The organism is Burkholderia sp. BKH01 (assembly GCF_025685725.1).
Lineage (GTDB): Bacteria > Pseudomonadota > Gammaproteobacteria > Burkholderiales > Burkholderiaceae > Burkholderia > Burkholderia pyrrocinia_C.
On sequence record NZ_JAOTQT010000014.1, the window covers coordinates 111,444 to 169,114 of the forward strand.

At 67.6% G+C, this 57,671-nt stretch carries 44 protein-coding genes (2 of these 44 cut by a window edge); 20 read left to right on the top strand and 24 right to left on the bottom strand.

Annotated features, from left to right (window positions below; all coding sequences use genetic code 11):
- A protein-coding gene (locus OEJ37_RS20845; RefSeq protein WP_263345300.1) for an FUSC family protein crosses the window boundary here: on the top strand, nt 1-1,785 show its 3' portion. It extends 264 nt beyond the left edge of the window; only the last 1,785 of its 2,049 coding nucleotides appear in the window; its start codon lies beyond the left edge, outside the window; it ends in the stop codon at nt 1,783-1,785.
- Between the two features lie 22 nt (nt 1,786-1,807).
- On the opposite strand, the gene OEJ37_RS20850 is transcribed toward OEJ37_RS20845, so the two are convergent.
- Nucleotides 1,808-2,728 (bottom strand): bestrophin family protein, encoded by a 921-nt coding sequence (locus tag OEJ37_RS20850; RefSeq protein ID WP_263345301.1) that lies wholly within the window; start codon nt 2,726-2,728, stop codon nt 1,808-1,810.
- A 12-nt stretch (nt 2,729-2,740) separates the two neighbouring features.
- Nucleotides 2,741-5,065 carry an FdhF/YdeP family oxidoreductase gene (locus tag OEJ37_RS20855; RefSeq protein ID WP_263345302.1) on the bottom strand — a complete coding sequence of 775 codons (2,325 nt, stop codon included), beginning with the start codon at nt 5,063-5,065 and terminating at the stop codon, nt 2,741-2,743.
- A 155-nt stretch (nt 5,066-5,220) separates the two neighbouring features.
- On the opposite strand from OEJ37_RS20855, the gene OEJ37_RS20860 reads away from it, so the two are divergent.
- A complete protein-coding gene (locus OEJ37_RS20860; protein WP_175918123.1) occupies nt 5,221-6,642 on the top strand; it encodes a PLP-dependent aminotransferase family protein in 1,422 nt (473 codons plus the stop codon).
- A gap of 55 nt (nt 6,643-6,697) precedes the next feature.
- Here the strand turns inward: OEJ37_RS20860 and OEJ37_RS20865 are convergent, their stop codons facing one another.
- Entirely contained in the window at nt 6,698-7,939 is a 1,242-nt protein-coding gene (locus OEJ37_RS20865; protein ID WP_263345303.1) for a mechanosensitive ion channel family protein, read from the bottom strand.
- 501 nt (nt 7,940-8,440) lie between these two features.
- Here OEJ37_RS20865 and OEJ37_RS20870 point away from each other — a divergent pair.
- Both OEJ37_RS20870 and OEJ37_RS20875 read left to right on the top strand, forming a co-directional pair.
- Nucleotides 8,441-10,159 (top strand): SulP family inorganic anion transporter, encoded by a 1,719-nt coding sequence (locus tag OEJ37_RS20870; RefSeq protein WP_263345304.1) that lies wholly within the window; start codon nt 8,441-8,443, stop codon nt 10,157-10,159.
- A gap of 106 nt (nt 10,160-10,265) precedes the next feature.
- On the top strand, nt 10,266-10,433 hold the full coding sequence (locus OEJ37_RS20875) for a hypothetical protein (RefSeq protein WP_411859274.1): 168 nt from the start codon (nt 10,266-10,268) through the stop codon (nt 10,431-10,433).
- 36 nt (nt 10,434-10,469) lie between these two features.
- On the opposite strand, the gene OEJ37_RS20880 is transcribed toward OEJ37_RS20875, so the two are convergent.
- From OEJ37_RS20880 to OEJ37_RS20905, 6 genes are all read right to left on the bottom strand, one after another.
- The gene (locus tag OEJ37_RS20880) at nt 10,470-11,924 is read right to left on the bottom strand and encodes a DHA2 family efflux MFS transporter permease subunit (RefSeq protein WP_263345305.1); all 1,455 of its coding nucleotides are present in this window, start codon (nt 11,922-11,924) and stop codon (nt 10,470-10,472) included.
- Entirely contained in the window at nt 11,921-12,484 is a 564-nt protein-coding gene (locus OEJ37_RS20885) for an isochorismatase family protein (protein ID WP_263345306.1), read from the bottom strand. The genes OEJ37_RS20880 and OEJ37_RS20885 overlap by 4 nt, the downstream gene beginning before the upstream one ends.
- A 67-nt stretch (nt 12,485-12,551) precedes the next feature.
- The gene (locus tag OEJ37_RS20890) at nt 12,552-13,007 is read right to left on the bottom strand and encodes a MarR family winged helix-turn-helix transcriptional regulator (RefSeq protein WP_411859275.1); all 456 of its coding nucleotides are present in this window, start codon (nt 13,005-13,007) and stop codon (nt 12,552-12,554) included.
- A gap of 183 nt (nt 13,008-13,190) precedes the next feature.
- A complete protein-coding gene (locus OEJ37_RS20895) occupies nt 13,191-13,427 on the bottom strand; it encodes a hypothetical protein (RefSeq protein ID WP_152857112.1) in 237 nt (78 codons plus the stop codon).
- A 44-nt stretch (nt 13,428-13,471) separates the two neighbouring features.
- Nucleotides 13,472-14,554, bottom strand: a complete 1,083-nt coding sequence (locus tag OEJ37_RS20900; RefSeq protein ID WP_263345307.1) for a serine hydrolase — start codon at nt 14,552-14,554, stop codon at nt 13,472-13,474.
- A 230-nt stretch (nt 14,555-14,784) separates the two neighbouring features.
- Nucleotides 14,785-15,063, bottom strand: coding sequence for a hypothetical protein (locus OEJ37_RS20905; protein ID WP_263345308.1), 279 nt, complete (start codon nt 15,061-15,063; stop codon nt 14,785-14,787).
- A 51-nt stretch (nt 15,064-15,114) separates the two neighbouring features.
- Here OEJ37_RS20905 and OEJ37_RS20910 point away from each other — a divergent pair, with 51 nt between their 5' ends.
- Together OEJ37_RS20910 and OEJ37_RS20915 are read left to right on the top strand one after the other, a co-directional pair.
- Nucleotides 15,115-15,990 carry a LysR family transcriptional regulator gene (locus tag OEJ37_RS20910; protein ID WP_263345309.1) on the top strand — a complete coding sequence of 292 codons (876 nt, stop codon included), beginning with the start codon at nt 15,115-15,117 and terminating at the stop codon, nt 15,988-15,990.
- 75 nt (nt 15,991-16,065) lie between these two features.
- Entirely contained in the window at nt 16,066-16,350 is a 285-nt protein-coding gene (locus OEJ37_RS20915; protein WP_175918116.1) for a transcriptional regulator, read from the top strand.
- A gap of 78 nt (nt 16,351-16,428) precedes the next feature.
- Here the strand turns inward: OEJ37_RS20915 and OEJ37_RS20920 are convergent, their stop codons facing one another.
- The 4 genes from OEJ37_RS20920 to OEJ37_RS20935 all read right to left on the bottom strand — a co-directional run bounded on the left by OEJ37_RS20920 (nt 16,429) and on the right by OEJ37_RS20935 (nt 22,369).
- A complete protein-coding gene (locus OEJ37_RS20920) occupies nt 16,429-17,172 on the bottom strand; it encodes a transporter (protein WP_263345310.1) in 744 nt (247 codons plus the stop codon).
- 76 nt (nt 17,173-17,248) lie between these two features.
- On the bottom strand, nt 17,249-20,011 hold the full coding sequence (mgtA, locus tag OEJ37_RS20925) for a magnesium-translocating P-type ATPase (RefSeq protein ID WP_263345311.1): 2,763 nt from the start codon (nt 20,009-20,011) through the stop codon (nt 17,249-17,251).
- A 47-nt stretch (nt 20,012-20,058) separates the two neighbouring features.
- Complete coding sequence (locus OEJ37_RS20930; RefSeq protein ID WP_175747622.1) at nt 20,059-20,217, bottom strand: hypothetical protein; 159 nt, start codon at nt 20,215-20,217, stop codon at nt 20,059-20,061.
- 514 nt (nt 20,218-20,731) lie between these two features.
- Entirely contained in the window at nt 20,732-22,369 is a 1,638-nt protein-coding gene (locus OEJ37_RS20935) for a S8 family peptidase (protein ID WP_263345312.1), read from the bottom strand.
- A 414-nt stretch (nt 22,370-22,783) separates the two neighbouring features.
- On the opposite strand from OEJ37_RS20935, the gene OEJ37_RS20940 reads away from it, so the two are divergent.
- On the top strand, nt 22,784-23,680 hold the full coding sequence (locus tag OEJ37_RS20940) for a glutamate/aspartate ABC transporter substrate-binding protein (RefSeq protein ID WP_152857104.1): 897 nt from the start codon (nt 22,784-22,786) through the stop codon (nt 23,678-23,680).
- Between the two features lie 347 nt (nt 23,681-24,027).
- Nucleotides 24,028-25,275 carry a multidrug effflux MFS transporter gene (locus OEJ37_RS20945; RefSeq protein WP_175918106.1) on the top strand — a complete coding sequence of 416 codons (1,248 nt, stop codon included), beginning with the start codon at nt 24,028-24,030 and terminating at the stop codon, nt 25,273-25,275.
- A 74-nt stretch (nt 25,276-25,349) separates the two neighbouring features.
- Here OEJ37_RS20945 and OEJ37_RS20950 read toward each other — a convergent pair whose 3' ends face one another.
- The 3 genes from OEJ37_RS20950 to OEJ37_RS20960 form a co-directional block, all read right to left on the bottom strand.
- The gene (locus tag OEJ37_RS20950; RefSeq protein WP_263345313.1) at nt 25,350-26,039 is read right to left on the bottom strand and encodes a hypothetical protein; all 690 of its coding nucleotides are present in this window, start codon (nt 26,037-26,039) and stop codon (nt 25,350-25,352) included.
- A 239-nt stretch (nt 26,040-26,278) separates the two neighbouring features.
- Nucleotides 26,279-28,516, bottom strand: coding sequence for a penicillin-binding protein 1C (gene pbpC, locus OEJ37_RS20955; protein WP_263345314.1), 2,238 nt, complete (start codon nt 28,514-28,516; stop codon nt 26,279-26,281).
- 7 nt (nt 28,517-28,523) lie between these two features.
- Complete coding sequence (locus OEJ37_RS20960; protein ID WP_263345315.1) at nt 28,524-34,559, bottom strand: alpha-2-macroglobulin family protein; 6,036 nt, start codon at nt 34,557-34,559, stop codon at nt 28,524-28,526.
- 310 nt (nt 34,560-34,869) lie between these two features.
- On the opposite strand from OEJ37_RS20960, the gene OEJ37_RS20965 reads away from it, so the two are divergent.
- From OEJ37_RS20965 to OEJ37_RS20985, 5 genes are all read left to right on the top strand, one after another.
- Entirely contained in the window at nt 34,870-35,376 is a 507-nt protein-coding gene (locus tag OEJ37_RS20965; protein WP_072438784.1) for a sugar dehydrogenase complex small subunit, read from the top strand.
- The gene (locus tag OEJ37_RS20970; protein ID WP_072438782.1) at nt 35,376-36,995 is read left to right on the top strand and encodes a GMC family oxidoreductase; all 1,620 of its coding nucleotides are present in this window, start codon (nt 35,376-35,378) and stop codon (nt 36,993-36,995) included. The genes OEJ37_RS20965 and OEJ37_RS20970 overlap by 1 nt, the downstream gene beginning before the upstream one ends.
- 2 nt (nt 36,996-36,997) lie before the next feature.
- Nucleotides 36,998-38,275, top strand: a complete 1,278-nt coding sequence (locus tag OEJ37_RS20975; protein WP_263345316.1) for a cytochrome c — start codon at nt 36,998-37,000, stop codon at nt 38,273-38,275.
- A 193-nt stretch (nt 38,276-38,468) separates the two neighbouring features.
- Entirely contained in the window at nt 38,469-38,888 is a 420-nt protein-coding gene (locus tag OEJ37_RS20980; protein ID WP_174418679.1) for a DoxX family protein, read from the top strand.
- Between the two features lie 56 nt (nt 38,889-38,944).
- Entirely contained in the window at nt 38,945-40,048 is a 1,104-nt protein-coding gene (locus OEJ37_RS20985; protein ID WP_174418678.1) for a porin, read from the top strand.
- Nucleotides 40,049-40,125: 77 nt separating this feature from the next.
- Here the strand turns inward: OEJ37_RS20985 and OEJ37_RS20990 are convergent, their stop codons facing one another.
- The 3 genes from OEJ37_RS20990 to OEJ37_RS21000 form a co-directional block, all read right to left on the bottom strand.
- Complete coding sequence (locus tag OEJ37_RS20990; RefSeq protein WP_175918100.1) at nt 40,126-40,668, bottom strand: cysteine hydrolase family protein; 543 nt, start codon at nt 40,666-40,668, stop codon at nt 40,126-40,128.
- 232 nt (nt 40,669-40,900) lie between these two features.
- Nucleotides 40,901-42,220, bottom strand: coding sequence for an MFS transporter (locus OEJ37_RS20995; RefSeq protein ID WP_263345330.1), 1,320 nt, complete (start codon nt 42,218-42,220; stop codon nt 40,901-40,903).
- Between the two features lie 42 nt (nt 42,221-42,262).
- The gene (locus tag OEJ37_RS21000) at nt 42,263-43,447 is read right to left on the bottom strand and encodes a M20 aminoacylase family protein (RefSeq protein ID WP_263345332.1); all 1,185 of its coding nucleotides are present in this window, start codon (nt 43,445-43,447) and stop codon (nt 42,263-42,265) included.
- A gap of 182 nt (nt 43,448-43,629) precedes the next feature.
- On the opposite strand from OEJ37_RS21000, the gene OEJ37_RS21005 reads away from it, so the two are divergent.
- Together OEJ37_RS21005 and OEJ37_RS21010 are read left to right on the top strand one after the other, a co-directional pair.
- Complete coding sequence (locus OEJ37_RS21005; protein ID WP_263345334.1) at nt 43,630-44,532, top strand: LysR substrate-binding domain-containing protein; 903 nt, start codon at nt 43,630-43,632, stop codon at nt 44,530-44,532.
- Nucleotides 44,533-44,741: 209 nt separating this feature from the next.
- Nucleotides 44,742-45,062: a pyrimidine/purine nucleoside phosphorylase gene (locus OEJ37_RS21010; protein WP_006478890.1), complete on the top strand. Its 321-nt coding sequence runs from the start codon at nt 44,742-44,744 to the stop codon at nt 45,060-45,062.
- 87 nt (nt 45,063-45,149) lie between these two features.
- Here OEJ37_RS21010 and OEJ37_RS21015 read toward each other — a convergent pair whose 3' ends face one another.
- The 4 genes from OEJ37_RS21015 to OEJ37_RS21030 form a co-directional block, all read right to left on the bottom strand.
- Nucleotides 45,150-45,485 carry a hypothetical protein gene (locus OEJ37_RS21015; RefSeq protein ID WP_174418674.1) on the bottom strand — a complete coding sequence of 112 codons (336 nt, stop codon included), beginning with the start codon at nt 45,483-45,485 and terminating at the stop codon, nt 45,150-45,152.
- A 502-nt stretch (nt 45,486-45,987) separates the two neighbouring features.
- Nucleotides 45,988-47,775 carry a chloride channel protein gene (locus OEJ37_RS21020; protein WP_263345338.1) on the bottom strand — a complete coding sequence of 596 codons (1,788 nt, stop codon included), beginning with the start codon at nt 47,773-47,775 and terminating at the stop codon, nt 45,988-45,990.
- A gap of 20 nt (nt 47,776-47,795) precedes the next feature.
- A complete protein-coding gene (locus OEJ37_RS21025; protein ID WP_034180240.1) occupies nt 47,796-48,209 on the bottom strand; it encodes a MarR family winged helix-turn-helix transcriptional regulator in 414 nt (137 codons plus the stop codon).
- A gap of 115 nt (nt 48,210-48,324) precedes the next feature.
- Complete coding sequence (locus OEJ37_RS21030; protein ID WP_263345341.1) at nt 48,325-49,497, bottom strand: HPP family protein; 1,173 nt, start codon at nt 49,495-49,497, stop codon at nt 48,325-48,327.
- A gap of 363 nt (nt 49,498-49,860) precedes the next feature.
- Between OEJ37_RS21030 and OEJ37_RS21035 the strand changes: the two genes are divergently transcribed.
- The 4 genes from OEJ37_RS21035 to OEJ37_RS21050 all read left to right on the top strand — a co-directional run bounded on the left by OEJ37_RS21035 (nt 49,861) and on the right by OEJ37_RS21050 (nt 54,617).
- Complete coding sequence (locus OEJ37_RS21035) at nt 49,861-50,829, top strand: LysR family transcriptional regulator (RefSeq protein WP_263345344.1); 969 nt, start codon at nt 49,861-49,863, stop codon at nt 50,827-50,829.
- 299 nt (nt 50,830-51,128) lie between these two features.
- Nucleotides 51,129-52,037 (top strand): LysR substrate-binding domain-containing protein, encoded by a 909-nt coding sequence (locus OEJ37_RS21040; RefSeq protein WP_263345347.1) that lies wholly within the window; start codon nt 51,129-51,131, stop codon nt 52,035-52,037.
- Nucleotides 52,038-52,689: 652 nt separating this feature from the next.
- On the top strand, nt 52,690-53,463 hold the full coding sequence (locus tag OEJ37_RS21045; protein WP_175918092.1) for a hypothetical protein: 774 nt from the start codon (nt 52,690-52,692) through the stop codon (nt 53,461-53,463).
- A 20-nt stretch (nt 53,464-53,483) separates the two neighbouring features.
- Complete coding sequence (locus OEJ37_RS21050; RefSeq protein ID WP_258283892.1) at nt 53,484-54,617, top strand: LysM peptidoglycan-binding domain-containing protein; 1,134 nt, start codon at nt 53,484-53,486, stop codon at nt 54,615-54,617.
- 92 nt (nt 54,618-54,709) lie between these two features.
- On the opposite strand, the gene OEJ37_RS21055 is transcribed toward OEJ37_RS21050, so the two are convergent.
- Nucleotides 54,710-55,798: a calcium:proton antiporter gene (locus OEJ37_RS21055; RefSeq protein WP_175918090.1), complete on the bottom strand. Its 1,089-nt coding sequence runs from the start codon at nt 55,796-55,798 to the stop codon at nt 54,710-54,712.
- Between the two features lie 550 nt (nt 55,799-56,348).
- On the opposite strand from OEJ37_RS21055, the gene OEJ37_RS21060 reads away from it, so the two are divergent.
- Nucleotides 56,349-57,671, top strand: the 5' portion of a protein-coding gene (locus OEJ37_RS21060) for a 3-hydroxyacyl-CoA dehydrogenase (protein ID WP_263345353.1). Its footprint extends 234 nt past the window's final position; the window shows 1,323 of its 1,557 coding nt (coding positions 1-1,323); the start codon lies at nt 56,349-56,351; the stop codon falls past the right edge of the window.

Here is a 57,671-nt window from a genome sequence, read left to right on the forward strand (position 1 = left end):
GCCGTCGCGCTTGCGCTGACCGGCGCGTTCGCGCAGACGCCCGAGCTGTTCCTGGCGGCGCTTGCCGCATGGATCGGCCTGTGCGCGGGCGTCGCGACGTTCCAGCGGAATTTCCGCGCATATGCGGCGGTGCTCGCGGGCTATACGGCCGCGATCATCGCAATGGACGCGGCGTCCGCGCCGCTGCACGCGTTCGATATCGCGATCGCGCGGTTCCTGTACGTGGTGGTCGGCATCCTGTGCGGCGCGGCGTTCGAAACGATCTTCGCGCCGGGCGCGCCGCTGACGGACGTGCGCACGCGGCTCGCGCGCTATCTCGATCGCGCGGTTGCCGTCGGCGCGGGTGCGTTGCGCCGCGAGCCGAACGGCGCGGCGGTACACCGGCTGTTCGCGGACGCACTCGAACTCGATACGGCGGCCGAATACGCGGCCGCCGGCGCGCCGCCGGTGCGCAACGCGATCGGCCATTTGCGTGCCGCGGCGCTGGGTGTGCTGACCGCGCAGGCCGCGGGGCAGGCGATTCGCGAACATGCCGCGCGCGGCGGCGATGCGCCGGACCCGCTGGTGGACGATGCCGCACGCGTGCTCGACGGCGTCACTGCATCGCGCGCATCGGGCGCGTCAGGCGACCCGGGGCGCGAGATGGCGGCGTTGCGCGCGCGCGTGGACGACGCGCTGCGCGTCGAGGTCGCCGGGCCGGCCGGCCCCGACACGTCGCGCCTGCTGATGCTCGACCGGCTGGCGGCGCTGCTCGCGGGCTTCGACCACGCGCTCGCGAGCCAGGCGCTGCTCGACCGGCCGGAGCCGCCGCCGACGCGCGTGCGCTATGCGTTCCACCGCGATCCGGTGCTCGCGTGGCACAACGGCATCCGCGCGTTCGTCGCGGTGCTGGCCGCGTCGGCGCTCTGGATCGTTACCGCGTGGCCGTCGGGCGCCGGTTTCGTCGCGATCACGGCCGTGGTCGGCGCATTGTTCTCGACCCGCCCGAACTCGGTGCGGGCGGCCGTCGGCTTCCTGAAGGGCTCGGCGTGCGCGGCCGTCGCGGGCGTCGTCTGCAATTTCATCCTGCTGCCAGCGGTGTCGGGCTTCGAGATGCTCGCCTACATCCTCGGCGTGTTCCTGATCGGCACGGGCATCGCGATGCGTCATCCGCGCACGGCCGCGATGGGCAGCGCGTTTTCGATCTTCTTCTGGAATTTCACGTCGCCGGACAATACGGTGCGCATCGGCGACGCCGCGTTCCTGAATGCCGCAGTCTCGACGCTGCTCGGGATCGCATTCGGCGCGCTGGTGTTCGCGCTCGTGTTTCCCGGCGATCCGGGCACCAGCCGGCGGCGCCTGCATCGCGCGGTGCGCCGTGACCTGGCCGGCATTGCGCGCGATCCGCGCGCGTGGTCCGCGAGCACGTGGCTGAGCCGCACGGCCGACCGTCTCGCGCTCGAGCTCGGTTTCGCGGGCAGCCTGCCGCAGACGCTGATCGAGCGCGACATGCGAGACTTGCTGGCGATCTGGGGATTCGGCGACAGCCTGCTGTCGCTTGCCGAACTGGCGGCGCGCGAGCCGGCCGTGCGCCGTGCGGCGACCGTGGTGCGCGGGCGGGTCGAGCGCGCGGAATTCGCGCAGATCGACCGGACCTGCGACGTGGCGGCCCGCGTGCTGCGGCGGCGCGTGGCCGCTCGCGACGGCGACGATACGCATGCGTTGCTGCGCGGCATCGTGCTGCTGCGGCGAATCGCGGATACGGCCGCCGAGCACGGCGGCTTCCTGCGCGGGCGCCACGGCTGAGCGGTGCGGCGCGGGCGGTGCGTCAGGTGAGGCGAAAGGACCGGCCGGGCGTCACTTCCGCCGGCAGCGGCTCGCGGTTCAGTTCGAGCAGCGTGCGCTCGATCTGCCGCGTGATCGCATCGAGTGCGAGATGGTTCGGCCCGTCGCCGAATGGCTCGGCGATCGCATGCGCGATCGCGTCGAGCGCGATCAGCGTATACGCGACGAACACGGTGACGAACGGCGTCGCCGCGCCGATCGAGTCGACGAGGCCGAACGGCAGCAGCACGCAGTACGCATAGATGGTCCGGTGCAGCAGCACGTCGTACGAGAACGGGATCGGCGTCGACGCGATGCGCTCGCAGCCGCTCACCATCGAAACGAGCTCGTCGAGGCGCGCGTCCAGCATCCACAGCCGCGTATCGGCGAGGTGACCGGCGTCGGCGCGCGCGGCGAACGCTTCGCGCAGCTCGTGCACGATCGCGACCGGGCGGAACCGCGACGCGCCGACGCGCGCGTAGGTGCTGTGGTCGAGCAGCGCGCGCAGGTCCGCGGCCGGATCGGTGCCGCGCAGTTGATGCTTGAGCGCGTAGACGAACGCGACGACCGTCCGCACGAACGCGCGCCGTGCATCGTCGCCGTGATCGACCGCGCCGTAGCAGAGCGCTTGCGACACCAGCGTGCGCGTGGCGGTCAGCACGCCGCCCCACAATTGCCGCGCCTCGCGATAGCGGTCGTAGCTCGCGTTGTTGCGAAACCCCGCGAAGATGGCCAGCGTCAGGCCGATCAGCGTGAACGGCGTCGGGTTCAGCGGCACCTTCTCGCCGAGCACGCGGCCGCCGCCCCACACCGCGACGAGGCTGATCGCGAGCGTCAGCACGAGCTGCGGCAGGATGGTCGGCAGCACCGAGCCGTTCCAGACGAGCAGCATCCGCAGCCAGTGCTCGCGCGGACGAACGATCATCGTCGGGCTCCGTCAGGCGGCGATCGATGCCGGTGCGGCCGCGCGATGCAGCAGCACAGGCACCGACTTCGACGTCGGCGTATTGCACATGTCGCCGACGCTGTCGAGCGGCACGAGCGGGTTGGTTTCCGGGTAGTACGCGCCGATGCAGCCGCGCGGGATGTCGTACTCGACGAGCAGGAAGCCGTCCGCGCGCCGCTCGATGCCGTCGTGCCACACGGTTTCCATGTCGATCCATTCGCCGGCCTTCAGGCCGAGCATCGCGAGATCGTCACGGTTGGCGAACACCACGCGGCGCTGGCCGAACACGCCGCGATAGCGGTCGTCGAGCCCGTAGACGGTCGTGTTGTACTGGTCGTGCGAGCGCGTCGTCATCAGCGTCATCAGGCGTTCGCCGTGCAGCGCGCGGGCGCGCTGGATCGGCGTGTCGGTCGGCAGCGCGTGCGCGATGAAGTTCGCCTTGGCCGTCGGCGTGAGCCATTCGCGGTCGCGCGATGCGACGCGCAGGTGGAAGCCGCCCGGCCGCGCGATGCGCGTGTTGTAATCGTAGAAGTCGTCGAGCGTTGCCTCGATCGCGTCGCGGATCTTCGCGTAATCGTCCTTGTACGCGAGCCAGTCGATCTTGCCGCTGCCGAACAGCGCGTGGCCCATGTGCGCGACGATCGCGGGTTCCGACATCAGGTTCGGCGACGCCGGCTTGTTCATCCCGTACGACACGTGGACCATGCTCATCGAATCCTCGACCGTCACGCCTTGCGCGACGTTGTCCTGCAGGTCGATCTCGGTGCGGCCGAGCGTCGGCAGGATCAGCGCGTCGCGGCCGTGGATCAGGTGGCTGCGGTTCAGCTTCGTCGTGATGTGCACCGACAGGTCGCAGCGGCGCATGCCTTCCCACGTGCGCGGCGTGTCGGGCGTCGCCATCGCGAAGTTGCCGCCGAGGCCGATCAGCACCTTCACGTGGCCTTCGAGCATCCCCTCGATCGTTTCGACGACGTCGTAGCCGTGGTGGCGCGGCGGTTCGAAATCGAACACGTGGCCGAGCCGGTCGAGGAACGCCTGCGTCGGCTTTTCCTCGATGCCGACCGTGCGGTTGCCCTGCACGTTCGAGTGGCCGCGCACCGGGCACAGGCCCGCGCCGGGGCGGCCGATGTTGCCGCGCATCAGCATCAGGTTCGTCAGCATCTGCACGGTCGCGACCGAATGCTTGTGCTGCGTGATGCCCATGCCCCACGTCGCGATCACGCGCTCGCTGCGCGCATAGCGTTGTGCAAGGCCGTCGATCTGCTCGTACGGCACGCCGCTTTCCGCCGTCAGCGCGGACCAGCTTTCGTTGCGCAGGTCGTCGGCGAACGCGTCGAAGCCGGCCGTGTGCTCGCCGATGAACGCGGTGTCGAGCACACGCGGCGTACCGGCGGCGCGCGCGGCGTCGTCGAGTTCGAGCACGCGTTTCGCCATCCCCTTGATCAGCGCGAAATCGCCGCCGATCGTCGGCTGGATGAACGTCGACGCAATCGCAGTGCCCGACATCGTCAGCATCTCGAGCGGGCTTTGCGGATCGGCGAAGCTCTCGAGGCCGCGTTCCTTCAGCGGATTGATCGACACGATCGTCGCGCCGCGCTTCGCGCATTCGCGCAGTTCACCCATCATTCGCGGATGGTTGGTCGCGGGGTTCTGGCCGAAGATCAGCAGCGTGTCGGCGTGCTCGAAATCGTCGAGCGTGACGGTGCCCTTGCCGACGCCGACCGACATGGGCAGCCCGCGGCTCGTCGCCTCGTGGCACATGTTCGAGCAATCGGGGAAGTTGTTCGTGCCGTACAACCGCACGAACAACTGGTACAGGAACGCCGCTTCGTTGCTCGCGCGGCCGGACGTGTAGAACGCGGCCTGGTTCGGGTCGGGCAGTGCGCGCAGGTGGCGCGCGATCAGCTCGAACGCGTCGTCCCATGCGATCGGCACGTAGCGGTCGGTCTGCGCGTCGTACACCATCGGGTCGGTGAGCCGGCCGTGCTGTTCGAGTTCGAAATCCGACTGTTCGAGCAGCTCGGTGACGGTATGCGCGGCGAAGAATTCGGGCGTCACGCGCTTGCTCGTCGCTTCGGCGGCCACCGCCTTCACGCCGTTCTCGCAGAATTCGAACGTCGATGCGTGCTGGCGGTCGGGCCACGCGCAGCCGGGGCAGTCGAAGCCGTCCGGCTGGTTCTGGCGCAGCAGCGTGCGGTAGTTGCCGCCGGCGACCTTTTCCTTGATCAGGTTGATCGTGACGGCTTTCAGCGCACCCCAGCCGGCGGCCGGGTGGGTGTACGGTTCGATGCGCGCGGTGGCGGATTTCTTTTTCATGGTGCAACAGGTGTCGGGGTCGATGCGTGCAGAGTACGCGCGGCAGCCGTGCGACTGTGTGTACACCTGTTCACTTCAAAAAAGAGTACAGTTTCGGCCATTCAGGCAGTGCGGATCGCAACTGTGTTGGTGAAGGGAAATTGAAAGGAAGTCCCGTGAAGCGTTACGAACAACTGGCCGACGATCTCCAGGCGCAGATCGAGCGCGGCGTGTACCGGCCCGGCGAACGGATTCCGTCGGTGCGGCAGGCGAGCCGGCAGCAGCAGCTCAGCGTCACGACGGTACTGCGTGCGTACCTCGTGCTGGAAAGCCGCGGCCTGATCGAAAGCCGGCCGCAGTCGGGCTATTTCGTGCGGGCGCGCGCGGCGGCGCCGGCCGAGGCCGAGCTGCACATGTCGGCGCCGGCCGCCGAGCCGTCGGCGGTGGACGTGAGCCGGCTCGTGCTGTCGACGCTGCGCTCGATCGCGCGCGACGATGCGGTGCCGCTCGGCTCACCGTATCCCGATGCATCGCAGTTCCCGGTGCAGCGCCTCGCGCGCCATGCACAGGCAATCGGGCGCCGCCGCACGCGGTGGGGCGTGATCGACGATCTGCCGCCGGGCAACCAGGAGCTGATCCGCCAGATCGCGCGGCGTTATGCGGAGCGCGGAATCGCGGTCGAGCCGGGCGAGATCGTGGTGACGATCGGCGCGACCGAGGCGATCAACCTGTGTCTGCAGGCCGTCGCGAAGCCGGGCGACACGATCGCCGTCGAGTCGCCGACGTTCTACGCGATGCTGCACGCGATCGAGCGGATGGGCATGCGCGCGCTCGAAGTCGCGACGCATCCGGCCGATGGCATCGATCTCGACGCGCTCGAACGAATTCTCGAGCGCGAGCGCATCGCCGCGTGCATGGTGATGCCGAATTTCCAGAACCCGCTCGGCTTCCAGATGCCCGACGCGCGCAAGCGCGCGCTCGTCGAGCTGCTGGCGAAGCACGGCGTGCCGGCGATCGAGAACGACGTCTATCACGAGCTGCACTTCGGCGACACGACGCCGAGCGCGCTGAAATCGTACGACCGCGACGGGCTCGTGTTGCATTGCGCGTCGTTCACGAAAAGCCTGTCGCCGCGCTACCGGATCGGCTGGGCGATGCCCGGCCGCTACCGCGACCAGGTCGAGAAGCTGAAATTCCTGAACACGCTTGCGACGCCCGCTATCGAGCAACTGGCGATCGCGGAGTACCTGAAACATGACGGCTACGATTTCCACCTGCGGCGCATGCGCAAGCAATACGCGCAGCAGGCGAGCCTGATGAGCGCGATGGTGCGGCGGTTCTTTCCGGAGGGCACGCGGCTGTCGCAGCCGCAGGGCGGGTATGTGCTGTGGGTCGAGCTGCCGCCGCAGGTCGATGCGATGAAGCTCTACACGCTCGCGCTCGCGCAGCGGATCACAATCGGGCCCGGGCACATGTTCTCGACGGGCACCGATTACCGGCATTTCATCCGGCTCAACTACAGCTATCCGTGGTCGCGGCAGATCGAGGAAGCGCTGAAGGTGCTGGGGCGGCTCGCGTCGGAGTGCGCGGCGCGGTGAGTGCCGCTGTGCCCGGAGGCAGGCGGCGGCCGGTGGCCGGCCGCCGTGGCATGGTTCAACCCGCGCGCGGTGCCGGCAGCCCGGCTTGTGCGGCGCCGGCCATCTGCCGCATGTCGAAGCCCGACGGGTGCTGGTACACGCGCAGCCCGAACTCCGGCAGCACCGCGATCAGGTGGTCGAACAGGTCGGCCTGGATGGTTTCGTAGTCGACCCACGACGTCGTATCGGTGAAGCAGTACAGTTCGAGCGGAATGCCTTCGGCTGTGAGCGGTAACTGCCGCGCCATGCACGTCATGTCGCGGCGAATTCGCGGATGGCCCTTCAGGTAGTTCGCGACATACGCGCGGAACGTGCCGAGGTTCGTCAGCTGGCGACGGTTCGCCGGGCAGTCACCGGCCGCGCCGAGCGTGCCGTTCCATTGCTCGATCGCGTCGACCTTGTCCTCGAGATAGTCCTTCAGCAGCGTCAGGCGTTCGAGCCGTTCGATCTCGTCGTTCGCGAGAAAGCGCACGCTCGTCGCGTCGACGAACAGCGCGCGCTTGATGCGGCGGCCGCCGGCTTCGGTCATCCCGCGCCAGTTCTGGTAGCTCTCGGTGATCAGTTTCCACGTGGGCACCGTGATGATCGTGTGATCGAAGTTCGCGACCTTCACGGTGTTCAGCGTGATGTCGATGACCGTGCCGTCCGCGCCGGCCGACGGCATCGTGATCCAGTCGCCGATCCGCAGCATGTCGTTCGACGACAGTTGCACGCCCGCGACGAGGCCGAGCAGCGTGTCCTTGAAGATCAGCATCAGCACCGCGGACATCGCACCGATGCCGGACAGCAGCAGGCCGATCTGCTTGCCGGTCGCATCGCCGATCACGACGAGCGCGGCCGTGATGAACATCACGAGCTTGACGAGCTGCATCGCGCCTTTCAGCGACAGGCGCGGCTGGTCGCGATGGTGCGTGCGATGCGTGTGTTCGAGCGCGGACAGCGTTGCGCTGATCGTCATCGTCACGAGGAACACGATCAGCGCGAACAGCACCTTGTCGGCGACTTGCGCGGCCGTGTCGGGAATGCCGGGCACCGCGCCGAGGCCGAGCTTGATCACGACGAACGGGACGATGCGGTTCAGCCAGCTGAACGCGCCGAACTCGAACAGCGCGTCGTCGACGCGCGTGGCCGACAGCCGCGCGAGCCGCGCGACCACGCGAAACAGCAGGAAATGGACGGCCGCGGTGATCGCACTGGCGGCGGCGAGCAGGACGAGGATGCCGACGAGCGGCGCAAACCAGGATTCGTTCAGGGTCATAGGGGCAGACAGGGGCCTTCTCGTGCGTTGAATCGGCGCCGCGATGCGGCGCGTGCCCGGTGAAGGGCACATGAAAGGGACCGTGATTGTGCCATCGGGTTCCGGGTGCATCCGTCGAACGCGCGCCGCACGGCTCCCGAACATCCTCACCATTGCGCAGGTATCCTCTGTAATCGGGTGATGGTGAAGGGCGAATCCGCATCACCGCAAGCCGGTGTGCGCACCGGTTACCGGATGCGTCGTACGCATGCCCGCAGTCGGCTCGAAGCCTTTGCGGCGGGCCCTCGCGGGTGACAGCGCCGGACCGGCGATCCATGCAATCATGCGGGCGCTGCATGCGTTGCCGGTGCGTCGCTTGCCGACGCGTGCGGCCGCTCCGCCGACGGTGAGCGACACGCGCCCCCTTCGCGCACTTGCCATGCGATGCCTGCCCGAGGCACGATGTGCGAACGACTTCGCGAACCGCGTCACCCCGTCACTTCGTCATCACGCATTTCACGCATGCAAGATTCCAGCGAAAACCCTCCGTCAGGCGTGCGTCTGCTGAAAGGCATCCTGCCGATCCGCCGAGCGGGGGCCATTCGTGACGTATTCGCGGGCATTTCGCTCGCGTCGATGGACATCCCGCAGGTGCTCGGTTACGCGCGCATCGCCGGCATGCCGGCCGTCACGGGCCTTTACACGGTATTCCTGCCGCTCATCGCGTTCGCGTGCTTCGGCGCGTCGCGCCATCTCGTGGTCGCCGCCGATTCCGCGACCGCGACGATCTTCGCGAGCCGGCTTGCGTCGATGGCGCCGGCCGGCAGCGCCGACTATGCGGCGCTGGCCGGCATGGTCTCGCTGCTGACCGCCGCGATGCTGCTGCTCGCGCGCATCTTCAAGCTTGGTTTCCTCGCCGATTTCCTGTCGCGCACGGTGCTGGTCGGCTTTCTCGCCGGCGTCGGCGTGCAGGTGTCGATCGCGATGCTCGGCGACATGCTCGGCTTGGCCGTGCCGTACCCGGCGTCGCGCAGCCTCGCGCAACTCGCCTATGTCGTCACGCATCTCGTCCACGCGAACCGGCCGACCTTCGCGCTCGCGGCACTCGTGGTCGTCGCGATTCTCACGTGCAAGCGGTTCCTGCCGCGCGTGCCGATGCCGATGATCGCGGTCGCGGCCAGCATCGCCGCGAGCCATGCGTTCGGTTTCGCCGCGCACGGCATCGCGGTGCTCGGGCCCGTCGCGGGCGGGCTGCCGCCGCTGCGCTGGCCGTCCGTCACGTGGCAGCAGTTCCTCGATCTCGTGCCGGTCGCCACGTCGTGCTTCGTGATGATCATCGCGCAGAGCGCGGCCGCCGCGCGCGTGTTCGCGCAGCAGTACGGCGAGGACGTCGACACCAACGCCGACATCCTCGGCCTCGCGGCCGCGAATGCGGCCGCGGCGGTCGGCGGCGCGTTCGTCGTCAATGGCAGCCCGACGCAGACGGCGATGGCCGATGGCGCGGGCGTGCGCAGCCAGATCGGGCATCTCGCGTTCGCCGTCGTCGTGGTCGTCGTGCTGCTGTTCCTCGGCACGACCCTGCAGTATCTGCCGCATGCGGTGCTGGCCGGCATCGTGTTTACGATCGCGCTCGGGCTGATCAACGTGCGCAGCCTCGCGGCAATCCGCAGCGAAAGCCCCGGCGAATTCACGCTTGCGCTGGTGACGGCAGCGGCCGTCGTGACGGTCGGCGTCGAGCACGGCATCCTGCTGGCCATCGCGTTGTCGCTGATGCGGCATGTGCGCCACAGCTACCAGCCGCACACGATGGTGCTCGAACCGGTCGAAGGCAACGGACGGTGGCAGCCGGTGCCGACGCGGCCCGGCGTGCTGACGGCGCCGGGGCTGATCGTCTACCGGTTCGGCTCCGGCCTGTTCTTCGCGAACGACCATCTGTTCGCTGCCGAGGTGACCGAACTCGTCGATGCGGCGCCGATGCCGCCGCGCTGGTTCGTCGTCGACGCGGGCGCGATCACCGATCTCGACTATTCGGCCGCGCGGACCGTGACCGATCTGGTCGAGACGCTGCACGCGCGCGGGATCGGCGTGCTGTTCGGGCGCGTCAACCGCTACTTGCGCGCGGACATGGATCGTCACCGGATCACCGAGATCGTCGGCGCGTCGTGCATCTTCGCGACGCTGCATCAGGCGCTGGAGGCGGCGGGCACGACGCCGTCGCCGCAGGAGCCGGGCACCGTGTAGCGTGAACCGGCGCTATGCGGCTGCGCGCAAGCGTGCGAAGCCGTTGCGCAGGTGGCGGGCCAGCTCCGTCGCGGCTGGCGTGCGCTGGCCGCGCGGCAGATGAAGGTTGATCGCGAAGTTCGGCAGCTTGGCCGCGATGGCGTCGCTGTCGCTGTGGTGTTTCGCCGGGCTGCTGTTCGCGCGCGTGTTGCGTACGGAGCGGCAGTGGCGCTGCCTGAATGTGGGGCTGGGCGTGCTGCTCGTGGTGTCGATCGTGCCGATGTGGCTGCCTTAGCGACGCTGCGCGCGCATCGCGGCGCAGCGTCCACGTTCAGCGCGAACCGGCGCGTGCGGCGCCGGCAGTTCGTCCGCCCGCACCGGCCGACCACAACGGCAGCCGCAGCGTCGTGACGAAGCCCGCCGCATGCAGCACGCAAAGCAGGCCGAACGCCCACGCGTACGCGGCGGCTTGCGTGCCGCCGTCCGATATCGCTTCGGCTTGCAGCCGCCACGCGAGGAACAGCGTGCACAGCGTCGTGAACGTCGGGCCGCCGAGGCGCTGCACGATATTGAGCGACGTCGTCGCCATCGGCAGGTTGCGGCGCTCGACCGACGCATACGCGGCGGAGATCGACGGCGCGCCGATCGCGCTCTGACCCATGCCGCGCAGAAACAGCGCGGGCACGAGCACGTACGGATCGTAGCCGGTCAGCGCGACGAACACGAACGGCAGCGTCGCGACGAGGGCGAGCAACGCGCCGGTGGCGGCCAGCCGGCGCACGCCGAACCGGCTCGTCAACGCGCCCATCGACGGATAGGTGACGAGCATGCCGAGCCCGAGCGGCGCGAGCAGCCAGCCCATTTCGCCCGGCGAGCGCCCGCACGCCTGGATCAGGAACACGGGGATCAGCATCTGGCCCGCGTACATCGCGCCGTTCGACAGGAACTGCGTGCCGGCCGCCGCGCCGAATACGCGGGAGCGAAACAGCGCGAGATCGATCAGTGCGTGTTCGCCCTTGCGTTGCTCGAAGCGCAGGAACGCGGCGAGCAGCAGCGCCGAGCATGCGATCGCGGCGATGCCGGGCGCCGTGCTTATCCGTTCGGCGCCATACAGGAACAGCACGAGGCCCGGCGACAACAGCGCGAGACCGATCCAGTCGAGTTCGCGTCGTTGTGCTTCGTCACGGTCACCGGGCAGGAACCGCACGGCCAGCGCGAGCGCCAGCACGCCGACAGGCAGGTTCACGAGGAACAGCCAGCGCCACGACGCATGCTGCAGGATCGCGCCGGCGACCACGGGGCCGAGGATCGGCGCGAGCAGCACAGGCACCGCCGCGTAGCCGATCATGCGCGCCATCTGCTGGCCGGCGACGCGCGCGATCATCATCTGCGCCATCGGTGCGAGTAGCCCGCCGCTGACGCCCTGCAGCACGCGGAACGCGATCAACGACGGCGCGGACCACGCGAGCCCGCACAGCGCCGACGTGAGCGTGAACGCCGAGAAGCACCACAGGTACAGCGCCTTCGCGCCGATGCGGTCGACGAGCCAGCCGTTCAGCGGCAGCACCAGCGTCAGTGCGAGCAGGTAACCGCTCGTCACCCACTGGATCGTCGACAGGCTCGCATGCAGGTCGGTCGCGAGGCTCGACAGCGATACGTTGACGATCGTCGCGTCGAGCTGCGACAGCAGCGAGCCGAGCGTCGCGACCGCGCTGACTTTCCAGATCGACGAATCGAGCCGGCCGGCCGCGTGGCCCGCCGCCGGCTGCGAGCGTCGGTCGCTCACGCGCCGCGCCGGTCGAGCAGTGCGACGATGTCCTGCGTCGAGCCCGTTTCGCCGAGGCGCGGGAACACGCGCTCGATGCTGTTCGCGTGCGCGTCCGCGTTGAGGTCGGTCATCGCGTCTACGGCGAGCGTCACGTTGTAGCCGAGTTCGTGGGCCTGCCGCGCGGTCGATTCGACGCCGATGCTCGTCGCGACGCCGGTCAGCACGATCTGCGTGACGCCGGCCGCCTTCAGGTGTGCGTCGAGATCCGTACCGGTAAATGCGCCCCAGGTCTTTTTCGTCACGACGTGGTCGCCCGGCTGCCGGTTCAGTTCGGGCACGAGTTCGGTCCAGTCCGCGGGCAGAGCATCCAGGCGCACCTGCTGCTGAGTGCGGCCCGGCGCGCCGCCGGCGACGTTGACGAGCACGACCGGCAGGCCGCGGCTGCGGAATGCGTCGAGCAGTTCACGGGCGTGTGCGACCACCGGCGCGACCGGATGTGCGGTGGGGAGGGCGACGATGCCTTTCTGCAGGTCGATGACGACGAGTGCCGTGTTCGTGTCGAGACGGGGTTCGCTCATGATGGGGCTCCGTGGAATGGACGAAGGGATGCGGGCGCGCGAATGTTGCGATGCGCGCCCGCCGGATTCACTTGTCGCCGATCCGCCTGATCAGCGGGATCGCGGCGGCGAGCGTGCGGATTTCTTCGGGATCGAGCTTCTCGATCGCGGCACCGAGCCACTGGTGCTTCGCGACGTTGCGCTTGCGCCGTGCCTCGAGGCCGACCGCGGTCAGCTGGAAAAGGATCTGGCGGCCGTCGGTCGGGTGCGGCTCGCGTTCGACGAGGCCTTCCTCTTCGAGGCTCGCGAGGATCGTCTTCATCGATTGCGGCTTCATTGCCTCGGCGCGGGCGAGATCGGCGGTCGTCATCGGCCCGTTCTGTTCGAGCCGCGCGAGCGCGCTCGTCTGGGACATCCCGAGGCCGTCGGCCGGGACTTCGGAACGGAGCCGGCGGATCAATTGACCGACCGCCAGGGTCAGGTTGGCGGCGACGGTGTCGGCAGAAAGGCCGGATGGACGCGAATCAGTCATGGGTGGGAGCATAGGTTAAGACAGTTTAACTTGCAAGATAAACTGTCGAATTATAAAAGGGATGTGAACGCGATCGATTCGTTCGACGATCGGTGTATTGCGCACGTCGTGGCTTGACGATACCGGCTGATAAAGAGGAAGGCGAGACACGGGCGGCGCGACGCTCGGCCGTGCGCCCGGTGAAGGTGTGTTCCGCTAGACGCGACCGGTCGACGGAACCGGCACGACTTCGCTGTATTTAGGCGTGGCGTCCTCGTGCAGCAGGTCGCCGAGATATTGCGCGAGTTCGTCCGCGGCGAGCGCGGACGGAATCTGCAGGTCGGCCGGGCGCCGCTTGCCTTCGGCGCCGAGATCGAACACGGCCCAGCGGCCGTTGGTCCGCACGACGGCGAGCAGCCGTCCGAATGCGCTGAAGCGGTATTCGTCCTGCATGGCATCGCTCCCGTAGGGTGAACGCGCCGGCCGCCTGCGCGCGCCTACTGGATCGAGCAGGTCAGCCAGCGATGGATTTCGAGTGCGTCGCTCGATACGCCGGCACGCGTCGGCGCGCCGAGCAGCACGACCGTTTCGCGGCGGCCCTTCACACGCATGCGCATCACGACGCCGTGCCCCGATTCGTTGATGAAGCCCGTCTTCTGCAGCCGGATCGGCAGGCGGCGGTAGCGGACGAGCGGGTCGGAATTCACGTACAGCAGCTCGCCGTCGCCGGGGCGCACGGTGGTCGACGTGTCCGTCGAGAAATAGCGGATCAGCGGATCCTGCGCTGCCGCGCCGACGAGCCGCGCGAGATCCTCGGCTGTCGATACATTGTGCGGCGACAGGCCGGTCGGCTCCCTGAAGTGCGTGTGGCGCATGCCGAGCCGACGCGCTTCACGGTTCATCGCTTTCACGAACGCAGCGCGCCCGCCCGGATAGTCGCGGCTCAGCGCGGCCGCCGCGCGGTTTTCGGACGACATCAGCGCGATATGGAACATGTCGCGGCGCGACAGCTCCGAGCCTACCTGCAATCGCGAACCGGTGAACTTGATGGTGTCGCGATCGTGCGCGGTGACGCGCAGCACACCGTTCAGCGGACGGTCGGCGTCGCGTGCGACGACGGCCGTCATCAGCTTCGAGATCGACGCGATCGGCCGCACGGTGCGCGCGTTGCGGGCCAGCAGCGGCGTGCCGGAGTCGACGTCGAGCACATAGGCTGCGCGTGAATGCAACGACCTGACCGCGCGCGGGGTATAGCCGCAGCTTGCCATCAGGCGCGGTTTGGCGGCCGCCGGGCGCGGGCGTACGGCGGTCGTGCGCTTCGCGCGGCGATGCTGCGGAGCCGGCGCCGCATGACGCTTGACTGCACGATGCTTCGCGTGCGTGCGGCGATGCTTGACGGCTTTGATCTTGCGGTGGGCGGGCTTCTTCTTGACGGCTTTCGCATGCGCATGGACATGCGCGGTGCGATGCGGCTGCGCGCGCTGCGCGGACGCGTTCGCGGCGAACGCGAGCAGCAGGAACGAGAGGGCGAGGATCAGGGTGGTCCGGGCGCGAGGCAGGCGCGCGATGAGGCCGGTCAAGCGAAAGTCTCCTTTTCACGCGCGATGCGGCTGCGCGGAATGCATGGGCGGTCAGCGGGTGCGGGAAATTATAAGGTCGATCGCGTGGCGATGACGATTGGATCGCGCGCAATGGCGTGTGATGCAGGCAGATTCTGGTCGTTTTCGCGCTGCCGGTTAGCGGTGCGCGGGCGCTGAAAACCATCAAGGCGTGCCGTTCCGGGCCGGCACACCGCAGGATGCGGCGCGGGTCAGCGCGGCCAGTTCCGCCGCGACACGACCGCAAAACTGATCGCGATCGAACCCGTCACGGCGCGTGGCGGTGCGTCTTCGATCGCATCGCCGAAGCGAAAACGGCGGCTGCGTCCGTCGCTGGGTTCGGCGCGACGCTTCGGTGCGCGCGTATCGACGGCGGCGGTGCGTTCGTTTGCAACCGCGCCATCGCAAGATGGGGCCGCCACGCAGTCGGCCACGTGATCAAGAGACATGACAGTGAATTCCGGGAAGGGCATGCCCGTATTGAACGTCATCGCATTCGATCAGTAAAATGAATATTTCGATCGTTACGATTCCCTTGAAGAATGGAACTGAAACTGCTGCGAACGTTCCTGACGGTGACCGAGCTGTGCCATTTCAGCCGCGCGGCCGATGCGCTGCACATGAGCCAGCCGGCACTGAGCAAGCAGATCGGCGCGCTCGAGGCGAGCCTCGGCGGCAAGCTGTTCGAGCGCGGGCGGCACGGCGCGGAGCTGACGCCGTTCGGCGAACGCTTCCTGCCCGACGCGCAGGCGCTCGTGCGCGATGCCGACGAGATCCTCGCGCGTGCGCGGGAGGCGACCAGCGGGCAGCGCGGGCATCTGCGGCTCGGCATCTGCCTGTCCGTGCTGACGCTCGTGCCGAAGCTGGTCGCGGAATTTCGCCACCGCAATCCGGGCATCGCCGTCACGCTGAGCGACCTGTCGTCGTCCGAGCAGACGCGCCGGTTGCGCGCGGGCAAGCTCGACGCCGGCTTCCTGCGCCTGCCGTCCGACGACGGGCTGTCGTCGTTCAAGGTGATCGACGAAGGGCTCGCGCTCGCGGTGCCGCCGCACCTCGGCTTCAAGCGCGTGCCGGCCGACCTCGACGTGCTCAACGAGATCGGCTTCATCGCGCTGCAGCGTGCGCGCGGCCCGGGCCTCGCCGCGCAGATCGACCGATGGTGCGTCGAGCGCCGCTTCGTGCCGCACGTGACGCAGCAGGCGGAAGATGTGCAGTCGGTGCTGACGTCGGTCGCGGCCGGCGTCGGCGTCGCGTTCATCCCGTCGCGCGCGCAGTACCTGCTGCGAGACGCGACGGTGCTGCCGCTCGACGGCCGGGACGCGAAGTGGCGCGTGGGGCTGGCGTGGCTGTCGGGGCGCGACGATCCGGTCACGACGCATTTCGTGTCGTTCATGCGTGCCGCGATCAAGGGTGCGTGACGCGGCGTATAGTGTCCGCGATTGCGTCCTGATTGATTGACTGCCGGCCCGGCACCGGCTCACGAACCCGAACCGATGACTTCAGAATCCGACGAATCTCCGCTCGATCCCGCACTCGTGGCGACGCTCGCGACGCTGAACGAGGCCGCGAACGATCCGGCCGGCAAGACGTGGTCGCTGCCGAAGATCGCGAAGCGCGCGCAACTGCCGATGAGCACGCTGCGCCGCGTGCTGACGCAGCTCGACGCCGCGGGCCTGAGCGCGACGACGCTGAATGAGGATGGCACCGGCAGCGCCGTGCTGACCGACGAAGGGCGCAACGTGTGCGCGGAACTGTTCGGCGCGAACGACGCCCGATGAATGAAAAAACGGGCCGCTGTGAATGAACCGCGGCCCGTCGTGTTGCGGCTCGACGCGTGCACCGCGCCATGCCGTGTATCACCACCGCGCCGTCACGCCGCCCATCACCGAATGACGATAGATCTGGTCGTTCAGCCCGCGCCGGTAGCCGACGTCGAGATCGAGCCAGCGCGTCGGCGAATAGATTGCGCCCGCGAGCACGAACGCCGGATTCGCGCCTGCGGTGCTCTCCGGGTTGCGCGACATGCCGACGTCGACCACGAGCTGCAGCCGGTCGGTCGCCTTGTAGAGCGCCGCGCCCGACATGGCCCAGATCGACGTCACGTCGCCCTGGCGATTCGGCTGGTACGCGAGGCCCGCATTCGCGAGCAGCGAGAAGCGCGCGACGTCGGCCTGTGCGAGCAGCGTCGCGCCGGTGCCGACGCGACCCGTGCCGAGCCCGCGACCGTCGTTGCCGGTCGGCATCGTCACTTTCGGTTTCAGCGCGAGTGACAGCGGCCCGCGTTCGACGAAGCGCCATTTCATGCCGATCTCGACATCGCCGATTCCCGCGCCGTTTTCGTCGGAGCGCGTTTGCAGATGCGTATAAGGCGCGTTGACGTAGAGGTCGACGCGTTCGCCGAACCCGCGCGTGAGCGTCGCGTTCCATAGCTGGTGGCGGCCGCTGTCTTCCTGTTTCGAGGTTTCCTCCGCGTTGAACTCGAACTGCCAGTTCGCATTGCCCTGCGTGCCCGTATCGTCGCTGACGAGCGGGTGGGCCGGATAGGCGTCGAGCGGTGCGAGGAGTGCGCTCGCGGCTGCGAGCGGAAGGATTCTTTTCATTGCGTCACCCGTATTGCATCGTGAGTGGCCGGCCCGCGCGCGTTGCTCGGGCCGGCACATCGTTATCCGAACCGAATCAGAACCACTGCTTGTAGCGGCGCACATAGATCGTCTTGACGATCTGCGCGAGCAGGATGTAGCCGACCATCGTCGCGGCGAGCCACAGCCAGAAGGTGCCCGGCAGGTGCATGAAGCCGAGCGCGTCCGCGAACGGCGAGAACGGCAGCCAGCAGCCGATCGCGATCGCGGTGAAGGTCGACAGCAGCACCGGCAGCGCGGCCGTGCTTTGCAGGAAAGGAATCTTCTGCGTGCGCAGCAGGTGCACGACGAGCGTTTGCGACACGAGGCTCTCGATGAACCAGCCCGAGTTCATCACGATCTGGCCGCCCGTGCCGCCGTTCAGGTGATACATCGCGCCCGCGCCGAACACGGTCCACATCAGCACGTAGGTCGTGATGTCGAACACCGACGACGTTGGCCCGACCCACAGCATGAAGCGGCTGATGTTGCCGGCTTCCCACTTGCGCGGCTTCTTCAGGAACTCGGGATCCATCTTGTCCCACGGCAGCAGCATCTGCGACGTGTCGTAGATCAGGTTCAACACGAGCAGCTGCGTCGCGAGCATCGGCTCCCACGGCAGAAATGCGCTGGCGACGAGCACCGAGAACACGTTGCCGAAGTTCGAGCTCGCGGTCATGTTCAGGTACTTCAGGATGTTGCCGAACGTCTCGCGGCCCTTGATCACGCCTTCCTCGAGCACCATCAGGCTCTTTTCGAGCAGGATGATGTCGGCGGTTTCCTTCGCGATGTCGGCGCCGCTGTCGACCGAGATGCCGACGTCGGCATCGCGCAACGCGGGTGCATCGTTGATGCCGTCGCCGAGGAAACCGACCGTGTGGCCGTTCGCCTGCAGCGCCTTGACGATGCGCGCCTTCTGCAGCGGCGTGAGCTTCGCGAACACGGTCGTGCGTTCGACCACCTGCGCAAGCGTTGCGTCGTCGAGCGCTTCGATTTCCGCGCCGAGGATCGGCTTGCCGGGTTCGAGGCCGACCTGGCGGCACACCTTCATCGTGACTGTCGGGTTGTCGCCCGTCAGCACCTTCACCGCGACGCCGTTCTCGCGCAGCGCGGCGAGTGCCGGCGCTGCCGACTCCTTCGGCGGATCGAGGAAGGTCAGGAAGCCGCGCACGACGAGGTCGCGTTCGTCGGCGGTGCGGTACTGCTCGCGTTCGTCGCCGCGCGGGATCGTGCGCGTCGCGACCACGAGCACGCGGAAGCCGTCCTCGTTGTACGCGTTGGCCTGTTCGAGCAGCCGCTTGCGCGCGACGAAGTCGAGCGGGCGCACGCCGTCTTCATCCTGCACATACGTGGAGACGGCCAGCATTTCCTCGACCGCGCCCTTGCAGACCAGCAGGTGCGCGCCGCGCGTATCCTCGACGACGACCGACAGGCGGCGCCGCACGAAGTCGAACGGCAGCTCGTCGATCTTCTTGTAGCCCTGCGGCTTCGCGCGTTCGCCGATCTCGTCGGCACGCGCGACGACCGCGATGTCGATCAGGTTCTTCTGGCCGCTCTGGTGGAAACTGTTCAGCCAGCCGAGCCGCAGGATTTCCTCGTTCTTGTAACCGGACAGGTCGAGGTGGTGTTCGAGGATGATCTTGTCCTGCGTGAGCGTGCCGGTCTTGTCGGTGCACAGCACGTCCATCGCGCCGAAGTTCTGCACCGAGTTCAACCGCTTGACGACGACCTTGCGGCGCGCCATCGCGATCGCGCCGCGTGCGAGGTTCGCGCTGACGATCATCGGCAGCATCTCGGGCGTGAGACCCACGGCCACCGCAAGCGCGAACGTGAGTGCGCTCAGCCAGTCCCCCTTGGTCAGGCCGTTGATCATGAACACGATCGGCACCATCACGAACATGAACTTGATCAGCAGCCAGCTCACGCTCGCGACGCCGCGGTCGAAGCTCGTCTCGATGCGCTTGTGGCTCACGACGTTGCGTGCGAGCGAACCGAAGTACGTGTCTTCGCCGGTCGCGACGACGACGGCAGTCGCCGTCCCGCTGACGACGTTGGTGCCCATGAAGCAGACGTTCTCGAGATCGAGCAGCGATGCCGACGTGTCGGTCGCCGCGCCGGCCGCGCGCGTGCTGGCGGATTTGCCTGCCACCGCGCCGAGCGTGTCGTACTTCTCGACGGGCAGCGCCTCGCCGGTCAGCACGGCCTGGCTGATGAACAGGTCGCGCGACGCAAGCAGGCGCACGTCCGCCGGGATCATGTCGCCGGCCGACAGGTGCACGATGTCGCCGGCCACGACTTCGCGCATCGGCACCTCGCGGCGCGCGGGCTCGGCCGTATCGGTCACCGCGCGCTGCACGGTGGCCGTCGTGCGGACCATCGCCTTGAGCTTCTCGGCCGCGTGCAGCGAGCGGAACTCTTGCACAAAGCGCAGCAGCGCGCTGATCGTGACCATCGTCAGCAAGATCGTCGTGCCGACGTAGTCGCGATCGCCGGGCGCCGCGAACCAGACGTCGGTGCAGAAGCTGATGGCGGCCAGCACCAGCAGCACGTAGACGAACGGGTTGTGGAACGAGAGCAGCAACTGGCGCGTCCAGTGCGGCGGCTTGTCGTGCGCGATTTCGTTCGGGCCATAGTGCTGCAGGCGGTCGGCGGCCTGGTCGTAGGTGAGGCCGCGCGTGCTGGTGTGCAGCGACTTCAGCGTGTCCTCGAGCGGGCGGGCCGCTTCCTGCGCGGCGCGCATGATGCGCGGTTCGTTCTGCTGACCGGGGCCGGTCTTGATGAAGCCGCGCTGTTTCTTTTGCGATGTGTTGCGTTGTGTCATGAGTCGCTCCTGGCGCGCGAGGCGGCGGGCGGGGAGCGGCCGTGACGTTATCGACGCACGAGCGCTCCCCGCCGCGTCGCGTCAAACGCGATCGGCTGTGGATCGGTAAAGGCGGGAACGCTCGCCGGCGCGTGGAGTGCGGTCGGCGTGTCGATGCGCAGCGTCGCACCGGCGAGCGGTAATCGACTACTGTCGTCTGAGTTCATCTGCACTCCTGTCGGTTGCGAGTAATCGGCACGAGCGATCGGCAGCCGCGCACGCACGAAGGCGCGCGGCCTGACGGCACGCGAACGGAAAACGCACGCGGCTGGCGCCGCGCGCAACACGAACGCACACGCGCGACGGCGCGTCGCGTGCATTCGACAACATCGAAAAATTCGGCGGGGAATCTGGCCGGTCAGGCCGGAAGGACGCCGCATCCTGCTTCCCGGGATGCGGCAGAAGACGAGGCTCTGCGCGTTTTCCTCAGGCAGCAGTCAAGTTGGTCGAGCACCAACTACAACTCGCATCGGTGTTCACAGAACACTCCATGTAATTAGACGGGGGCGATGGTAAAGGCTCGTCGTGCGAAGCGTCAACCCTTTTGTCAGGCGTTATTTTGAGAAACGGAATCGGGTCGATGAACGATCGCCGGATCTCCGGATCGCCGGCCGCCAGAAAAAGCAAGCCGCGCGCACGCCTTGTCGGCATGCGCGCGGCTGCGGCGAGGCAGGGTGCCGGTTACAGGTTGGCTGCCGCGACGGCGGCCCCTGCATCGAGAATCCCCGAGCCCGCCGGCATCGCGGTGCACGGCGTGCCGGCGGCCAGCTTCGCCGCGCGTGTGCCGCCTTGCAGCTTTTGCTGGATCTGCGCGGGCGTGAGGTTGCCGTTCACCGCGAGCATCAGCGCGGCGACCCCCGTCACTTGCGGCGTCGCGAGGCTGGTGCCGTTCGCGAGGCCGTAGGTGTCCGAGCCCGGCGTCGTCGTACCGGTGTTCGACGTCGACAAGATGTTGACGCCCGGTGCGCTCAGCGTGATGTTGGCGCCGAAGTTGCTGAACGATGCGCGGCGGCCGGTCGCGTCGGTTGCACCGACGCTGACCACGCCGCGGCAGTTCGCGGGCTGGTCGAGCCCGGTCGACAGGCCGTCGTTGCCGGCCGCGACGACGACGGTCACGCCCTTCGCGTTCACGTCGTCGATCGCCTGCTGGAACGTCGTGCTGCACGCGCCGACGCCGCCGAGGCTCAGGTTGATGACCTTCGCGGGTGTCGGGTTCGTCGGTACGCCGGTGACGGGAATGCCGGCGGCCCAGCGCATCGCGTCGGCGATGTCGCTCGTCACGCCGCCGCACTTGCCGAGCACGCGCACCGGCAGGATCCGGCCGAGCCACGACACGCCGGCGATACCGGCGCCGTTGTTGGCGGTCGCGCCGATCACGCCCATCACACGCGTGCCGTGCCAACTGCTGTTGCTCGGTTCGCTCGCGCAGTGATAGTACGGGCCGTTTGCGTCGCCGAGTTCCTGCTGCGTGACCCAATCGCCCGGATCGGATGCGTCGGGGCCGCGCGACAGGCCGTTGTTGCTGGTGTTGACGTTGGTGATGAAGCTGTAGCCGGGCAACAGGTTGCCGACGAGGTCGGCGTGCGGCCGAGAGCCGGTGTCGAGCACCGCCGTGACGACGGTCGGCGAACCCTTGGTCGTGTTCCATGCGGGCGGCAGGTCGATGCCGGCGGTCGGGTCGGACAGGTACCACTGCTGGCTGTAGAGCGGGTCGCTCGGCGTGTCGCGGATCTGCATCGGGTGATCCGGTTCCGCGTAGTCGACGTCGGTGTCGGTCGCGAACGCCTGCGCGAGTGCGGTCGCGTCGGTGGCCGCGATGCGCTGGCCGAGCGACAGCACGGCCGCGCCGTTCGAGATCGTCCGCTCGACCAGCACGTTCAGCGGCGTTTGCGCGACCGTGCTCGCATAGGCGCGTGCGCTGCCGGTCACCGGCGCGGTCCAGCGCGTCATCGAGCGCTGGATCACCGCGTCGAGCCGCGTCCCGTTGTCGATGGCGGCCATCGCACGCGTGGCCGTCAGCGTCTTCAGCTTGACGATCAGGTGATCGACCGGCGGTTCGTCGGGCGTGGTCTGCGCGGCCATCTGCACGGCGGCCTGCTGGGTCGCGCAGGCGTTGCTGCCGGACGTGGTGGGCGGGGTCGTGGGAGCGGGAGCCGGTGTGGGAGCCGGTGCTGCGTTGGACGAAGACGGGTTGCTGCCGTCGCCGCCTCCGCCGCCGCAGCCGGCGAGGGGCAGGAGGGCCGCGGCAGACAGCATGCCGGCGAGCATGCGCGCATGGGCGGAACGGGCCAGCGCGAAATTGAAACGTTTGGCTCTCATGTTGAAGCTCGATCCTCGTAGATAACCGTCGTGCCGGCGGTGTGCTCGGTCCGGCAGAAACCGGACCTTGTTTTTATCGGGCGCGCAAGTCTGCTGCGACGCGCCATGCACTGGGTAACGGCCGCTGTGGCGGCTTCTTGAGTATGTTTTGTGTGAATAAAGAGCGGGACGCAAACGATTCCGTTGCGGCATCGCAGCATGAACGCGCGTTTGGAACGCGTGGCACAGATGGCGGGGTTGAGCCCGCAAGCGGCCGGTCGGGCGAAACGCGTGTCGCGGGTCGGTTTGCGCGGTACGGAAGACGGGTTGCATAGCCCGGCCGCGGTGGACGGTTGATTACGCTTTCCCTGATGCGACGCGAATTTTGTCAGGCGTACGATCGCAATTCGATCAACGTTTCGTCAGGAGAAAAGCATGGATCGCCGCTTCCGTTTGCTGGCTGTCGCGCTGTCCTGTGCACTGGCGGGCGCCGCGCACGCGCAGGCCCTCACCGGTACGCTGAAGAAGATCAAAGACACGGGCATCGTGTCGCTCGGCATTCGCGAATCGTCGGTGCCGTTCTCGTATTCGGACAACCAGCAGAAGAACATCGGCTACTCGCGGGACATCGCGGCGCGCATCATCGACCAGTTGAAGACGGACCTGAACCTGCCGAACCTCACGGTGAAAGAGATTCCGATCACGTCGCAGAACCGGATTCCGCTGCTGCAGAACGGGACGATCGATTTCGAATGCGGATCGACGACGAACACGCTCGAGCGGCAGAAGCAGGCTGCGTTCTCGAACAGCATCTTTCTCTATGGCATCCGTTTCAGCACGCGCAAGGATTCGGGCGTGAAGGATTTTGCGGACTTGGCCGGCAAGACGGTCGCGACGACGGCCGGCACGTCGGACGAGCGCCTGCTGCGCAAGCTCAATGAAGAGAAAGGGATGAACATGACGATCATCAGCGCGAAGGATCACGCCGAAGCGTTCATGAACGTCACGACCGGGCGCGCGGTGGCGTTCGTGATGGACGAGCCGCTGCTGTACGGCGAGATCGCGAAGGACCGCAACCCGGGCGCGTACGCGGTGACGGGCACGCCGCTCGTCCACGAAAACTACGCGTGCATGATGCGCAGGGACGATCCGCCGTTCAAGCATGTCGTCGACGGCGTGATCGCGAAGATGCAGACGTCGGGCGCGGCCGAGAAGCTCTACAACCAGTGGTTCACGCAGCCGATTCCGCCGAAGGGCGTGAGCCTCAACTACCCGCTGTCGGCGGAGATGAAGCAGTTGTTCAGGAATCCGACCGACCAGGCGCAGTATTGATCCGAACGCGGCGCCGTCATGAAAGACCGCCGGCGCTGCCGGCGAAGTTGCCGGCACGGGCGAGCGGGGCGCGACATGCGTGCGGCGTGATTGACGCTCCCCGTGCGGCGGGCGCGTCGCCGCGGTAGCGGAACATGCCCGCGGCCGGGCCGCCCCCATGACGGGAGCCGGCCCGGCTAGCGCATTTCCCCGCGTGCCGCAATCGGCTTTCAACCTCGCCCGCGCCAGGGGAATCCGGTCGCCAGACGCAACAACGGGCACAATACGGAATTCGCCACGATCGCACGCATGTTCGCAATTCGAACATGTCGGCCGCGTCGTCGCCGCCCGAATCCTTCCCAGTCGTCATGAACGCCACGCTCACTCCCGCGCGCGAGCCGAATTCGCCGCGTTTCCTGCTGTTCCTGATCTGCCTGTTCGCGTCCGCGGGCCAGCTTGCGATCGACATCTACGTGCCCGCGCTGCCCGACATGGCGCGATCGTTCGCGACGACGCCGCAGGCGATCCAGTCGAGCGTGTCCGGCTACATGGCGGCCTACGCGCTCGGCCAGCTTATCTTTGGCCCGATCGCCGATGCGTACGGGCGCAAGCGCGTGCTCGCGTTCGGGCTCGTGATCTACACGATCGGCTGCCTGCTGTCGCTCGGCGCGCAGAACCTGGAGACGTTCGTGCTGGCCCGCTGCCTGCAGGGTTTCGGGATCGCGACCACCAACCTGCTCGCGAAGGCGATCATTACCGATTCGTTCTCCGGCCAGGCGCTGATGCATGCGTTCACGTACATGTCGATCGCGTGGGGGCTCGCGCCGATCGTCGCGCCGGTGATCGGTGCGCACCTTCAGGAATGGTTCGGCTGGCGCGCCTGCCTCGTGTTCCTGCTCGTCTACTCGCTGGTGATGTGGGCGCTGCTGTGGCGTTATCGAGAGACCTTGCCGAAACCGGTGCATCTCGAGCCGCGCACGCTGATCGCGAACGCGGGCAAGGTGCTGGCGAGCCCGGTGTTCCAGAGCTGCTTCCTCGCGCAGGGGCTGTGCTACAGCATCCTGCTGGTCTTCAACATCGTCGGGCCGTTCATGGTGCAGACCACGCTGCACAAGCCGCCGACCTTCTTCGGCTATCTCGCGCTCGGCATCGGCCTGATGTATTTCCTCGGCGGGCTGTCGAACCGGATTCACGGGCGCGGGCTGCCGAGCGCCGAGCAACGGCTGCGCATCGGCGCGCGCGTGATGGCGGGTGCGTCGGTCGCGATGCTGGTGCTCGCGCTGACCGTCGGCCTGCGCGTGTGGACGCTCGCGACACCGGTGCTCGTGATGGGTTTCTGCGCGGGCGCGATGTATCCGACGCTGATGGCCAAGGGCAATTCGCTGTTTCCGCATATCGCGGGCCTGACGAGCGCGATCCTCGGGTGCGCGCTGCTGCTCGTGTCGTCCGCGATGATGGGGCTGGCCGGGTTCGTGTCGATCCACGTGCTGACGCCGCTCGCGCTGTTTTTCGTCGCGCTGTCGTTCATCGTCGTATGGATGGTGACGAAGCTGCTGCGGTATCTGACGCAGCAGCAGGCCGCGACCGTCGTGTGCGGGAGCGGGGAGGCGGCGTAAGCGTTTCGTTGATGGATCGCGAGCGGAGGCGAAGCGGGTGCCTGACGTTCGATTCCTTTCGCGCCGCAGACCGCTTACAACGGATGCGCGGCGCCGGCCTGCGTCAAAAGCGACACGGCAACCGGATCCGGCAATCCATTCGAATCGATCGCTCCCGCTTTCGCCAGCGCACCGAGATCGCTGTCGACACCCGGTTGCCCGACCACGAACGACGTGGTCAGGAACGCCGGCGTCGTCAGCGTGACCGCATAGCGCTGCTGCAGGTTCGTCACGACGGCCGATTGCGCTGCCTGCACGGCGTTCGGGCTGCCCATCACCTGCTGGAAGTGCAGATTGCCCTGGAAATTGCCGATCAGCCCGGCCGTATTTGTGCCGAGCTGTGCCGCGAGATAGACCAGCATCAGCTCGGTCTCGGGCGTCGTGTTGAAGGTGCCGCCCGCGTAGGCGAGCGAATGCAGGCTCGTGCCGCCCGATGTCACGGTGATGACGCACGGCAGCGCGGCGTTGACCGTCACCTGGTAGTTGCCGCCGCCGTCCGTCAGCGTCGTCGCCGAGCCTATCGCGCAACTGACCGCCACCGGCGCGCTCGCGAGCGCGTTGCCGGTGGCGGCCGTGCCCGACAGCGAGACGGTTTGCGTGTTGTCGTTGAAGCAGACATCCACGCCGAAGCAGGCGTCGCCGTTGCAGGCCTGGAGCGTCGCGAGTGTTGCGACGCAGAGCGCGCCGAGCGCGGGGCGGGTGAAGCGTTCGTGGCGAATGTTCATGGTCGCGGGTGTCCGGGAGAAGGGAGCAACCGGTGCGCGCCCGGGGAAGCGGCGCTGCTCATATTCTAGGTTCCCGATCCGCGAACTGCTCGCCCGTTTGCCCGTCCGGCCGGAAACCTTTCAATTTCCTTCGCAACGGGTCATACGAGAGAACGCGCCGTTCCCGACGGGGCGGGCGTGCCGTTCAGCGGCGCGAGTCTTGCGGCAACGCGGCCGGCAAGTAAGCAGCCGGTTCACGCTCAGGGCTTGCGCGCGGCCGTCTTCGCGAACGCGCCGCGCACCTCGAAGCCGATCGCATCCGCGACGTTGCCGCGCGCGTCGACGAGTTCGAGCCGGTGCCGGCCCGGCCACGGCATCCACGCGACGCGGTCGGCATGCCCGATCACCTTGTCGTCGAGCCGCCACGCGAACCGCGCGGCGCGCCCGGCCGAGCGCTCGAACCAGATCCGCTGGTTCTTCGGCGGAATGTCCGGGTCGATCGCGAAGATCGTGCCGTCGGTCGGCGCGCCGATCGTCAGCGGCGCGCGCGCACCGCCCTTGCCCGGCGTGACGGGCGCGGCGAGCCGGATCGTGTCGACCGCCGTCCCCGCGATGAACCACTCGTTGCGCGCTGGCTCGATGTCGCGCTCGAACGTGATGCGGCGCGTCTCGACACCGGCCGGCGCGCGTGGCGCGTGGCTCGGCAGGTCGCGGTGCAGGTAGCCGACGACGGCCGACCACACGGGCGACGCGCCCGTGACACCCGACACGTCCCACATTGGCGAGCCATCCGCATTGCCGACCCACACGCCGACCGTGTAGCGCGACGTGAAGCCGACGGTCCAGTTGTCGCGCATGTCCTTGCTCGTACCGGTCTTGACCGCCGAGAAAAAGCGCGTCGCAAGCGGGTTGTCGAAGCCGAACGTGCGTACGCGCGCATTGTTGTCGGAGAGGATGTCGGTAACGACGAAGCTGGCCGCTTCGCTGAACACGCGCGTGCCGCTGTCGGCACGCGCGGGCACCGACACGCCGGGAGTCGATGCCGGCGCCGGCAGGTCGACGACCTTGCGCGCGACACCGCCATTCGCGAGCGCGCGATACGCGTTGGTCAGCGACAGTAGCGTGACGTCGGCACTCCCGAGCGCGAGGCTGAAGCCGTAGTAGTCGCCTTCCTGCGCGAGCGGCAGGCCGAGCGCGGTCAGCGTGCGCGCGAAGCGGTGCGGCGTGACGAGCACGAGCGTGCGCACGGCCGGCACGTTCAGCGAGCCGCCGAGCGCGCTGCGCACGCTCACCCAGCCCTTGAAATCCTTGTCGTAGTTCTGCGGAATGTACAGGCCGCCGCCGGCGGCGAGGTTGATCGGCGCGTCGTCGAGCAGCGACGCGGCAGTCAGCCGCTCTTCGTCGATTGCCTGCGCATAGAGGAATGGCTTGAGCGTCGAGCCGGCCTGGCGCGGCGCGAGCACGGCATCGACGTCGCGCGCGCTCGACAACGCGCCCGACGATCCGACCCACGCGCGAATTTCGCCGGTCGCGTTGTCGATCACGACGACCGCGCCGTCCTGCACGTTGCGCCGGTGCGCGGGCGCGTTGAGTTCGGTCAGCGCGCGCATCAGCGTGTCGCGCGCAAAGCGTTGCAGCGGTGCATCGAGCGTCGTGCGGACCTGCGCGCCGGCCGCCGGCCTGACTTCGGCCGCGATGCGTCGCGCGAAGTGCGGGGCGAGGGCGGCGCCGTCGTCGCGTATGGCGTTGGCCGGACGCGCGGTGACGAGCTGCACGTAGCCGTCGAGCGACGCGCACGCCTGCTCTGCATGCATGTCGCGCAGGATCCGGCATGCGCGCTCGGCGACCTTCGCGGGTGTCGCGTTGGGCGCGCGCACGAGTGCGGCCGCGATCGCGGCTTCGCGCGCGTCGAGGCCCGACGGCGTCTTGCCGAACAGCACCTGCGACAGCGCGCCGAGCCCGACCGTCTCGCCGCGGAACGGCACGAGATTCAGGTAGGCCTCGAGGATCTGGTCCTTGCGCCAGCCGCGTTCGAGCAGCAGCGCGTTCATCGCCTGCGTGGCCTTCTGCGGCAGCGAGCGCTGGCCCGAGCGGCGTGGCGAATCGCTGAGCAGCCCGGCGAGCTGCATCGTCACGGTCGACGCGCCGCGCGTGCGCTCGTTCCACAGGTTGCCCCACGCGGCGCCGGCAATCCCGCGCCAGTCGACGCCGCTGTGTTCGTAGAAGCGCTTGTCCTCGGAGACGACGATCGCCTCGCGGAACGCGGGCGATACGTCCGCGAGCGACACCCAGTCGCCGCGCCGTTCGGCGAGGTCGACGCGCGTGCGCTGCAGCGGCGTGCCGTCGCGCGCGAGCAGCACCCAGTCGGAACTGCGCCAGTTGCGGCGCACGTCGTCGTAACCCGGCAGCGCATGCGCGACGAGCGGCGCGGCCAGCACGACGGCGACGAATACGCGGCCAGCGAAACGCGCCGGCCGCGGCAAGACCCGATCGATCATCACGCGCTCACTGCTTGCCCGCGTCGGCCGGCTTGACGGTCATCGGCGGGTTCGGCCACAGGCCGTACACGGACGGCGCGTACAGCGCCTCGACGCGCGTCGGCGGCAATCCGAACGTGCCGACATTGTTCAGCCGCACCGTGTACTCGACCGAGAATTTGCCCTTCGGCAAATAGTCGTAGTACGCGCGGTAGCCGTCGAAATCGCGCTCGATGAACGCCGGCCACGCGCCGTCGGGCGTTTTCTCGCCCTGAGTCGCCGCTTCGGAATCGCGGCCGAGGCCCGAACCGAGGATCGTCGCTCCGGACGGGATCGGATCGTTGACGACGACCCACGTCATGTCGGTCTGCGCATCGATCTCGAGATGCACGCGCACGACGTCGCCGCGCGTCAGCACGCCGTTGACGGCGGGCGACACCGGCGTGACGGTCTTCGTGATCCGGTAGCCGGCCGCGAACGGCGAGCGCAGCGGCACGGCCGCGAGGCTCTCGACCGTCGCCCACGGGCGCCCGGTGCCTTCCTGCGTGACGGACAGCGTGGCCGGTGCCTGCGACGCGCGCGGCCACGGCATCAGCACGCTGCGCACGGCGGCGGCGCGGGTCGCGGCAGTGGCCGATACAGGCGTGTCGGCGGGGGCCGGCGCCTGCGACCACGAGATCGCGCGCTCGTTGCCGCCGAGCGCGACCTTCGTCGCGCCGGAGACGGGCGTGCTCTCGTAGGTGCGCGAGAAGCGCTCGACCGCGAGCAGGCCGAGCGCGTTCGACGTCGTCGTCTGCCACGCGCCCTGGCGCTGCAGCGCGAGCAGGCCGGCCGTGACGCGCGGCATCTCGTCCTTCCACGCCGGGTCGCCCGCGAATTCCATCGCGAGACGCGCGGCGTTGGTCTCGTTGCTCGTCATCAGCCACCACAGGTCGTCGTCGCGCGCGGTCGAGAACACGAGCTGCGTGCCCTGGTACGTGAGGCGCGCCCGCAGGATCTGCTCGACCTGCGCGCGTTTCTCGTCGCGCTGCGGGATGTCCTTCACGCGCGTCAGGATCGCGTGATAGTCGATCACCGCCGACGTCGGCCACTGGTTCGGCGCGATCTCGATCGAGCCGAGCATGCGGCCCTGTGCAGCGCCGTAGCGCGACAGCGCCTCGATCGCGGCGAGCTTGCGCAGGTCGCGATCCTGGCGCGGCGCCCACGCGTTGCGCTCGATGCGGCCGTCGACGAAGCGCGCGAGCCCGGTTTCGAGCTGCGTGCGCAGGTCTTCCGGCAGCGCGAAGCGCGGGTCGGCACGGCTCGCCTCGTCGGACAGCACGAGCAGGTACGACGACAGCGTCGGGCTGCCGTGGTGCGAATCGTCGGACGACGGCGGGAAGTAGCTCGCGAGCCCGTCGCTGTCGAGATAGACGGGCATGCGTGCAACCAGCGCCTGCCATTGCGCGGGGTCGCGCAGGCCGATCGCGCGCGACGCCTGCTGTTCGAGGCAGCGGTACGGATAGCGCTCGAACCAGCGGCGCACGCCGGGCAGGCCGTCGGCCAGCTTCGACTGCAGCGACACGGCGATGCCGCCGCGCGGCGCGCCCTGTGCGTTGCTCACGGCGCCGGCCGGTGCCGACACGGGCACCGTCAGCGTGCCGTCGACCTGCGCGAGCGTCGCTTGCTGCACGGTTACCGGAAGAGCGGGCACGACCTTCTGCGCGACCGCCAGCGCGTCGGACGCGCGCTTGCCGCCTTGCTCGGCCGCTTCGATGCGCCAGTTCAGCGCGCCGGCCGCGTCGAGCGCCTGCTCGGGCACGGTGATCGTCCACGCGACCTCGGTAGCCGTATTGGCCGCGAGCGACACGGTTTGCGGTGCGACGTCGAGGCCCGTCACGCGCGGCGTCACGACGACCTGCATCGCGCGGTCGGTCGTGTTGCGCAGCGTGACCTGTGCGCGGAACGCGTCGCCTTCGCGCACGAGCGGCGGCAGGCCGGAGATCAGTTGCAGATCCTGCGTGCTGCGGATCGACGTGCTGCCGGTGCCGAAACGGTCGGGGCCGACCGCCGCGATCGCGACGATCCTGAAGCGCGTGAGCGCGTCGTTCAGCGGCACCTCGACGGTCGCGCTGCCGTTCGCGTCGAGCGTCACGCGCGGGTTCCACAGCAGCAGCGTGTCGAACAGCTCGCGCGTCGGCGCGCTGCCGCCGCCGCCGCCGGCCGGCACGGCCTTGCGGCCGAAGTGGCGGCGGCCGACGATCTCCATCTGCGCCGTGGCCGTCTCGACGCCGTACGCACGCCGTCGCAGCATCGCGTCGAGCAGGTCCCAGCTGTTGTTCGGCATCAGTTCGAGCAGCGCCTCGTCGACGGCCGCGACCGCGATCTGCGTGCCGGCCGGCGCGGGCTGGCCGTTCGGCAGCGTGACCTTCACGTGCGCCTGCGCCTTGCCGCGCACCGTGTAGCGGGTCGCGTCGGTCGTCACGGTCACGCCGAGACGGTGGACGCCCGTGCCGACCTTGATCTCGCCGAGGCCGTAGCGGAACGCGGGCTTCGACAAGTCGACGAACGCGGTCGGCGCTTCATAGTGGCGGCCTTCGCGCCAGAACGCGCGCGCCCATTCGACCGGCGCTTTCCAACCCCACGTGAAGAACGAGTACCACGGCACTTCGCGAATCCGGCCGCGCAGCGCGAGCACCGATACGTAGACGTTCGGCCCCCACGATTCGCCGACCTTCAGGTCGACGGTCGGGTTCTTGCCGTTCAGCTCGACGATGTGCGTTTCCATCACGCCGCCGCGTTCGACCGCGACGAGCGCGGTCGCGTAGCGGAACGGCATGCGCACCTGGAAGCGGGCCGTTTCACCCGGTTCGTACGAGGTTTTCTCCGGGATCACGTCGATCCGGTCGGTGTTGTCGCCGCCGAACCAGAGTTCGTCCTCGCGCGTGACCCAGACCGACGTCGATGCGTTCGACGTACGGCCGTCGCCGTCCTTCGCGACCGCGATCAGCTGCACGTTGCCGGCCTGTTCGAGCGTCGCGTCGCAGGCCATGCGGCCCTTGTCGTCGGTCTTGCCCGAGCACAGCACGCCGAGGTCGCGCGTGTCGCTCTTGTTGTCGTACGCATAGAAGCCGCCGACCATCCGCTTGCGCGACGACGTCGTGATGTGCGCGACGCCCTTGATCTCGATCGGCACCGATGCGCGCGGCTTGCCCTGCAGGTCGACCGCGAGCGCCTGCACCGGCACGCGCTGGCCGACCGACACCCAGCGGCCGGCCTTGATGCCGGCCACCACCGCGGCCGGCCACAGGATCGTGTCGCCGCGAATCGTCTGCACTTCGCCGTTCGGGTCGGCGAACGTCGCTTCGAGCGCGATGCGCTTCGGCGCGTCGACGTCGGGCAGGCCCTTGAGCGTGACCGAGCCCGCGCCGTTGCGGTCGAGCGTCAGCGGCAGCTTGTCGGCGATCAGCTTCGTCGCATCGGGATCGTTGTTCGACGACGACGCGTTGTCGCCGTCCTGCGAATCGTCGTCGGCGTTGCCGTCGCTCTTGTCGGGGCGATACGGCGTGAAGCTGAAGTCCTCGAAGCGATCCGCGAACGGCGGCGACGCCCACTTCATCAGCGCCGACACCTGCACCGGCAGGTTCGATGCGCCGCCGCCCGACACGTAGTCGATCTGCACCGCGAGCGGCGCTTCCTTCACCGCGACGAGCGGGCTCTTCTGCGCATCGCGTGCGCCGATCGATCCTTTCAGCACCGGCAGGCGGAACGCCTCGACGCGGAAGCTGCCGCTGTAATAGGTGGCGGTCGGCGCGTCTTCCGGGCCGGCTGCGAGTTCGACGCTGTATTCGCCGAGCTTCGCGGCCGGCGGCAGCGTGAACTGCGTGTCCGCGCTGTGATCGGCGGCCCACGTGAGCGGCAGCTTGTACGTCTGGCCCGTGCCGAGATGGCGGATCGTCACGCGCGTCGGGTATTGCGACGGGAACGCGAGGCTCTGCAGCGTCTCGGTGCGGATGAAATGCTTCATCGACACGGTTTCGCCCGCGCGCAGCAGCGTGCGGTCGAACACCGTATGCGCGCGCACGGTCGGTGCGCTGTCGGTGTCGGTCGGCACGTTGAAGCGCCAGGATTCGATCCCGCGATTCCAGCCCGAGCTGACGAATGCCATGTCGGGGCCCGTCTTCGGATCGGTGACGCGCGCCGACACGAAGTAGTCGTCGAAACGCTCGGACGAGCGGCATTCGTGCTTCGGTTCGAACTGCCCGTCAATCTTCAGCAGGCCCTGCGCATCGGTCTTGCCCGCGGCGATTTCATCGCCGTTGCAGTCCGACACGCGGATCTGCGCGTTCGGTACGGGCTTGCCCTTGTCGAGCGTCGTGACCCACACGAGGTTGTTCTCGCGGCCCTGTTTCAGGTGCACGCCGAGGTTCGTGACGAGCACGGTGGTGCGCACGTACATGCTCGACGGCTTCGCGAGCAGCGAGCGGCCGAGCGCGGGCGACGCGAGTTCGAGCACGTAGAAGCCGGGCTTGTCGATCGGCACGCCGACGATCTCGAACGGGCGCAGCGTCTTCGGGTCGGCTTGCGGCAGCGTCAGCGCCTGCGCGCCGGGCTCGCCCTTGAGCAGCGACAGCGAGCGCACGTCGATGCGGCGGTCCTTCGGCGCGGGCTGCTTTTCGCCGGCCTGGAGCGGCACGTAGACGGGGTGCTGGCCCTTGCGTTGGAGCAGGCCCGGAATCTGGCTGTCGATCGAGCCGGCCGTCATCGACCAGTTGTCGAAGCGGTCGACGGTACGCATCCACTCGCGGATCGCGGTGTCGTTCTCGACCTTCAGGTTCGCGAATTGTGCGCCGCCCGCGTTGAGGCCGGCGATATGCAGGTCGGCCTCGACGTTGCGCAGCGTGACGGGTACGAGCGCGGGCGTGTCGGGTTCGGCGAAGCGCTCGACGATCCCGAAGGTGCCCGACGAGAATTTCGCGAGCGGCGGCATCGGCGCGGTGCGCGTCGCCAGCGGGAACAGGTCGGCGTTGGACAGCGAGCGGTCGGTCACGTCGCGCAGGCCCGACGGCAGTTCGATCGTCAGCGCGGCCTGCGCGGGCAAGGGCGGGTTGAACGTGACGGTCGTCACTTCCTCGCTGTGGTCGTCGGCCGCGAAGGTCGGCGACAGCGAACCGTCGGAGCCGCGCAGCTTGATCGCCTCGGCGTTCTTGCGCGAGATCGGCGCGTTGAACGACAGCGTCAGCGGGCGCAGCGGCGTGCAGGGCGCCTTCGCGTTCTCGCGTTCGCACGAGAAGCTCGCGGCGAACGGTGCGCGCACGGTGAAATCGAAGCGTCGTTCGGTTTCGTTCGCGATGCCGCTCGGGCTCGCGACGCCCTTGCCGTATACGAGCTGCATCTTCGCGCTCGCCGGCAGCGCCTGCGCGCACGACAGCGTCAGCACGCGCGCCGCGTCCTTCTTCAGCCCGAAATGGTCGAGCAGTGCGTTGCGCGTCTCGTCGCCGGCGGCGGTGACGGGAATGCGGTTGCCGATGCCGGCCGCTTCGCACCAGATGTTCGCGAGCGCCGAGCGCGGTTCGGCCGGGCCGTTCAGCTTCATCACGAAGACCTGCCGTTCCTCGATCTCGCGCGAGCCGGGGCGCACGTTCACCGGGAACGGGCCGCCCGTCTGGAACGTGAAGCGGCGCGGGCCGCTGGCGGCATTTCCGGCGACCGAACGCAGCGTGTCGTTGAGCGCGACCGAGCAGCGCACGCCGGGCGGCAGGTCGTTTTCGAAATCGTAAACCCAGGTCTTGTCGTCGAGCCAGTGGCCCTGGCCGCGCGCGGCGGTCGAATCGTTGCAGGTCACGCGGGCGGGATTCGGCGCGGATGCCGAGCCGAACGCGACCATCGGTTCGTCGAACTTGACGACGGTCTGCCGGACTTCGGTGACGGTGCCTTGCGGCGACACGCTCACCGTGCGCGCCGCGAGCGCATGCAGCGACAGGGCCGCGGCACCGCCGAGCGCCGCGACGATGCCGATGCGCCGGAGCAGCCGTGTGGTGTGGTTGGTTCGAATCGTGTTGTTCTGTTTGTCGTGTTGCTTCATCGCTCGATTGCCCTCGGAGGGAAGCTTTCTGTTTGATTGCACGGGATTCTAACCGACCGTCATGCGCGCGCATCGTCGTGCGCAGTTGCAGTGTGTCGCCGGCGTGCGACACCGGCGCGTCCGCCGCAGATTTGTCGCGCCGACGACACAAAAATGCAGCGAAATATCGATTGTCTCGGATTGCGGAACATTTAATGGACTATAAAAAGATTGTTCGATCCGATTTGTGCGCGTACATTTCAGGTCCGCGCCGAAGTTTGAGAAATATCAAGCGTGGTTTTCCCGAATCCGGCGTTCGAGAGAAGGAAACATGCACAACGACAACACTCCCCATTCGCGTCGCGACGGCGACGCAGCCGCAACCGGCATCACGCGGCGTCAATGGCTGCAGGGCGCACTGGCGCTGACGGCGGCGGGCCTCACGGGCTCGCTGGCGTTGCGGGCCCTGGCCGATGCGCCCGGCACCGCGCCGCTCGATACGTTCATGACGCTCTCCGAAGCATTGACCGGCAAGAAGGGGCTGAGCCGCGTGCTCGGCCAGCGCTTCCTGCAGGCATTGCAGAAGGGCTCGTTCAAGACGGCCGACAGCCTGCCGCAACTCGCCGGCGCACTCGCGTCCGGCTCGCTGAATCCCGATCAGGAAGCGCTCGCGCTCAAGATTCTTGAAGCGTGGTATCTCGGCATCGTCGACAACGTCGTGATTACGTACGAAGAAGCATTAATGTTCAGCGTCGTATCCGATACGCTCGTGATCCCTTCGTATTGCCCCAACAAACCCGGCTTCTGGGCCGAAAAACCGATCGAGAGGCAAGCCTGATGGCCGATACCGATACGCAAAAGGCCGACGTCGTCGTCGTCGGATCGGGTGTCGCAGGCGCGATCGTGGCGCACCAGCTCGCGATGGCGGGCAAGTCGGTGATCCTTCTGGAAGCCGGCCCGCGCATGCCGCGCTGGGAAATCGTCGAGCGCTTTCGGAATCAGACCGACAAGACCGATTTCATGGCGCCGTACCCGTCGAGCCCGTGGGCGCCGCATCCGGAATACGGCCCGCCGAACGACTACCTGGTCCTGAAGGGCGAGCACAAGTTCAACTCGCAGTACATCCGCGCGGTGGGCGGCACGACGTGGCACTGGGCCGCGTCCGCGTGGCGCTTCATCCCGAACGACTTCAAGATGAAGACCGTGTACGGCGTCGGCCGCGACTGGCCGATCCAGTACGACGACCTCGAGCACTATTACCAGCGCGCCGAGGAAGAGCTCGGCGTGTGGGGCCCGGGCCCCGAGGAAGACCTGTACTCGCCGCGCAAGCAGCCGTACCCGATGCCGCCGCTGCCGTTGTCGTTCAACGAGCAGACGATCAAGAGCGCGCTCAACGGTTATGACCCGAAGTTCCACGTGGTGACCGAGCCGGTCGCGCGCAACAGCCGCCCGTACGACGGCCGGCCAACCTGTTGCGGGAACAACAATTGCATGCCGATCTGCCCGATCGGCGCGATGTACAACGGGATCGTGCACGTCGAGAAGGCCGAGCAGGCCGGCGCGAAGCTGATCGAGAACGCGGTCGTCTACAAGCTGGAAACCGGCCCGAACAAGCGCATCGTCGCGGCGATCTACAAGGACAAGTCCGGCGCCGACCATCGCGTCGAAGGCAAGTACTTCGTGGTGGCCGCGAACGGCATCGAGACGCCGAAGATCCTGCTGATGTCGGCGAACCGCGATTTCCCGAACGGCGTCGCGAACAGCTCCGACATGGTCGGCCGCAACCTGATGGACCACCCGGGCACCGGCGTGTCGTTCTACGCGAACGAGAAGCTGTGGCCGGGCCGCGGCCCGCAGGAGATGACTTCGCTGATCGGTTTCCGCGACGGCCCGTTCCGCGCGACCGAAGCCGCGAAGAAGATCCACCTGTCGAACATGTCGCGCATCAACCAGGAAACGCAGAAGATCTTCAAGGGCGGCAAGCTGATGAAGCCCGAGGAGCTCGATGCGCAGATCCGCGACCGTTCCGCGCGCTACGTGCAGTTCGACTGCTTCCACGAAATCCTGCCGCAACCCGAGAACCGCATCGTGCCGAGCAAGACGGCCACCGACGCGATTGGCATCCCGCGCCCCGAGATCACGTACGCGATCGACGACTACGTGAAGCGCGGCGCCGTGCACACGCGCGAGGTCTATGCGACGGCCGCGAAGGTGCTGGGCGGCACCGAAGTCGTCTTCAACGACGAGTTCGCGCCGAACAACCACATCACGGGCGCGACGATCATGGGCGCGGATGCACGCGACTCGGTCGTCGACAAGGACTGCCGCACGTTCGACCATCCGAACCTGTTCATCTCGAGCAGCTCGACGATGCCGACCGTCGGTACGGTGAACGTGACGCTGACGATCGCTGCGCTCGCGCTGCGGATGTCGGACACGCTGAAGAAGGAAGTCTGACCGTGCGGAAATCTACTCTCACCTTCCTCGTCGCCGGCTGCCTCGCGCTGCCGGGCCTCGCGCGCGCGGCCGACGCGGCCGATCCGGCGCAGGTCAAGCGCGGCCAATATCTCGCGATCGCGGGCGACTGCATGGCGTGCCACACCGCGAAGGGCGGCAAGCCTTTCGCGGGCGGCCTCGGCATGCCGGTGCCGCTGCTCGGCAAGATCTACACGAGCAACATCACGCCGGATCCCGACACGGGCATCGGCAACTGGACGTTCGACGACTTCGAGCGCGCGGTGCGCCACGGCGTCTCGAAGAACGGCGACAACCTGTACCCGGCGATGCCGTACGTGTCGTACGCGAAGATCAACGACGACGACGTGCAGGCGCTGTATGCGTACTTCATGCACGGCGTCGAACCGGTCAAGCAGACGCCGCCGAAGAACGAAATCCCCGCGCTGCTGAGCATGCGCTGGCCGCTGAAGATCTGGAACTGGCTGTTCCTGAAGGATGGCGCGTACGAGCCGAAGCCGGCGCAGAGCGCCGAGTGGAACCGCGGCGCGTACCTCGTGCAGGGCCTCGCGCACTGCAGCACGTGCCACACGCCGCGCGGTATCGCGATGCAGGAGAAGTCGCTCGACGAGGCGGGCGGCAGCTTCCTGTCGGGTTCGGTGCTCGCGGGCTGGGACGGCTACAACATCACGTCCGACCCGAACGCGGGGATCGGCGGCTGGACGCAGCAGCAGCTCGTGCAATACCTGCGCACCGGTAGCGTGCCGGGCGTCGCGCAGGCGGCCGGCCCGATGGCCGAGGCGATCGAGCACAGCTTCTCGAAGATGACGGAATCCGACATCGGCGCGATCTCGACGTACATCCGCACGGTGCCGGCCGTCGCCAGCGGCGACGCGAAGCAGTCGCGCTCGTCGTGGGGCAAGCCGGCCGAGGACGGCCTGAAGCTGCGCGGCGTCGCGCTCGCGTCGTCGGGCATCGATCCGGCGCGGCTGTATCTCGGCAACTGCGCGACCTGCCACCAGATGCAGGGCAAGGGCACGCCGGACGGTTATTACCCGCCGCTGTTCCACAACTCGACGGTCGGCGCGCCGAATCCGACCAACCTCGTGCAGGTGGTCCTGAACGGCGTGCAGCGCAAGGCCGGCAGCGAGGACGTCGGCATGCCGGCGTTCCGCCACGAGCTGTCGGATGCGCAAATCGCAGCGCTGACGAACTACTTGACCGGGCAGTTCGGCAATCCGGCCGCGAAGGTGACCGAGCAGGACGTCGCGAAGCTGCGTTGACGCGGCGCGCGACGAAGCAGCAGGGCAACATCGAAGAAGAGAGCAGCATCGAACAAGAGGAGGGGCACAGCACATCGGGCCGAGCCCGATGCCGGTTGTTGCAGAGCGGGACGGGCGGCGCAGGCGGCCTCCCGTCCCGGTTCATTGGCAATCCGGTGCGTCAGCCGCGCATCGTTTTTCGTTGATCGACACCATGACACCGAATCAACCGTTTCTCGCGTCCCAGCGCGATGTGCTGCTGCTGCTTTCCCGGATCCTGCTCGTGATCCTGTTCGTGATGTTCGGCTGGAAGAAGATCGTCGACTTCCCCGGTACGATCGCGTTCATGGGTTCGGAAGGCGCGCCCGCGCCGATCGTGTCCGCCGCGATCTCCGTCGCGATGGAGCTGTTCGGCGGGATCGCGATCCTCGTCGGCTTCCAGACGCGGCCGCTCGCGCTGCTGCTGGCGCTCTACTCGATCGGCGCCGGCCTCATCGGCCACCACTACTGGACGATGACGGGCGGCGAGCAGATCAACAACATGATTCATTTCTACAAGAACATCGCGATCTCGGGCGGCCTGCTCGCGCTCTGCGCGGCGGGCCCCGGACGTTTTTCGATCGATCGCGGATGACCGGGCGCGCGCATGGGGCGCGCGTCGGACGGTCGAGACTCCGAGGGGGCATCATTTTGCGACTCAAACATTTCGCATGGCTGATCGCGGCCGCCACGCCGGCGGCCGCTTTTGCACAAACGAGCGTGACGCTGTACGGCCGTGTCGACGGCGGCGTCGAATACCTGAACCACATCGCGACGCCGAACGGCAGCAAGTCGCGCTGGAGCGCTGAGAGCGGCGACTGGGGCACCAGCATGTTCGGCCTGAAGGGCATCGAGGATCTGGGCGGCGGGCTGTCGACGGTCTTCAACCTCGAAACCGCGTTCCAGGTGATGAACGGCCAGACGGGCGGCGGCCGCATGTGGTCGCGGCGCGCGTATGTCGGGCTGAAGAGCGACACGTGGGGCCAGCTGCAGGCCGGCCGCAACCTGTTCATCGACAGCGACGGCGTGTGGGAATTTGATCCGTTCGTGCAGCAGGCGTTTTCGTCGGCGTCGCTCGTGCGCGGCCGCAACTGGCAGCAAAGCAGCAACAACATCGAATATCACAGCCCGGTGATCGGCGGCTTCGACGTGCAGGCGCAATACGCGTTCGGCAACCAGTCGCGCGGCTTCAACTACGGCGCGGCCGACGATTTCGGACGCTCGGACGGGATCATGATCTCGTACCACTCGCCGGTGCTCGACGTGCGCGGCATCTACGACGAACTGCGCGACAACAATGGCAAGTTCAGCAACATCTTCACCGCGTCGCGCGAGTATTTCGTCGGTGCGAACGTGAAGGTGTCGAAGTTCAAGATCCAGGGCGCGTATACGCACTACCAGGCGCCGGACAGCCCGGCCGGCGTAGCCGATCGTGCGGATCACTACTGGCTCGGCGCGACCTACACCGCGACGCCGCAGTGGGCGGTGACGGGCGGCGGGTATTACGTGAAGGTCGGCGACGGCGGCGGCGATGCGTCGCACGATCCGTCGGGTCACGCGATCATGTACGTGCTCGGCACGACGTACAACCTGTCGAAGCGCACGTTCCTGTACGGCACCGTCGCGTATGCGCGTAACGGAGGGAATTCGAACTTCTCGTTGCTCGCGACGCCGCGCGACGCGACGTCGGGTACGAGCCCGCTGACGGGCGAGTCGCAGACGGGAGCGTATGTGGGGATGATGCATACGTTCTGAGCGAGGTAGCTACCACACAACGCACGGGCGGTAGTCGCCCGTGCGTTGTTGCGTTTACGGCGTGCGGCTGGTGCCGGTCAGAACACGCACGCCTCGGTCGTCGTCAGCATCGCGAACGGGCCGCCGAGCGTCGCATTGTGATGCGCGACGATCCGCTCGGCCGGCAGTGCCGGCGTGTCCATGCAGGTGTGCGCGTCGGCAACGAGCACTGCTCGAAAGCCGAGATCGGCGGCCGCGCGGCAGGTCGTATCGATGCAGTACTGCGTCTTCATGCCGGTGACGACGATTTCGCCGATATCGGCCGCGCGCAGCCATTCGGCGAGGCGCGTGCCCGCGAAGCAACTCGGCCGCGTCTTGTCGAACACGGTGTCGCGCGCGGGATCAATCGCAAGTTCCGGCAGCAGCGCGGCGAGCGGCGAATCGGGCGCGATCGGCGTGCCGGCGGGACCGGTATGGCGCACCGCGAACACGGGTGCGCCGGCGTCGTGCGTGCGGCCGATCAACCGGTTGATGTTTGCTAGCACACGTTCGCCGTCGTGCGGACGATCGGGACCATGAAACAGCCCGACCTGCATGTCGACGACGAGCAGCGCGCGTTTGGGGGAAGGGGCTTCGGACATCGCATTCTCCTGAGTGACCGGTACGGACGGAGAAGCGGAAAGACCCCGTCCGGAACCGGCGGGGCCTGTGAGGATTCGGTGGCGCTACGACCTTGCGCGCACTCGCCGCACGAGCCCGCCGAAGGCGGTCGTGCGCGTCGTGGTCGAAGAAGTGGTCGTGGCGTGGCGCATGGAACGATCATGCCCGATGCGCGCGCACCACGTCAATCGCGTGCTGCGCATCGTCTGCCGCTCAATCGAGCGACTTCCCGGCCTTCTCATCCATGCATCGCACCGCGAGCAGCGTCAGCACGCCGCACCCGATCGCATACCACGCAGGCGCGTTCGGATTGCCGGTCGCCGCGATCAGCCACGTGACGAAGAACTGCGCGAAGCCGCCGAAGATCGCGACGCCGACGCTGTACACGAGCGCGCCGCCGGTCGCGCGCACCGCGCGCGGGAACAGTTCGCCGAGCATCGCGCCCGTCGCGCCGATGTTGATCGCATGCACGATCGACAGCGCGGCGATGATCGACAGCAGCGACGCGGCGCCCGGCCAGCGGTTCAGCGCGATGAACGCCGGATAGATCGCGGCCATCAGCACGATGCGGGTCCACCAGACGATCCGGTTGCGCCCGTAGACGTCGGACAGGTGGCCGCCGATCGGCGTCACGAGCATCAGGATCGCGCCGGCGACGCAGCCGGCCGTCATCGACAGCCAGGTCGGCAGGTGCAGCACCTGCACGCCGTAGATCGCCATGTAGAACACGATGATGTAGTGGATCGACGTGCCGCCGATCGTCACGCCGAGGCCCGCGAACACGGCCTTGCCGTGATGGCGGAGCACGTCGGCGAGCGGCAGCGACGCGACCGGTTCGTCGTGCGCGGCAGCGGGTGCGGCGGCCGGCACTTCCTCGACGGTCTTGCGCAGCCAGTAGCCGATCGGCACGAACAGCGTGCCGATGATGAACGGCACGCGCCAGCCCCAGCTTTCGAGCTGCGCGGCATTCAGCATCGACGTCAGCGCGACGCCGGTAAGCGCGCCCGCGAGTGCGGCGAGCCCCTGGCTCGAGAACTGGAACGATGCGTAGAAGCCGCGACGATGCTGCGGCGCCTGTTCGAGCAGCAGCGTCGTCGACGCGCCGACTTCGCCGCCCGACGCGAACCCCTGCAGCAGGCGCGCGAGCACGAGCAGCAGCGGCGCCGCGAGGCCGATCTGCGCGAAGGTCGGCATGACCGCGATCATCGCGGTGCCGAGCGCCATCAGCAGCAGCGTGAGAATCATCGCCTTCTTGCGGCCGGCGCGGTCGGCATACATGCCGATCACGAGCCCGCCGAGCGGACGCGTGACGAAGCCGACGCCGAAGCTCGCGACCGCGAGCATCAATTGCCCGAACGACGAATGCACCGGGAAGAACAGCTTGCCGATCAGGATGGCGAAGAAGCTGTAGACGGTGAAGTCGTAGAACTCGAGCGCGTTGCCGACGGCGGCGGCCGCGATCAGGCGGCGTTTCTTCGAGGCGGCGCGGGCATCGGCCGGCGTGCCGGCGAACGAAAGGGCAGACGTTTCCATGGGGTTCCCCCGGTAAGCGCGAAACTGCGTGGTGAAGGGCCGTCAGGCCGCGAGCCAGGCTTCGGCGACGCGAACCCAGTAGCTCGCGCCGATCGCGAGAATGTCGTCGTTGAAGTCGTAGCCGGGGTTGTGCACCATGCAGCCGCCCTTGCTGCCGATCCCGTTGCCGATGAACGCATAGCAGCCGGGGCGCGCCTCGAGCATGAACGCGAAATCCTCGCTGCCCATCAGCGGCGCGGCTTCGGTTTCGACCCGCTCGGCGCCGAGCATCCGGCGCGCGATATCGGCCGCGAACGCGGTCGGTTCCGCGTGATTGACGAGCACCGGGTAGCCGTAGTCGTAGTCGACTTCCGCGGTGATGCCGAAGCTTTCCGCCTGGCCTTTCACGAGCGCTTCGATGCGGCGCGCGAGCAGCGCGCGCACGTCGGCGTTCAGCGCGCGCACCGACAGCTTCATCACGACCGTTTCGGGAATGATGTTGAACGTCTCGCCGGCCTGCACGCTGCCGACCGTGATCACGGCCGCATGCTGCGCGTCGACCTCGCGCGCGACGATCGTCTGCAGCGCGACCATGATGCTGCCCGCGGCCGACATCGGATCGCGCGCGAAATGCGGCATCGCGCCGTGGCCGCCGACGCCGCGCAGCGTGATCGTCACGCGGTCGGCCGACGCCATCGCGGCGCCGGTGCGGAAGGCCATGTCGCCGGCCGCGCGGCCCGGCATGTTGTGGATCGCGAAGATCGCGTCGCACGGGAAGCGGTCGAACAGGCCGTCGTCCATCATCGCCTTCGCGCCGCCGAAGTTTTCCTCGGCCGGCTGGAAGATCAGGTTCAGCGTGCCGGAGAACTGGCGCGTCGCCGCGAGGTGGCGCGCCGCGCACAGCAGCATCGCGGTGTGGCCGTCGTGGCCGCATGCATGCATCTTGTTCGCGTGGCGGCTCGCGTACGGCAGGCCGGTGGCTTCCGCGAGCGGCAGCGCGTCCATGTCGGCGCGCAGCCCGACCGTGCGCGTGCCTTGCCCTTCGCGCAGCACGCCGACCACGCCCGTCTTGCCGATGCCGCGATGCACTTCGTAGCCCCAGCCGGTGAGCAACTCGGCAACGAGATCGCTCGTGAGCGTCTCTTCGAACGCGAGTTCGGGGTGAGCGTGGATGCGGCGGCGTACCTCGACGAGATCGGGGGCGATCGCGGCGATGCCGGGGATGACGGGGTTCACGGCTTGCAGCATGGTCTCTCCTGTGGGGCAGGTGGGGCGTTTGACGTGCATATGACGAGACAGCATATAAATTTCTTTTGCTTACCAGAAGCTGATAAATTGCTTTGGTGCTCACCACCGGTTGCCGCTCGGGAATACCCTGAACCGGCGTGCACGATCGGGCACAGGGTTTCCACGGATCACGCATCGCCGCCATGAAATACCATCAGCTGAAAGCGTTCGTCACCGTCGCGGAAGAGGGGAGCATTCGCGCGGCCGCGCGGCGCTTGAACGTGTCGCCGGCGGCGCTGACGAAGGCGGTCAAGGAGCTGGAGATCGCGCTCGGCGTGTCGCTCGTCGTGCGTACCGCGCGCGGCGTGCAGCTCACCGCGTTCGGCCAGCAACTGCAGGTGCGCGCGCGGCTGATCGTCGCCGAAATGCAGCGCGCCCGCGACGACATCGAGCAGGCGCAGGGCGCGATGACGGGCTCCGTCGCGGCGGCGATCACGCCGGCCGCCGCGGTGACGATCCTGCCCGATGCATTTCGCGCGTTCCGGCGCCGCTTTCCGGTGGCGCGCGTCAACCTGATCGAAGGGTTTCCGGGCGTCGCGCTGCCGCGTCTGCACGACGGCTCGCTCGATTTCGCGGTGGCCGTCGTCGTACCCGAACTGCTGGCGGCCGAGTTCGATCATGCTGAACTCTATGCGAGCCGTTCGCTGATCGTCGCGCGCAAGGAGCATCCGCTCGCGTCGGCCACGTCGCTCGCCGATCTCGTCGAGGCCGACTGGCTGATGAATCCGTCGCCGGAAAGCTCGACGCAGGCGCTGTTCAATTCGTTCGTCGCATACGGGCTGCCGGTGCCGGCGCGTGTCGTCGAATGCCCGAGCTTCGGGCTTGCGCACAGCCTGATGGCGGGTTGCGACCTGATCGCATCGATGCCCGAACAACTGCTTCAGGGCGAGTGGGCACGCGATCAGTTGACGGTGCTGCCGATTCGCGAGCGTTTGCCGGCGGTGTCGGTGCAGGTCGTCACACGCCGCGACAGCCCGCTGACGCCGGCCGCGGCGATGCTGCTCGACTGCCTGCGCGATTCCGCGCGGCGCAAGGGGTTGCGGTGAATCGCTATCTGCGGGAAGCGACCGTCATCGCATAGTGATCCTGACGATCTGGCGTGCGGCGCTGCCGTCATTCGACGCACACGACGCTTGCCCGGCGGGAGCGCCATTCCGGCGCACGCGTCGCGAGCCGGTATCATAGCGGCCGGCCCGCCGCTCCGGCCGGCCTCCAACAACATCGCCATCCGGCATCCAGCAAGCAGAGGCATCACATGACCAGTGCAACCCAATTCGACAACGTATCGGTCGTCAAGCGCGCGAACGTCTATTTCGACGGCAAGTGCGTGTCGCATACCGTGCTCTTCCCGGACGGCACGCGCAAGACGCTCGGCGTGATCCTGCCGTGCGCGCTCAACTTCGGCACGGACGCGCCCGAATTGATGGAAGTGCAGGCCGGCAAGTGCCGCGTGAAGCTCGACGGCAGCAGCGAATGGCAAACCTACGGCGCCGGCGAATCGTTCTCGGTGCCGGGCAAGAGCCGCTTCGACATCGAAGTGCTCGAGACGCTCGACTACGTCTGCAGCTACCTGTAAGCGCAGCCGGCAGCAAAAGAAAAGCCCCGCCGAAGCGGGGCTTGTCGCAAGCGGATGGCGCAAGGCCATCCGGTGTGCCTGTTGTCGTTACAGGCAGGCGTTGATGTCGCCGGCCGACGACGCATCGCCGCCGCGGAAACCGACCCAGGTCTTCGCGTTTGCGGCGTTGGCGGGACGCACCACGGCAGCGGCGCCGTTCGGCGGCTGCTGGCCCGGTGCATAAACTGCCATCGCGAGGCCGTTCGCCAGTTCATACTGCGACGTCACCTGTTGCTGCGACTTGTCGGCCCAGGTCTTCGCGATGCACTGTGCCACCTGGTCGGCGGGTTTCTGACTTTGTCCCACGTTCTGCAGAGCAGAATCGGCTGCATGAGCAGAAAATGCCACGGTCAATGCGATGAGCGGTAAGTATTTCACGTTCACGTTTTCTCCCTCGATTCGTGATTGATTGAGTGGGATGCGCAGCAGTACTGCGTACTAATGAGATCGCACCGAGCAAGCACGGTTCCGGCTATTCCGAAACAAGTTGTTAGCGCGCTTGCCAAACGGCGGCTGCGATGCTGTGCAGCTCTGCTGCGGCGCGGCATGCGTCGTGTGCGGCCCGTCGGTGCACGGGTGACGCGGCAACGACGTCATGCGTTGCCTGGTCGGCGCGCTGCCCGGTCGTGTGGTGAGGTGACGGTCGCGGCGAGCGGCATGTGTCTGCATGCCGTGCCGCGACTCTTTATCTGATCGCGAAGTGGAATGGCTTGATTGTGGTGGCCCCGTCGCATGAGGACCATGATGACAAACTTTCGTCGCTCGGATTGTTAACCAACTTTAAACGCGGGAAGCAGCGGAAAACGATGCGGTGCGCGAGGCGCGCGCAGCATCGTGCAGCGAGGTGAGGCGAAGGCGCGTTGCGCGCCCGCGCATGCGGGATGCTTCAGCCGGCCTTGCGCGTGCCGATGTCGCGCAGGTTGACCGGGACGATCGGGCGAAAGCGCTCGCGCTTCTGTTCGTCGTCGAAATGCTGGAGCGCGGGCTTGATCAGGTCGCTGCGCGATACGATGCCCGTGATGTGCAGCGATTGCTCGTCGTCGACGACCGGCAGGCGTTCGAGGCCGAGCATCGCGAGGCGCGATGCGACGACGCGGCACGTTTCGTGCGCAAGCGCGACGGCGGGCGCGCGGTCGGCGAACGCGCCCGAGATCGGCGTGTCGGCGGCGGCGTGCGCGCGCTGCGTGTCGAGCGTCGCGCGATCGACGAGGCCGAGCAGGCGGCCGTTCTGCACGACCGGGTACGCGCGGTGCGTCTGCTTCGCGCCGAAGTACTGCGTCTCGACGGCATCGAGCGTCGCCGCACCGTCGATCGCGACGAGCCGGTCGGCGGACGTCATCACTTCGCCGATGTCATGCCGCTCGAGCGGATCGACGCCGTATTCGCGGTAGATGTGATAGCCGCGGCGTGCGATCTTTTCCGTCATGATCGAGCGTTTCATCACGACGGTCGCGAAGCCGTGCGCGACGAGCGTCGCCGCGAGCAGCGGCAGCAGCGCGTTGGCGTCGTGCGTGAGGCCGAACGCGAACACGATCGCGGTCAGCGGTGCGCCGAGCGTCGCACCGAGCGTCGCGGCCATGCACACGAGCGGCCACAGCGCCGGGTCGCCGCCCGGCAGCACCGGCGACAGCACGGTGCCGAGGCCGGCGCCGAGCATCAGCAGCGGGGCGAGCACACCGCCCGACGTACCCGAACCGAGCGCGATCACCCACATCACGGCCTTCACGATCAGCAACGCGAGCGCGATCTTCAGCGCGATGTGTTGGTGGAGGAGATCGCCGATCACGTCGTAGCCGACGCCGAGCGCGCGCGGTTCGAGCCAGCCGCCGATGCCGATCACGATCGCGCCGAGCGCGGGCCACCACATCCAGTGCACGGGCAGCTTCGCGAAGGTGTCCTCGACACGGTACAGCGCGGCCGACAGGCCGCAGGCGAGCATGCCCGACAGCAGGCCCGCGACGATGCACGACAGCAGCGCGACCGGCGTCGGCGCGGCCGTGGCGAGCGGAAACAGCGGATCGACGCCGAAGAACAGCGCGCGCGCGAAACCGGCCACCGCGCACGCGAGCGCGACCGGCAGGAAACTGCGCGGACGCCATTCGAACAGCAGCAGCTCGACCGCGAGCAGCACGGCGGCGACCGGCGTGCCGAACACGGCCGTCATGCCGGCGGCCGCACCGGCGACGAGCAGCGTCTTGCGCTCGGCGGCGGTCACGTGCACGCACTGCGCGATCAGCGAGCCGAGCGCGCCGCCCGTCATGATGATCGGGCCTTCGGCGCCGAACGGGCCGCCGCTGCCGATCACGACGCCGGACGACAGCGGCTTGAGGATCGCGACCTTCGGCGACATGCGGCTCTTGCCGAACAGGATCGCCTCGATCGCTTCGGGAATGCCGTGGCCGCGAATCTTTTCCGAACCGAAGCGCGCCATCATCCCGACGATCAACCCGCCGATCACCGGTACGACGATCACCCATGCGCCGAGCGTGTTGTTCGCCGGAGAGCGGTCGGCGAACGAGAACTGCTGGAAGAAGAACAGGTTCGTGAACAGGTGGATCAGGCTCAACAGCACGAATGCGGCAAGCGTGCTGAGCAGGCCGATCCCGGCGGCAAGCAACGCGATCCTGGGCAGGCGTTCGTTGGTCGAGAAATCGCGTTTGTGCGGTGCGTTCATCGGAGTGGCAAAAGCAAGGGTCAGTAATCGATCTGGGGAACCTGGAACGTGCCCTTGAGCGACTTCAGCTCGGCACGATGCATCGCCGCGAGGCGGGTGAGCAGCGTCTCGCCGGCTTGCTCGAGGTGGACCTCGACCTGCCGGCGGTCCGCTTCGCTCGTCTTGCGCTTCACGAGCCCGAGGGCTTCGCAGCGCGTCACTAGCGCAACGACGCCGTGATGCTGCGCCTGCAGGCGTTCCGCGAGCTCGCCGATGGTTGCCCATTCGCGATGCGGATAACCCTTGATGTGCAGCAGCAGCAGGTATTGCAGCGGCGTCACGCCTTCGCTTTGCGCGGCGCGCTCGGAGAAGCGCTCGAAGCGGCGCATCTGGTAGCGGAACTCGGACAGTTGCTGGAAATCGCTTTTGTTCAGCGCGCGTCTGGTATCGTTCATCGAAGTCGGTCGGGCAGTCGGTTTCGGAAACGATAAATATATCACAACATGATATAAATGGCCGAATAAAAGCGGAATGGATGCATTCCGCGTTGCATCGGTCGTTGTGCCTGTGTTACGCGGCCGCGAGCATCTGCGTCTGCTGGTAAAGGCCCGTGACGAGATCTGTCTGCGTAATGATTCCGACGAGCCGGCGCGACGCATCGACAACCGGAATGTGGTGGTGGCCCGAATGCGTGAACAGCGGCACGAGCGCCGTGATCGGCATCGTTTCCGGCACGAACGCGACGTCGCGCGTCATCACCGAGGCGACGCTCGCGGGCTGGCCGCCGAACGATTGCGGCAGCCGTGCGGACAGGCGTTGCCACAGCGGGGTCGGGCGGCGCAGCTGGCGCGTGAGGTCGGCGCGCGTGACGATGCCGGCCAGGCGGCCCTCGCCGTCGACGACCGGCAGCGCCTTCACGCGGTGGCGGTCGAGCAGCGTGAGCGCGGCCGTCACCGACGTCGACGGCGCGACCTCGATCGCATTCTTCGTCATCAGGTCGGCGCACTTGAGCTGGCCGAACGTGCGCGTATAGGCCTGCATTTCGGTTTCGCGCAGCAGCGTTTCGAGATCGTCCGGATCGACGTCGAGCCATTCGCCGCGACGCTTCAGCACCGCGTCGAGGTCGCCGCGCGTGAAGCCGCCGCGCGCCGGTGCGGCGCCTGCCTGCGATTTCGCTTCGGCGCGCGTGCCGCCATGCGGGTAGCGGTGCCCGGTCAGTGCGTGATACGCGAGCGCGGCCGACAGCAGGATCGCCGATTGCAGCGCGATCGGCTCGAGCACGAAACTGAATCCGAGCGAATGGATTGCCGGGCCGCCGACCACGGCCGTGAGCGCGACGGCGCCCGACGGCGGATGCACGCAGCGCAGCGCGAACATGCCGCCGATCGCGCATGCGATCGCGACCGCGGCGGCCGTGATCGGATCGGCGATCCATAACGCGCACGCGACCCCGACCGTCGCTGCGACGAGATTGCCGCCGATGATCGACCACGGCTGTGCGAGCGGACTCGCCGGCACCGCGAACAGCAGCACGGCCGATGCCCCCATCGGCGCGACGAGCAGCGGCACGAGGCCCGGCACGCCGGGCAGCCACCGCATCGTGACGCCGACCGTCGCGATACCGACGAGCGCGCCCGTGCACGAACGCAGGCGCTCACGCCAGCCGAGCGACATCGGATGGGGAATGAAACTGTGCAGCCATTGACGCAACGTGCGGCGCGACGAAGATGAGCCTGACGACATGGACGGGTAAGCGGTAAAAATGACAGCGCGGGTATGCGCGGCGACAAGCGCGGAATTATATCGCGTTGTGATATAAATTGTCGCGCTGCATCAAGCCGTTGCATCCGCACGACGCACGCGCCTTGCATCAACCTTTCATCCGACGAAAGCTTGGGCAGCCGGCAATAGCGCAAATTTGTCTGCGGCGGCGTACAATTCGGGCCACTGAATCCCCGATATACCAGAACCACGTACGCGATGCCCGCCCTCCCGCCTTTCCCCCGGCACGGTGATCGATTCGACGTGGTTCGCGACTGCGTTCCGTTCCCCACCTGACGCGAGCGCCGCCGACGCCTCCCCACTGACTCTCCCCAAGCCAATTCAATGGACATGCTCGAAAACATGCGCCTGTTCGTGCGCGTTGTCGAAGCCGGCAGTTTTACGGCGGTCGCGAAGGAAATCGACGCGACCACCGCGCAGGTATCCCGCGCGGTATCGAACCTCGAAGCGCACGTACAGACGCGCCTGCTGCATCGCACGACGCGCCATCTCGGCCTCACCGAAAGCGGCGAACGCTATTTCGAGCGCGCGAAATCGATCCTCGCGGAAATCGACTATGCGAACGCCGAGGCGCGCAACGCACTGCTGCGGCCGAGCGGCAAGATGCGCATCCATGCGATGACGGGGCTCGGACAGAGTCATGTCGTGTCGTCGATCGTCCGCTACCAGGAGGACAACCCCGACGTATCGGTCGAGCTGACGCTCGCGCAGCGGATGCCGAATCTCGTCGAGGAAGGTTACGACGTGTCGATCGTGACGGCGTCGCAGCTGCCCGACTCGGGCTACGTCGCGCAGACCTGCGGCACGAGCTGCAGCGTGCTCGTCGCGTCGCGCGAATACCTGGCGCGGCACGGCACGCCGCAGTCGCCCGAAGATTTGCCGAACCACGTGTGCCTGCGCCTCGATACGCCCGCATCGCCAGCCGGCGAATGGCGGCTCGAGCGCAACGATGGCGAGGAGACTGTCTACACGCTGCAGCCGGCGCCGTTCCAGGTCAACGTGCCGGATGCGCTGTGCGTCGCGGTGCGCGCCGGGCGCGGGATCGCGTGCGTCGCACTGTATACGGTGCTCGACGATATCCGCGCAGGGCGCCTGATCCGCGTGCTGCCAGAGTACCGGCTGCAGACGGTGAGCGTGTACGCCGTCTACGCGACGCGCCGTTATCTCGACGCGAAGATCCGCACGTTCCTCGACCACCTGCGCACGACGCTCACGCCCGCGCTGGAGAACGACCTGCGCGAACTCGACCGCCTGACGGTCGAGCAGATGCCGGGCGGCCGCAAACGCGCTTGACAGCACGGTCGGGCGCGGACGCGCGCCGACCGAACCACGTGCGCCGTGGCGATGCTCATGCGCCCCGACGTGATGCGAATCCGTTCGAAGCGGCCCGCGAGCCACGGCGAGCCACGTAGCTACGTATACACAGCGATGCCGATCAGCCCGTGCGCGGCGACGCACCGCAATGCGCCGACGAGTCATGAAGGTCTCGGTCGTCGCGCGCGGCGCGGGCCGCGCATCAGGTGCAACCGAGCATGGAAATCGTATCGATATCGGTCTAACCTCGAAAGACCATCGATCGATACAAAATCTGGATGATTGAACTGCACCAGCTTCGCTGCTTCGTCGCGGTGGCCGAGGAGCTTCATTTCGGCCGCGCGGCCAAACGGCTCTTCATGACGCAGCCGCCGCTCAGCCGGCAGATCCAGTTGCTCGAGCACGCGCTCGGCATCGCACTGCTCGAACGCAGCAGCCGGCAGGTGAGCCTGACCGCGGCCGGCGAGCGTTTCCTGCGCGACGCGCGCCATATCCTCGAATTCTCCGCGCGGGCCGGGCAGGCCGCGCAGCGCGTTGCGCACGGCGAGGCCGGCCGCATCACGCTCGGCTTCACGGCCGTCAGCGCGTACCGGATGATCCCGATGCTGCTGGCGCATGCCGCACACGCGCTGCCGGACGTCGATGTCGAATTGCGCGAGATGGTGTCGACCGTGCAGATCGACGCGCTCGCGTCGCGGATGCTCGACGCGGGTTTCGTGCGGCAGCGAGCTGCGCGCCAGCCGCTCGAATACCGGCTCGTGCAGCGCGAACCGATGCTCGTTGCGGTCGCGCAAGGCGCGCCGCTCGCCGCGTGCGAGCGCATCGGCCCCGACGATCTCGACCGGCAGCCGTTCATCGCGTATTCACCGAACGAAGGGAAGTATTTCCACGACCTGATCTCCGGCTTGTTCGCGAACGCAGGCAGGCTGCCGAACTACTTGCATTACGTCGGGCAGACGCATACGATCCTCGGCCTCGTGCGTGCGGGGCTCGGCGCGGCGCTCGTACCCGCGTCGGCGCGCGAGCTGCATGTGGACGGCGTGGTGTTCCGGCCGCTCGCCGGCGTCGACGCCGCAGCGGAGCTGTATCTCGCGTGGCGGGCGGACAACGACAACCCGGCGCTGCCGGTGTTCAACGCGATGGTCGAGCGGTTTCTCGTGCAGGAGCAGGGCGGCGCGGCGGGGTAGCGCATGCGTGCGTGCCGCGTCACAAGCTTTCAATCCGGAAGCTTGCGGCGCCGCGATGACAAGCAATCCTGATCGGGCGCGGCAGGCTGGCGTCGTGCGAATCCTTACCATCGTGAAAGCCGCGTCGATACCCGTGTTTCAACGGCGGTTCGCTGCACTGCGACAACCGCTTGACGCTGCATGCCGGTCGGCGCACGATACGCCAGTGCATTTGGAGCGGGACGCGCCGGCCGCGCGGTTCCTGCACCCGCGATACGCAAAAGAACAACGATGAGCCTTTACTCACTCGTACCGGAATCCCGGCGCCGCATCGGTCGGCCCGCCGGAACAACGATACTGCCGACGCCCGTCGCGTCACGTATCCGTCATCCTGTTTCGTACCGAGCCTCGGTACACTTCCCCGTCCGCGCGCTGGCCGCGACGATGAGCGGCGCCGGTCCGGCCCGTCGCATCGGGCCGCAGCCTGCCGCCTCCGATCACCGCATCCTGAACGGCACCTACACCGGCGTCTCGTGACGCCCGCCGGCGCCTGTCCTTGCATTGCGCCGCCGGCTTTTCCGACCGTCCGGCGACACCGGAGTCCGAAGCATTTCGATTGAGCTTGAAGAAGCAAACGCACGCAGTTCGGTTCGAGGTTCAAGGAGAAAAACTCATGTCGCAGCTTTCGAATGAAGCAAACGGCAGTTCGGGGAGTGGCAAGGCAAAGCTGATCAAGTGGGCGATCATCATCGCCGGCGTCGCGATTGCCGCACCGGCCGCGCTGTTCATCCTGAAGGGGATGGTCGCGCTGATCACGGCGGGCGTCATCGGCCTCGGCGCGATCTATTTCGCGCCGGTCGTCGCGATGAAGTTCGCGAACCAGAAGGTGAGGATGATCGTCGAGGAGGCGCAGTCGAATCCGATCGAGACGCTGATCAACCAGCTCGCGGAAAAGCGCCAGGCGGCACAGAAATTCGCGGACAGCATCACTGCGTTCCGCACCGAGGTGAAGAACTTCGAGAACAAGACGGAACTGTTCGAGAAGCAGTATCCGGACGACGCGCCGCGTTTCAGGTCGCAGCTCGACACGATGAAGCAGTTGCTCGCGTTTCGCGAGGGCCGCTACAAGCAGGTGCAGGCCGAGCTGAAGAATTTCGCGACGGCGATCGACCGCGCGAAGGCGATGTGGGACATGTCGCAGGCCGCGCAGCAGATGAACAAGCTCGCGGGCCGGCAGACGGCCGACACGTTCGAGCAGATCAAGACCGACGTGGCCGTCGATTCGGTGATGCGTTCGGTCAACAAGGCGTTCTCCGAAATGGAGACGTCGCTGATGGATAACCCCGAGGTCAAGCAGGCGCAGCAGCAGGCGCTGAACGGCGGCCACGTGCCCGTTCCCGGCCCCGATGCGGCGAATCCCGCTGTGCTGCCGTCGAAACAACAATAACTTCCTGCAGGCACGCAACCATGAAAAAACTTCTCGGCGCAATCGCGTTTCTGGTGGTGCTCGTCGGCGTATGGATCGTGCATCAGGGCGGCCTGTCGACACTGATTCCCGCGCATGACGCGGCCCCGGCCTCGACGTCCGCGCAAAATGGCGACACCGGCCAGCCCGCGCAGCCGTCGCCGTCGGCCAACGTGCTGCCGGCCGGCTTCACGCCGCAGGCCAGCACGCTGAAATCGATTGCCGAAAACGGCATCGTGCGGATCTCGGTGCAGAACCCGAGCGAGCCGTTCTTCGGCGAGGACAAGGGCGCACCGCACGGCTTCAACGTCGAATTCGCGCGGCTGCTGTTCGCGGATCCGTCGTTCTCGCACGGCGGCAAACCGGTTGCCGTCGATACGCGTCACGAGGTCGACACGTACCCGGGCGTGCCGAAGCAACTGCTCGACACGGACGCGAAGGGCAACCACGTCGTCGACGTGGCGATGGACGGGCTGACGTTCCCGGACAACACGCCGGCCGGCGTCGTCTATTCGGTGCCGTACGTCGACGATTTCGGTTATTCGCTGATCGTGCGGCAAGGGTCCGCGATCCGCTCGACCGACGATCTCGCGGGCAAGACGGTCGGCATCCTGAAGGGCGACCCGGATGTGCGCGCGTTCGCCACGCGCCAGTATCCGAACGTCCGGTTCGTCGAGGTCGACGATTCCGATCCGGCGTTCATCGCGAAGAGCATCGACGGTCATGCGGTCGACGCGTTCATCTACGACTATCCGTTCGCGGTCAGTTCGATCAAGGGCACCGACCTGAAGTTCGCGGTGACCAAGCTCGACGGCTCGAACATCGCGTACAAGATCGGCGTGCGCGCCGCCGACCAGGATCTGCTGATCTACCTGAACGCCGCGATCGCGAAGCTCAAGCAGTCGCCGCAGTATCTCGACCTGCTGCGCAAGTACTTCGTCAGCGACCAGGCGGTGACGACCGCGGCCGCATCGGGCGAACACACGTATGTGGTGAAGGCGGGCGACACGCTGAACATGATCGCCGCGAGCAAGCTCGGCAGCGGCCAGCGTTATCGCGAGATCCAGCGCCGCAACAACCTCGCCAATCCGAACCTGATCCTGGCGGGCCAGCACCTCGTGATTCCGGTCCGGTAGCGGCGGCGTGACGTGAACGAAGGTCGGTGAAGGGAAGTAAGAAGACGCGCGGCCCGGCGGAGGCGATCCGCCGGGCCGCGCGCATATTGGCGTCAGTGAGTGATCGACAGGAACAGGTACGCGGCGAACAGCGACAGGTGCACGACACCGTGCAGCACCGTCGTGCGCCCCTGGCTGAGCGTCAGCGTGCTGACCAGCAAGGTGAGCGCCAGCAGCACGGTTTCCATCGCGCCGATGCCGAGCGTGAGCGGCTGGCCGACCCAGATGAACACGGCCGCGACGGTCGGGATCGTGAGCCCGATGCTCGCGAGCGCAGAGCCGAGCGCGAGGTTCATGCTGGTCTGCAGGCGGTTCGCACGTGCGGCGGTGACGGCCGCAAGCCCTTCCGGCAGCAGCACGAGCGCGGCGATCACGATGCCGACCGCGGCTTCCGGCGCGCCGAGCTTCAGCACCGCATGCTCGACGGCCGGCGACAGCAGCTTCGCGAGCAGCACGACCGCGACGAGGCTCGCGAACAGCAGCAGCAGGCTGATCAGCGCGGTGCGGCTGCTCGGCGGCGCCGCGTGCACTGATTCGTTCGCGCTGTCGTGCTCGGTGAGGAAGTAGTCGCGGTGACGCACGGTCTGCACGAACACGAATGCGCCGTACAGCACGAGCGACGACACGCCGGCGAACGCGAGCTGCGATTTCGAAAAGAACGGGCCCGGTGCGGCGTTCAGGTAATTCGGCATCACGAGCGACAGCACCGACAGGGAAGCCAGCACCGCGAGCGCCTTGCTTGCGCCGCGCCCCTGGAAGTCCTGTTCGCCGTGCTTCCACGCGCCGACCAGCAGGCAGATGCCGACGATGCCGTTGCAGATGATCATCACGGCGGCGAACACGGTGTCGCGCGCGAGGCCCGATTTCTCGGGGCCCGCGCCGAGCATCACCGACACGATCAGCGCGACCTCGATGACGGTCACGGCGACCGCGAGCACGAGCGTGCCGAACGGTTCGCCGACGCGGTGCGCGACGACTTCCGCATGGTGGACGGCGGCGAACACGGCGCCGGCCAGTGCGGCGGCGAACAGCGCGATGACGAGGCCTTCGGCCGGCACGACGCGCGACAGCGCGAGTACCAGCCATGCGGCAAGCGGGGCCCAGAGGGTCCAGCGCGGAAGCTGGTTGGACGAGAGCGGCATGGAGGGTTTCCTTATGCGAGTGGCGGCGCGCGACGCGCCGTCACGGGGTGACGAAGCCCGGCCGTACTATCCGCCGAACGAGGATGATGAAACCGAAGGGTGGCCGCGCGTAATGGCGCTGCCTCGAGTTCGCCGCGATGAGGCAGCGAGGGGCGCGGGCGGGCCGGAGCCCGTCGCTGGGTGAAACGGTTCGATGCGGTTGGCCGCCGATGGCGGGGTGAATAATCGTGACGGCGCGCCGGCCGGACGCTCGGTTCCGACCCCGGAAGGGCACCGGACGATGGACATCGGTGGCGGCGTGACACGCGGTTTCCCCCTGAAATCCGTCGAGTTGTCGAATTTTATCAGGCGTTTGGGGGCCACTATCTCATATTCGAACGCTTTCATTGACCTTTCGGTTTACAAAAAGTGCCCCAATCCTTCACTTTTTTGTCTTTGCAGTTTCCGTAATGGTCTCTTGCACGACAAATTCGGGCTCGCCCTGACATAAATCTACCGACCGGTCGGTTTATAATCGCTCGCACTTCCACTTCATGACGGATCGCAAGCGATGGCTGTTTCCTCTGCACATTCGGTGAACTCGGGCGCGCTGGCGCCGTCGGCCGTCGTCGGCGTGATCGGCGCCGGCGCGATGGGCGCGGGCATCGCGCAGGTCGCGGCGGCAGCCGGCCATACGGTGCTGCTGTACGACCTGAACGAAGCCGCGTGCGACAACGCGCTGGCCGGCATCCGTGCACAGTTCGCGCGGCTCGCGGAGAAAGGCCGACTCGAACCGGCACAGGCCGACGCCGCCGGCAACCGGATCCGCGCGGTGCGCGCGCTGGCCGACTTCGCTGGCGCGGCGCTGGTCGTCGAGGCGGCGGCCGAGCGGCTCGACGTGAAGCGCGACATTTTCGCGACGCTCGAAAGCCATGTCGACGATGCTTGCCTGCTGGCGACCAACACGTCGTCGATCTCGATCACGTCGATCGCGGCCGGGCTGCGCGTGCCGCAGCGCGTCGCCGGCCTGCATTTCTTCAACCCGGCGCCGCTGATGGCGCTCGTTGAGGTGGTCAGCGGGCTTGCCACCGCGCCCGACGTTGCGCAGGTCCTGTATGCGACCGCGGCCGCGTGGGGCAAAAAGCCCGTGATGGCGAAATCGACGCCGGGCTTCATCGTGAACCGCGTCGCGCGGCCGTATTACGCTGAGGCGCTGCGCGTGCTGAACGAGCAGGGCGGCGCGCCGGCGTCGATCGATGCGGTGATGCGCGAGGCGGGCGGCTTCCGGATGGGGCCGTTCGAGCTGATGGACCTGATCGGCCATGACGTGAACTTCGCGGTGACCGAGTCGGTGTTCCGCGCGTATTTCAACGACCCGCGCTACACGCCGTCGCTGATCCAGCAGGAACTCGTGAACGCGGGTTTCCTCGGGCGCAAGTCGGGGCGCGGCTTCTATTCGTATGCGGCCGGCGCGACGCCGCCCGCGCCCGATCTCGAACCGCAGCGCGATGCGCCGGCGGATGTCACGCTGTACGCGCAGGACGGCCCGGCCACCGCGCTGCACGCACGCTTCGCCGAACGTGTCGCACTCGCGCGGCAGGCCGGCGCGCATCCGGACGACCTGCTCGCGACGGCCGGCCGCGCATCGATCGCGCTGACCGACGGCCGCACGGCGACCGCGCGCGCCGCGCAAACGGGCGTGGCCGATCTCGTGCTCGTCGACCTCGCGCGCGATTACGCGCAGGCCGGGCTCGTCGCGCTGACACGTGCGCTTCAGTGCAGCGATGCGGCCTATGCGGACGCGGTCGGCCTGTTCCAGCAGGCGGGTTTTCGCGTCGTCGGCGTGGCCGACGTGCCGGGGATGGTCGCGATGCGTACCGTCGCGATGCTCGCG

What these genes read in the sequence shown, in the direction of transcription:
- OEJ37_RS20850 (WP_263345301.1), bottom strand. Translation starts at nt 2,728, where the DNA reads ATGATCGTTCGTCCGCGCGAGCACTGGCTGCGGATGCTGCTCGTCTGG.
- OEJ37_RS20855 (WP_263345302.1), bottom strand. Translation starts at nt 5,065, where the DNA reads ATGAAAAAGAAATCCGCCACCGCGCGCATCGAACCGTACACCCACCCG.
- OEJ37_RS20865 (WP_263345303.1), bottom strand. Translation starts at nt 7,939, where the DNA reads ATGACCCTGAACGAATCCTGGTTTGCGCCGCTCGTCGGCATCCTCGTC.
- OEJ37_RS20870 (WP_263345304.1), top strand. Translation starts at nt 8,441, where the DNA reads ATGCAAGATTCCAGCGAAAACCCTCCGTCAGGCGTGCGTCTGCTGAAA.
- OEJ37_RS20885 (WP_263345306.1), bottom strand. Translation starts at nt 12,484, where the DNA reads ATGAGCGAACCCCGTCTCGACACGAACACGGCACTCGTCGTCATCGAC.
- OEJ37_RS20890 (WP_411859275.1), bottom strand. Translation starts at nt 13,007, where the DNA reads ATGCTCCCACCCATGACTGATTCGCGTCCATCCGGCCTTTCTGCCGAC.
- OEJ37_RS20895 (WP_152857112.1), bottom strand. Translation starts at nt 13,427, where the DNA reads ATGCAGGACGAATACCGCTTCAGCGCATTCGGACGGCTGCTCGCCGTC.
- OEJ37_RS20905 (WP_263345308.1), bottom strand. Translation starts at nt 15,063, where the DNA reads ATGACGTTCAATACGGGCATGCCCTTCCCGGAATTCACTGTCATGTCT.
- OEJ37_RS20910 (WP_263345309.1), top strand. Translation starts at nt 15,115, where the DNA reads ATGGAACTGAAACTGCTGCGAACGTTCCTGACGGTGACCGAGCTGTGC.
- OEJ37_RS20915 (WP_175918116.1), top strand. Translation starts at nt 16,066, where the DNA reads ATGACTTCAGAATCCGACGAATCTCCGCTCGATCCCGCACTCGTGGCG.
- OEJ37_RS20920 (WP_263345310.1), bottom strand. Translation starts at nt 17,172, where the DNA reads ATGAAAAGAATCCTTCCGCTCGCAGCCGCGAGCGCACTCCTCGCACCG.
- mgtA (WP_263345311.1), bottom strand. Translation starts at nt 20,011, where the DNA reads ATGACACAACGCAACACATCGCAAAAGAAACAGCGCGGCTTCATCAAG.
- OEJ37_RS20930 (WP_175747622.1), bottom strand. Translation starts at nt 20,217, where the DNA reads ATGAACTCAGACGACAGTAGTCGATTACCGCTCGCCGGTGCGACGCTG.
- OEJ37_RS20935 (WP_263345312.1), bottom strand. Translation starts at nt 22,369, where the DNA reads ATGAGAGCCAAACGTTTCAATTTCGCGCTGGCCCGTTCCGCCCATGCG.
- OEJ37_RS20940 (WP_152857104.1), top strand. Translation starts at nt 22,784, where the DNA reads ATGGATCGCCGCTTCCGTTTGCTGGCTGTCGCGCTGTCCTGTGCACTG.
- OEJ37_RS20945 (WP_175918106.1), top strand. Translation starts at nt 24,028, where the DNA reads ATGAACGCCACGCTCACTCCCGCGCGCGAGCCGAATTCGCCGCGTTTC.
- OEJ37_RS20950 (WP_263345313.1), bottom strand. Translation starts at nt 26,039, where the DNA reads ATGAACATTCGCCACGAACGCTTCACCCGCCCCGCGCTCGGCGCGCTC.
- pbpC (WP_263345314.1), bottom strand. Translation starts at nt 28,516, where the DNA reads ATGATCGATCGGGTCTTGCCGCGGCCGGCGCGTTTCGCTGGCCGCGTA.
- OEJ37_RS20960 (WP_263345315.1), bottom strand. Translation starts at nt 34,559, where the DNA reads ATGAAGCAACACGACAAACAGAACAACACGATTCGAACCAACCACACC.
- OEJ37_RS20965 (WP_072438784.1), top strand. Translation starts at nt 34,870, where the DNA reads ATGCACAACGACAACACTCCCCATTCGCGTCGCGACGGCGACGCAGCC.
- OEJ37_RS20970 (WP_072438782.1), top strand. Translation starts at nt 35,376, where the DNA reads ATGGCCGATACCGATACGCAAAAGGCCGACGTCGTCGTCGTCGGATCG.
- OEJ37_RS20980 (WP_174418679.1), top strand. Translation starts at nt 38,469, where the DNA reads ATGACACCGAATCAACCGTTTCTCGCGTCCCAGCGCGATGTGCTGCTG.
- OEJ37_RS20990 (WP_175918100.1), bottom strand. Translation starts at nt 40,668, where the DNA reads ATGTCCGAAGCCCCTTCCCCCAAACGCGCGCTGCTCGTCGTCGACATG.
- OEJ37_RS20995 (WP_263345330.1), bottom strand. Translation starts at nt 42,220, where the DNA reads ATGGAAACGTCTGCCCTTTCGTTCGCCGGCACGCCGGCCGATGCCCGC.
- OEJ37_RS21000 (WP_263345332.1), bottom strand. Translation starts at nt 43,447, where the DNA reads ATGCTGCAAGCCGTGAACCCCGTCATCCCCGGCATCGCCGCGATCGCC.
- OEJ37_RS21005 (WP_263345334.1), top strand. Translation starts at nt 43,630, where the DNA reads ATGAAATACCATCAGCTGAAAGCGTTCGTCACCGTCGCGGAAGAGGGG.
- OEJ37_RS21010 (WP_006478890.1), top strand. Translation starts at nt 44,742, where the DNA reads ATGACCAGTGCAACCCAATTCGACAACGTATCGGTCGTCAAGCGCGCG.
- OEJ37_RS21020 (WP_263345338.1), bottom strand. Translation starts at nt 47,775, where the DNA reads ATGAACGCACCGCACAAACGCGATTTCTCGACCAACGAACGCCTGCCC.
- OEJ37_RS21025 (WP_034180240.1), bottom strand. Translation starts at nt 48,209, where the DNA reads ATGAACGATACCAGACGCGCGCTGAACAAAAGCGATTTCCAGCAACTG.
- OEJ37_RS21030 (WP_263345341.1), bottom strand. Translation starts at nt 49,497, where the DNA reads ATGTCGTCAGGCTCATCTTCGTCGCGCCGCACGTTGCGTCAATGGCTG.
- OEJ37_RS21035 (WP_263345344.1), top strand. Translation starts at nt 49,861, where the DNA reads ATGGACATGCTCGAAAACATGCGCCTGTTCGTGCGCGTTGTCGAAGCC.
- OEJ37_RS21040 (WP_263345347.1), top strand. Translation starts at nt 51,129, where the DNA reads ATGATTGAACTGCACCAGCTTCGCTGCTTCGTCGCGGTGGCCGAGGAG.
- OEJ37_RS21045 (WP_175918092.1), top strand. Translation starts at nt 52,690, where the DNA reads ATGTCGCAGCTTTCGAATGAAGCAAACGGCAGTTCGGGGAGTGGCAAG.
- OEJ37_RS21050 (WP_258283892.1), top strand. Translation starts at nt 53,484, where the DNA reads ATGAAAAAACTTCTCGGCGCAATCGCGTTTCTGGTGGTGCTCGTCGGC.
- OEJ37_RS21055 (WP_175918090.1), bottom strand. Translation starts at nt 55,798, where the DNA reads ATGCCGCTCTCGTCCAACCAGCTTCCGCGCTGGACCCTCTGGGCCCCG.